A 57,671-nucleotide genomic window follows, 5' to 3' on the forward strand; every position below is an offset into this window, starting at 1 on the left:
CGGCCAACGCAATCAGCTGAAGATTGCCCTGAATGCGGGCGAAAGCCTGCTGGGGCTGCTCAATGACATCCTCGACATTTCAAAAGTTGAAGCCGGCAAGCTGAGCCTTGAGAGCATTCCGTTCAGTGTTCGACATCTGGTTGAGGAGTGCGCCACGCTTCACGCACAACAGGCGCGCCGAAAACACATTCACCTGGTCAACGAAACCGATCCGATGTTGCCCGAGCAATTCCTCGGCGACCCAACCCGGACCCGTCAGATTCTCAACAATCTTCTGAGTAACGCAATCAAGTTCACCGATGATGGCAGTGTGCGTGTGCGCACCTCCTGTTCGGGCGGCAGTCTGCGCCTGGAAGTGATAGATACCGGCATTGGCATGTCACAAAGCGGACTGCATCGTATTTTTTCCCCATTCTCTCAGGCTGACTCTGACACCACTCGGCTCTACGGAGGTACCGGCCTGGGGCTGACGCTTTGCCGTCAGCTGGTCGAGCGAATGCATGGCCAGATCATGGTGGACTCCAGCGAAGGTTCGGGCACCCACTTTACCGTTACCCTGCCCGTCCCCATCAACGAGCCAGCCCATCCGACATTACCTGAGGGGGCAGCAACCCAGCTCCGCAAGGTTGGCGTCGCCATGGCGATTCCTCCCGCGCACCCTCACCGACTGGCTCTGGAATCACAACTGCGAGCCTGGGCGATACCGGTGCGAAGTGCCAGCCGGCACCCGGAAGGCATTCTATTGGTGGCGGCAGAACCCGGAGACGCCGAATCCAAAGCCTTTGCCGATGGCTGGAGCGGCGTGGGGGTGGTGCTGGCAGATACAACAGCAACGTTCAGCAGCAGCCAACCCGGACAGTACATTCTTTCCTTGCCTCTGCGACGAGATGATCTTTACCAGTGCCTGTGTTCAGCGGCGAAGCTGTCAGGCCCAGAATACGGAACGCCCGCAGATCAAACCATTGAGACCGCAGATAACACCCGACCTCTGTCGCTGCTGTTGGTGGAAGACAATCAGGTCAATCAACTGGTCGCCAGTAGCCTGCTGAAGAAACTCGGCCATCGGGTTGACCACGCGGAAAACGGCCAACGTGCGCTAGACGCACTTCAGAAACATCACTACGATCTGATTCTTATGGATTGCCAGATGCCCGTCATGGACGGCTATGCAGCGACTCGAGCGATAAGGCAGAACCCTCAATGGCAGAACCTGCCCATCATTGCCATTACCGCCAATGTTATGCAGGGAGATCGGGAGGAGTGCCTCGCGTCGGGCATGAACGATTACATCACAAAGCCCTATAAACGGGACGATCTGAAAGCCGTCATTGATCGCTGGACGCCGGCGCCTCCAGAATCGCAAGCAGACTCCTGAGCTCCTGCCGGAGCGCAATCAGTCGTTGCGGGTCGACATCCAGACCACACAAAAGCTGCTCAGGCACCTGACGAGCAGCAGCCCGAAGCTGCCAACCAGCCTCGGTCAGTCCCAGGCGCACCACTCGCTCGTCACCCGCTTGCCGCCGTCTGATCACCAGCCCCCGCTGTTCAAGACGCTTCAAAAGCGGTGTCAGCGTGCCACTGTCGAGCCGCAAACGATCGCCCACATCCGATACCCGAGCCGGCTCACCCTGCTCTCGCTCCCAGAGCACCAGCATCACCAGATACTGTGGGTAGGTCAGGTCCAGCTTTGTCAGCAACGGACGATACCGGGCGGTCACCGCCCGGTTCAGCGCGTACAGCGCAAAGCAGATCTGGTTATCCAGCCCCAGAACGTCGTCTCCGACGGCCACGTCAGAGCAGTTTTTCAATGTCTGCACGGATGTCGGACGGCTTCGCCGTTGGTGCGTAACGTCGCACAACCCGCCCCTCACGGTTAACCAGAAACTTCGTAAAGTTCCATTTTACTTTCTCAGACCCCATCAAGCCTTTTGCCTCTTTTTTCAGGAAGTTGAACAGTGGGTGCGTGCCCTCTCCGTTCACGTCGACCTTGGCAAACATCGGGAAATTGACACCATAGTTCAAAGAGCAGAATTGACTGATGGCATCATCACTGCCCGGATCCTGGTTCATAAACTGATTACAAGGAAAACCCAGCACCTCAAAGCCTTTGTCGCCCAACTGGTCATGCAGCGCCTGCAGACCCTCAAACTGAGGGGTAAAACCGCATTTAGATGCGGTATTAACGATCAGCAAAACCTTGCCCTGATAATCCGCCATTGCGGTTTCATTACCCTTTATATCGCGGGCACTGAACTGATAGATGGTTTCATCTGACATACACTCACTCCGGTTATGGCTGACAACGAAGATTACATTGTGCACAATTTTATTTGACAAAACCAGATGAATTCCAACGCTTCTCAGGCCATACATCAGACGTCATCTCAACAAACCACCGCAAACTATCCGGATTTGGCCACAATTCCCCACAATTGCCCCTGTTGCCCCAGGCCATCCCTCCGCTAGAATGGGTAGCTTCCGTTTTGCCAGAATCTCTTTCAGACCGTTTGTTAAGGACGCCAGTACCCCATGCAGAATTACTTTAAATCCGCCAAGCTCGACAACGTATGTTACGAAATTCGTGGTGTGGTTCTGCGTGAAGCCCGTCGCCTCGAAGAGGAAGGTCATCGCGTACTGAAACTGAACATTGGTAACCCGGCAGCCTTCGAACTGGATGTTCCAGAAGAAATCCAGCAAGACGTCATCTATAACATGCATCAGGCTCAGGGTTATGTGGAGTCCAAGGGTCTGTTTTCCGCCCGCAAGGCGGTCATGCATTATTGCCAGCAGCGCGGCATCGCCAAGGTGGACATTGATGACATTTTCCTTGGCAACGGCGTCAGCGAACTGATTGTGATGTCCATGCAGGCGATGCTTAACACCGGTGACGAGGTGCTTATTCCGGCCCCGGATTATCCGCTGTGGACCGCCGCCGTTACCCTGTCCAGTGGCAAACCGGTACATTACCGCTGCGACGAACAGCAGAACTGGTTTCCGGATATCGACGACATTAAAAAGAAGATCACCCGGCGCACCCGGGCTATTGTGTTGATCAACCCTAATAACCCGACCGGGGCGGTCTATTCCGAAGAGCTCCTGCACCAGGTTATCGAGCTGGCAAGACAACACAACCTGATGATCCTGTCGGATGAAATCTACGACAAGATCCTGTACGACGGCACCCAGCACACGTCGATTGCCTCGCTGGCTGACGACGTCCTGTTCTTTACTTATAACGGCTTGTCCAAGAACTATCGGGCAGCGGGTTACCGCTCGGGCTGGATGATTATCAGCGGTGCCAAGCACCGGGCAAAAGACCTGATCGAGGGCATCGAAATGCTCTCTAACATGAGGCTCTGTGCCAATGTGCCTGCGCAGCTGGCAATCCAGACATCGCTCGGTGGCTACCAGTCGATCAACGACCTGGTCGCCCCCGCTGGCCGTCTTTACGAGCAGAGAGAGATCGCCTGGCGCATGCTCAACGACATTCCCGGTGTCAGTTGTGTGAAGCCCCAGGGCGCACTGTATCTTTTCCCGAGACTCGACCCGAAGCACTTCCCGGTGGTCAACGACGAAAAGCTGGTGCTCGATCTGTTGCTGCAGGAAAAAATCCTGCTGGTGCAGGGTTCTGCCTTCAATATTGATGACAAACAGCACCTCCGGGTAGTGTTTTTGCCCAGAAAAGACACGCTTGAGGACGCCATGACCCGTCTCGGAAACTTTCTGGAGCATTACCGCCAGTAACCGGAGTTGATATGGCTGATATCCACGTCGAAGAGTTTTACAAGGACGTTGCGATCGCAATGATCCAGCTCTATTCCGCCTTTCCAAGACGGATCAACCTGTTTGTAGAAGACATTGCAGGGCCGGACGAACCCGATGAGTTTGGGCTTCACAGCAAGCGGCACATGGCCTGTTTTGGCACCCTGCTCTGGCTGGCCGAGGAGGGTCTGCTCCGTTATGTTGACACCATTCGGCAGGAGGCATTGGATCAGGTGGTTCTGACCCGCGATGCCTTCACCCGGCTCAGCTCGCCCGCACCAATGGCCCTGGTCAGAGCCTTAACTGAACCAATGTCTGAGCCAGAACTGCCGGTCTCTGTGCAAAAGGATCTGTCCACATATATTCATCTGTTGCGGTCCGCGTTCAAGAGCGGCAGCTCAAGTCAAATCAGCCTTGCCGTCCAGTCCGCCTTCTTTACAGACAGCAACGACGGACGGATTCATTAAATCGAGGTAAGCTACTTGAAGCGGAGAACCCGTACCACAACTATCGGTCAGACAGGCAAACAGTTTCAGGGAACGTTAACACGGGAATAAGCTATGCGGATTATGTTGTTTCTGGCCACCAACCTGGCCGTTATCCTCGTTGCAAGTTTCACCTTGCGATTGCTTGGCGTTGATAGCTATCTGGCGCAACAAGGCATCAACTACGGTTCCTTGCTTGCCTTCGCCGCGGTCTTTGGTTTTGCTGGTGCGATCATCTCACTGCTGATCTCCAAGCCCATGGCGAAATGGAGCACCAAGGCCAGGGTCATCGACACCCCAAGAACACCTGCCGAACGCTGGCTGGTGGATACCGTGGCCGATCTGGCAAAACGAGCCGGCATTGGCATGCCAGAGGTGGCGATCTTTCCGGCAACCCAGTCTAATGCGTTCGCGACCGGCTGGAACAAAAACGACTCTTTGGTCGCGGTCAGTGAAGGCTTGTTACACCGCTTCAACAAAGACGAAATTCGAGCCGTCCTTGGTCACGAAATCGGCCACGTTGCGAACGGCGACATGATTACTCTGGCGTTGATTCAGGGTGTCGTAAACACGTTTGTCATCTTTGCCTCTCGGGTGATTGGCTCGTTTGTTGATCGAGTGGTGTTCAAGAACGAAAATGGCCACGGTATCGCGTTTTTCGTGGTCAGTATCATTGCCGAGATTGTCCTGGGCATACTGGCCAGCACCATTGTGTTCTGGTTCTCTCGCCGTCGGGAATTCCGGGCCGACATTGCCGGCGCTCAGCTTGCCGGAACCGGCGCCATGATCAGTGCCCTGGCGAGACTGAAACAGGAAAGTGAAGTCCCTGATCAAATGCCCGATACACTCCAGGCCTTTGGCATAAACCGCGGTGCCCGCTCAGGTCTGTCGGCGATGTTCATGACACACCCTCCACTGGAAGACCGGATCGCAGCACTGCAAAATGCCAGGATCTGATCCAGGCCAACTCCCATTCACGGAAAAGGGGCGCTGCCTGCGCCCCTTTCTCTTTCTTATGGTCAGCCCAACCACGACGCTCAGAGTTTCAGTTTGAATCCCATAGCCCGAAACCCGTCCTGAAGTGACTTACTGGTGCCTTTCAACTGGATTTTCACGCTGGAGCATTCTCGGCGTACCGGATAATCACGTCGAAGCCGATCAAATTCTGCGGCTCTTTCAGCCGTATTTCCCTTCATGGCCAACCTGAGCCGCGCATCGTCCGCTCTGGGGTCATAGCAAGCAAGGAGTGCCGTACGAAGCGCCCTGTCCTCCTCTGCAGCACTGGTAAATGAGAGCTTGCTCAAGGCTGGCTCTGGTAAAAACTGACCGGCTTTTTTCCGCACTGGCAAGCCCATGGATTGGCTCATGGCCTGATAGATCATTTCCGTGCCCTGCATTTTGCCTTCCAGGCTGTAACCGGCAACATGTGGGGTCGCTAACCAGACCTTGTCGACCAGATCCGGGCTAATACCGGGTTCCCGCTCCCAAACGTCGAGCACAACCAGCGGGGCATCGGCTTGCTCAAGTCGGCGCAGCAAGGCCACGGAATCAATCACCTCGCCCCGCCCCGCATTGATCAGCAACTGCTCGGGCCCAATCATCGCTAACTGAGGCTCAGACAACAGGTGATGGGTGGCATGGGGTAGTTGCCGAGTCAACGGCGTATGCAAGGTCACCACATCGCATTCCAGGGCATCTGCCAGGCTGACAAAGGGCACATCTGATTCGGGCTCATCTTGTTGTCTCGGGGGGTCACATAAGCGCACCTCAAAGCCCAGCTTTTCCAGCATCTGCGCCAACTGACCACCGACATTGCCCACACCGACAATACCGACACTCAGGTCCGTCCAATCGGCCAGACCACGTCGTTCGGCAAACAAGGAAACGACAGACAAGACATACTCTGCCACGCTTGTGGCATTGCAGCCCGGTGCCGCCGCAAAGCGGATGCCTTGAGACGCAAGCCATTCAAGATCAATATGATCCGTACCGATGGTGGCAGTGCCCACAAAGCGAACACGGCTACCCTCCAGAAGCGCCTGATTGACTCGAGTGACCGAGCGCACCAGCAGCACATCGGCATCGGCAACCTGCTCACGAGTGAGTGTTCGGCCGGTAACACGGCGGATTTCACCCATGTCCCCGAAAAAAGCATCCAGTAGAGGGATATTCTCGTCTGCAACGATCAACATGAACGACTCTCCAACCGCGCGATCAGTTGCGCCGGGGGCGCTGGCCGCGCCCCGCCGGGCTTCGACCACTCTGCGGCCGGCGACCGCCCCGCTTGCGGGTAATGGGCGCGTTATCCATCGGCGCCATTAGCTCTTCTTCCGGCACCGCCGTCTTCAGCTTTTGGCTGATGTAGGTTTCAATAGCCGGCAGCAGAAACGAATCATCCTCTCCTGCAAAGCTGACCGACACGCCGGTCTTACCCGCGCGGCCGGTTCGACCGATCCGGTGCACATAATCTTCGGCATTTTCGGGCAGGTTGTAATTGAACACGTGCGTGACGCCGTTAACGTGGATGCCTCGACCGGCGACATCGGTTGCCACCAACACCTGAATCTCGCCTTTCTTGAACTGATCCAGAGTTTTCAGGCGCTTGTTCTGAGCTATCTCGCCAGACATGAGCGAAACCTTAACGCCCTGATTTTTAAGATCCTCTTCCAGATCCCGACATTGATCCCGCCGGTTAGCGAACACAATCGCCTTTTCGACCTCCGGGCGCTTGAGGTAGTTCACCAACACCGGTAGCTTGGCGTCGTCCGACACCAGATACACCGTTTGCTCTACCCGTTCTGCGGTTTTCTGTTCAGGCTCGATTTCTACAAACTCGGCATTGCATGTCCACATGGAGGCCAGGTTAAGAACATCCTGGTTGAAGGTGGCACTGAACAGCAGAGTCTGGCGGTCTTCCTTAGGGGTACACTTGCGAATGATGCGTTTGACATCCGGAATAAAACCCATATCGAGCATGCGATCGGCTTCATCAAGAATAAGGATATCGAGCTGATCCAGAAACACATCCTGCGAGCCAAGGAAGTCAATCAGCCGGCCTGGCGTCGCCACCAGGATGTCAACAACGTCGTTTTGCAATTGCTCACGCTGCTGGTCGTAATTCATACCTCCAACCACCGTCACCACGTTATGGCCTGTGTAATGGCAAAGCTGCTCTGCATCTTTGGCAATCTGCATGGCCAGCTCCCGTGTCGGAGCCAGAGCCAACACACGGGGCTCGGAGGCAAAGCGGTCTTTCTCGTCCACAGGCGTTTCAAGTAACGTTTGAATGGCGGTAATCAAAAACGCAGCGGTTTTTCCGGTACCGGTCTGAGCTTGTCCGATCAGGTCTTCGCACGCCAGTGTCCAGGGCAGGGTTTCTGCCTGAATGGGCGTGCAGTATTCAAACCCGATTTTGGTGATGGCGTCCTGCAGGCGTTGGTCCAGGTTGAGTTCGCTGAATCGCAAATCACTGGCGTGCTTTAGGTCAGATGTCATAGAGCTTCAGTTATCCTTGTTTGGTCATGTTCGGGCGCCGCGCGCATTACCCGTGCCCGGTCTTGATACCAGACTTCCCGAATGCGGTCGGCGGTTCCGTAAAACGATGAGAGTACATCAAAAAATTGCTGAGCCCTGGGTGGCAGCCCTTCAGCCAGAAACCGGGCGCTCTGGTCGCACACGTTGCGACGAAACAACGCATCATCGGCGGCGCCACTGCCCGCAAGATTGTCCACACTGATGTGAAAGCGTGAGCCGGCCGCGAGGGAAAACAACCATTCAATGGCCTGAGGCTTGACCTCTACCTGCTCAAAAGCCCGTTGTTGCTCAACGCTTCTGCCATCCGGACAATACCAGTATCCGTAATCGTGCAGTGTGCGTCGCTGCTCACCGGCCAGACACCAGTGAGCGATTTCGTGAAGGGCGCTGGCGAAAAAACCGTGGGCAAAAACAACCTTGGCGACACCCTCGGGCTCGCTGACAGGCAAATATTCCGGTTCGTGACTGCCCTTGACCAGGATCGTCCGGAACGATTCCCGAAACAGGTCATTGAACAGCATGATAAGATCGTCTGGATTGTGATTCATCGGTTGGCTATTGTGCGACTTTAAAGCGGGCAATACCAGAGGGAACTTTGCCTCTGTATTCGGGTCCACAGGCTGCGTGATCACTCAGGAGCTAACCATAGGCTCCTTATTCAATTCTGTAACTCAGGATAGCGAAGGATTCATGACAGCTTTTTCCGATTCCCCCGGATTGTTCCGCCGACTGCTGACTGCGACGCTTATCTTGCTTGCAGCGATAATGGCGTTCACACCTGGCCCGGCTACGGCCTTTGGCAGCTCTGGAGGCTCATTCTTCGGCGGCGGACAAAGCGGATTTCTTCCCGTTGATGAAGCGCTCCCCTTCAACCATCGCACCGACGACGGTGCCGTGATCCTGTCCTGGAACATCGCTCCGGAACACTACCTCTACAAAAGCCGGATACAGGTCACTCCGGTCACCGAAGGCGTTACGCTTGGCGAGCCTGAGTTCTCATTGCCGGGCACTCTGACCGAAGACGAATTTTTCGGTGAAATGATGGTCTTTTTTGACCCCGTTGAAGCCCGGGTTGCCGTCAATCTGCCCGAAGGTGTTCGAGAAGCCGAATTGCAAGTCACCTATCAGGGCTGCGCGAAAGCGGGCCTCTGTTACCCGCCCCAGACCCGTGACGTACTGTACTACCCCGGTCAAGGCCAGGGTGCGCCTGTCACGGGAGCAACCGATGGCGTCGCTGGCACCAGCGCACTGGCATCTTCAAACAACACATCAACCGCCACCGGATTGGCCGGATTCCTGTCCAGCCAATCCATCTGGATGATCGCCGGCGTGTTCTTTCTGCTTGGTCTGGGCCTGACGTTCACCCCCTGCGTGTTGCCGATGGTACCGATCATTTCCACCATGGTGTCCGGCCACAACACGCGCACGACCGGGCACGCTCTGCTGCTGTCCGGGAGCTATGTCCTGGGGATGGCCCTCACCTACGCCGCTGCAGGCGTGATTACCGGCCTGCTCGGTGCCAGCTTTAACCTTCAGGCCCAACTTCAGTCGCCTTGGGTGCTGGGTGTCTTTGCAACCTTGTTTGTGCTGTTCGCACTGTCAATGTTTGACCTGTTCGAGATCCAGTTGCCACGATTCATACGAGAATCACTGAACGATGCCAGCCAAAAACTGACCGGCACCCGAGTGGTGAGCATTTTTGGCATTGGCTCTTTGTCTGCGCTGATCGTCTCACCCTGCGTATCGGCTCCGCTGGCAGGCAGCCTGCTCTACATTTCCACCACTCAAGACGCTGTCATCGGCGGCGTTGCTTTGCTGTCACTGGGCCTCGGCATGGGTGTGCCGCTTATTCTGGTGGCCGTGGGGGGGCGAAAGCTACTGCCAACTTCCGGTCACTGGATGACCACCGTCAAACATTTTTACGGTGTAATGCTACTCGCCGTTGCAATCTGGCTGGTCGAGCGGATCATACCGGTTTGGGCCGCCCTGACGTTATGGGGACTGTTGATCGCCATCACCGGCGTTCAGCTGGGCGCGTTTGATGCCGCCAAGGCTGGCTGGCAACGAACCCGAAAAGGGCTAGGGCTGGTCATGTTTGCCTACGGTCTGGCGTTGCTGGCCGGTGCGGTCAGTGGTGCCAACGACCCACTGCGTCCGCTGGCACCCTTTGTGGCCTCCGCCGGCTCATTGCAGGGCGGCATTCCCGCCCACGCCAACTTCCAAAAAGTGGAGGATCCCGAGCAGATCCGAGCTATGTTGGCACAGGCCAAGGCCAATCAGCAGCCGGTAATGCTCGATTTCTATGCCGACTGGTGTATTTCCTGCAAAATTATGGAGCGCAACGTGTTCAGTGATCAGGACGTGATTCAGGCGCTTGCGCCTTACACGCTCCTGCAAATTGACATGACCGACAACACCCCGGCACAACAGTCACTGTTGAATGAACTGGGGTTGTTCGGGCCGCCGGCCATTTTGTTCTATCGCAACAACGGACAAGAATTGCAGGAAGCCAGAGTGCTTGGCGAGATGAACCGGCGCCAATTTCTGGAGCATCTCGACAAGGTTGCTCAGGAAAGCTGAATCCGGGGTTCAGCTTTCACAACGGCGGATCAGAAAATGGTATTCCCCATCCAACTCCTGATGACCCAATAACTCATGACCCAGGAACTGACAAAAGCGAGGGATATCGCGGGTCGTAGAGGGGTCGGTTGCCATTACACGCAACACCTCACCCACCTGCACATCATGAATTCGATTGTGCAGCATCATGACCGGCTCAGGACAGAACAGTCCCCGGGTGTCCAGCTCTGCATTGAAGTCCAAAGCAGTCACAACAGCTTCCTCCAGTTCTCGTGATTTAAAGATTCCAGTGCTAAATTATTGTTTACAGCAACGAAAAGAAAGGACCAATTGCATGATCCGGGTTTTAATTGAACGCCACATCGCAGAATCTCTGGAATCCGCCTATGAAGAAAGATCCCGAAAGGTTCTGCAGCAGGCCGTCGCAACACCAGGTTTTGTTTCCGGCGAAACACTGGTCGACAGCCACGATCCCAACCATCGATTCACCCTTGCCAACTGGCGGTCCAAGGCCGACTGGAATCGCTGGCTGCATTCCCGTGAGCGGCGTGAACTGATGGCTGAGCTCATACCGATGATGGATCGGGACGAAATCGTCACAGTTCTGGAACAAAGCCAGATGGGCTAAACCCCCTGGCTCAATCCAATCGTTCGATAAAACAGGTGATTTCTTCTCTGTCGTGATAGAGATGGCGGGCCCGCAAGTTAACATTCAGGCCCGCCTCCTGTAAGCCTTCAAGCAGAATCTCCCGGCACACCAGCCATTCCTCATAACGCTTCTTCATGGGCAACTTAAGGTTAAACACGGTATAGCGGCAATACTTGCCTGCCATCCAGTCCACTGCCAAGCGGGCAGTCCGGCGAGGCTTATCCACAATATCGCAAACCATCCAGTCGACCGCGCGTTTAGGGCGCCAGGCGTAGCCGTCGGCCTCTACATGCTCAACGTGGCCACTGGCCATCAGTTCCGGTTGCATCGGACCGTTATCAACGGCCATCACCATCATGCCCTGGTTAACCAACTGCCAGGTCCAACCGCCAGGCGCAGCACCAAGATCGACGGCTTTTTTGCCGCCCCCGAGGTAATCCAGCCAACGCTCCCGGGGCAAGAATACCTTCCAGGCCTCTTCAAGCTTAAGGGCTGATCGGCTTGGGGCCGCGGCCGACAGCCTAAGCCGGGGCACCCCTCCCTCAAACGGTGATCGGTTGCCCGAAAGACTGTAACCAACTACGGCGTGCCCGAAATCGATCAACAGAATTTCAAGCCGGGCCCTGGCCTCTACGCCGGCGTCAGTCTGAAGCAGGCCGGCTCCACGTAAGCCTTTGGATAACGGCGACACCCACTTTCTGGCGAAGTTGCCCAGATCACGGTCTTCGTTGGTTTCTGACAAACGAACCTCAACACGGGCACAATGCTTGCCGTCCCAGCCTTGATCCCGCAGAAAATCCACCACAGCACCTACACGGTCCTGTGTCGGCAATGGGCAATCGCCGAGAATGGCAAACCAGTCCCGGACAAACACCAGTTCATCTATTGAAAGCCGACCCATCAGCGCCTCAGGCGACTGTTCGCTACCGATGGTAAACCGGACCAGACCGCTGTTTCGGACCGGCTGAAAGTATCCAAACACACCCACCGCGGCGGCCTGATCTGTCATTTCCTGACCCGCCTCGGCTTCAAATCCGGGGCGACATATCAGTAATACCTGTTGCATTATTCACCTATTTAGACCAACAATCGTCAGGAAACTGACACACTGACAAACCAGAAAGTTGAACCTGTTTAACAGCACTACAAGCTTACTCTGGCTACACTCCCGAGCTTGCTTTCAACGAGACTGAGTTGATGATACTCCGATCCTGCGCACTACTGATGCTTGGTTTGCTGGCGCTCGCCGGCGCCGCGCCCGGCCATAGCGCAACAGCGGAGCCTTGTCCGACTCTGGACGCCAGCCGTCCGGCTGCCCGCCAGGCGATTAACCATTACCTGTGTTTCTATGTTGCCCGCCCCGGTGAGCCAGCGCACCAGGCAGCCTCACCAGGTGACCTGAACCCGGGCCTTAGCTGGCAACTCGCTGATGGGCACGATCTGGTGTTCAGCCATACCGACTCGGTATATTGGGTAAAGTTAAGGGTCAGCAACACAGGCGATCGCCAGAATCTCTGGTATCTTAAACTGAACTATCCGTTGCTGGATGAAATCACTTTCTGGCAGAACACAGATCACCCAAATGGGCATAACCCCACGACCGGTGCCGTTCCCCCGCTGGTTACAGGCGACCTCTACCCTTTTGCCACCCGGGGAATAGACTACCGCTATTTCCTGCTCCCGGTCACCCTGGCCCCTTCCGAAATCCGGACCATTACCATTCGGGTTCAGAGCAGCGGTGCCCTCAATGTGCCCCTTGCCCTGATGACCCCCGGCGATGTCATCGCCGAAAGTAATCATCTAACCTTGATTCACGGCCTGTTCTACGGAGCACTATTAATCCTGGCCGTGTTTAACCTGTTGCTGTTTTTCAGCTCTGGCACCCGATACTACTTTTACAACACGCTCTATATAAGCTCCATGGCCATGTTTCTGTTTGCCATGGGTGGCTTTGCCAATCAGTATTTCTGGCCCGAGAGTACCAAACTTGCCAATCTATCCATTCCAATGCTTTTGGCTTTTTGTGCCCTGGCAATGGCTCTGTTTGGCTGGTCTTTCCTGGAGGTTCGCTCCAGAACTCTCTCAGAGTCGGCACTCAGGGTGCTAATCTGGTCTGCGGCTGGCTGCCTGGTGTTGACGCTTCTGCTGCCGTACAACCAAGCCATCCTGATTAATACCGCACTGACTCTGATCGTCATCGCCAGCCTGTTAGTCATAGCAGTCATACGTTGGCAACAAGGTTATCAGCCAGCATTCTGGTACATCTCAGCCTGGATGGTCATGGTGGTTGGCGCTCTGGCTTACGCCATGGCCGCCTTCGGCTATCTGGGCGACTATTTGGCCCGCGAGGTCATGATGCAGGTGGCCGTTGGTGGCCAGGTCGTTCTACTGAACTACGCTATGGTGCAGCGCTGGCGCCTGATGAACCAGAAACTGTTAGACATTGAACATCAGGCTCGTAGCGAGCTCGAATTAAAAGTGCATGAGCGTACAGCGCAACTCAGAACCATCATGCAAGATCTGGAGCAGGCAAACCAGAAACTGGCTTTGCTCAGCCTTAACGATTCGCTCACCGGGCTCCACAACCGCCGGCATATGGACAACCTTCTGCCCGAACTGTGTCGCGAGGCTCGCCGAACCGGCCAACCTCTCACCCTTGCTCTAGTCGACGCTGATCATTTTAAACGGATTAACGACACCTGGGGTCACGATTTCGGCGACCTATGCCTCAAGCGCATTGCCGACTGCCTCAACCAACAGGTCAAGCGCCCCCGCGACGTAGCCATACGTTTTGGCGGAGAAGAGTTTGCCCTCCTCTTGCCCGGCACGGACAACGCCGGTGCCGCCCAGCTATGCCAGAACATTCTGGACGCCATCAGGGCCTCAGACATTCAAACACCCAACGGCGACACGATTCGCCTTACCGTCAGCGCAGGCATTGCCGAGCTGAGCACAGACGAACAACCAGATGAGCTATTTCGCAGAGCTGATAAGGCCCTGTACCAATCGAAAGCCGCAGGTCGTGATACCGTCACACTGGCTCAGCTGCAGCTCCCTGAAGAATCCTGCAATACATCGTCCAGAAATTGACGGGATTCAACGGCAGCGCGGTTGATCAGATCCGACTGCTGCTCAGGCTGCTTTGCCAAAGGTTGAAAGTCGTGGTTACCGCCGTCCAGCCAACACCAGCGGGAAATGCCTTCAACCCCTGACCGGGCCCGGACCTCGTCGATCTTGCCAAAGGCATCACGGGTGCCCTGCACCACCATAAGAGGACAATGCACAGCCGGTAAGTGATCAATTCGCCACTGATCGGGCTTACCGGGTGGATGGAAGGGGTAGCCAAAACAGATCACTGCGGCCAGGTCACCGGCATCCTCACTGGCCAACATTGACGCAACCCGTCCACCCATAGACTTACCCGCCACCACCAGCCTGCAACCCGGTGACGTCTCTCTCCGAACACGATCAATCTGCTCCCGAAAACAGTCCAGCAGAATCGGCATCCGGTCGGGCGGACGTTTCTTGCCATCTTCCCGACGCCGGACCATGTACGGGAACTCAAACCGAACGCTTGCGATTCCCTGCTGATCAAGCGCTGCCGCTAACTGATCCATAAACGGAGAGTCCATAGGAGCACCCGCCCCATGGGCCAGCAACATGACACTTTTGGCGGCGTTATCATAGCTATTGGTCGTAATCCGGTTCACATCATTCACCTCTCGCATCAGAGCGGGTATCATTAGCAGCCAGGAGCAAACCTTCAAGCCTCTTTTTTAGCCGGCAATTAAGACTGCAAGTTACTGGCCAAACTGCCTATTCCGGCGAATTTGATGGATATCAGGAGTTGACCTGAATCATTGCAAAGGCCTAATGGTTTCTCCATACTTGCCCCCGCATATTTCCCCATCCTAAACCCATTGGTAAGGCTATGAGCACAGTAAATGCAAACCTGACATACAACTACAAGGTGGTGAGACAATTCGCCATCATGACAGTGGTGTGGGGTATTGTAGGCATGGCTCTGGGTGTGCTGATTGCAGCGCAGCTGGTTTGGCCATCTCTCAATCTCGATCTGCCCTGGACCCACTTCGGCCGACTGCGGCCGCTGCATACAAACGCCGTCATTTTCGGCTTTGGTGGAAGCGCCCTTTTCGCATCCGCATATTACGTTGTACAAAGGACCAGTCAGGCCCGCTTGTTCTCCGACGGTCTGGCAGCGTTCACCTTCTGGGGCTGGCAAGCCATCATCGTGTCTGCAGCCATCACCCTGCCATTGGGCCTGACCACGTCCAAGGAATACGCCGAACTGGAGTGGCCGATCAGCATCGCTATTGCCGTTGTATGGGTCTGCTACGCGGTGGTGTTTTTCGGAACCCTGATGAGGCGCAGCACGCCACACATCTATGTGGCTAACTGGTTTTTCGGCGCATTCATCATCACCGTTGCGGTTCTGCACATTGGTAACAATCTGGCATTGCCGGCAACTGCCTGGAAATCCTATTCTGCTTACGCCGGTGTCACCGACGCCATGATGCAGTGGTGGTATGGCCACAACGCGGTAGGCTTCTTCCTGACCGCAGGCTTCCTGGGCATGATGTATTACTTCGTTCCCAAGCAGGCTAACCGCCCGGTTTACTCCTACCGTTTGTCGATTGTGCACTTCTGGGCACTGATCACCACCTACGTATGGGCTGGTGGCCACCACTTGCACTACTCTGCTCTTCCAGACTGGGCACAGACGGCAGGCATGGTTATGTCTCTGATTCTGCTGGCACCGTCCTGGGGCGGCATGATCAACGGTATGATGACCCTGTCTGGCGCCTGGCACAAACTGCGGACCGACCCGATTCTGAGGTTCCTGGTGGTATCTCTGTCTTTCTACGGCATGTCGACCTTCGAAGGCCCGATGATGTCTATCAAGACCGTGAACGCTCTGTCTCACAACACCGACTGGACCATTGGTCACGTTCACTCCGGCGCTCTGGGCTGGGTTGCCATGATCAGTATCGGTGCGGTTTATCATCTGATTCCCAAGCTTTGGGGTGTGCAGGCCATGTACAGCACGGCCATGATCAACGTTCACTTCTGGCTGGCAACTGTCGGTACGGTGCTTTACATCGTCGCTATGTGGGTCAACGGCATTATGCAGGGTCTGATGTGGCGTGCAGTCAATGAGGATGGCACGCTCACCTACAGCTTTGTCGAATCCCTTGAGGCTTCCTACCCGGGCTACTTTGTTCGCTTTATCGGCGGCGTCATCTTCCTGGCGGGCATGCTGATCATGGCGTACAACGTGTACATGACCGTTCGCCAGAAAGAAGCCGCAGCGCAGGACAATGCTGCAGTTCAAGCGGCGTAAGGGGAAAGACCAGATGAAACACGAAATTGTAGAAAAGAACCTGGGCCTGATGATTCCTCTGATCATCCTGGCCATCAGTGGCGGCTTCCTGGCAGAAGTAGTGCCCCTGTTTTTCCAGAAAGACGTCAATCAGCCGGTTGAGGGGCTTGAGCCCCTCACGGCTCTTGAGCTGGAAGGCCGGGACATCTACATCCGCGAAGGTTGCCACGTGTGCCACACACAGCAAATTCGTCCTTTCCGCGCAGAAACAGAGCGTTACGGCCACTACTCCGTTGCGGGCGAGTTTGTTTATGATCGTCCGTTCCTGTGGGGCTCCAAACGTACCGGTCCTGACCTGGCCCGCGTTGGTGGTCGTTACTCCGATGCCTGGCAACGGCAGCACCTGTATGATCCGCGCAGCGTGGTGCCCGAGTCCAACATGCCGGCTTTCCCCTGGCTGTTTAAGGACCGCGTGAGCCACAACACCATCGAAGCCCGCATGAGAACACTGCAAACTCTCGGCACGCCCTACACCGATGAGCAAGTTGCCAATGCTGCCTCAGAGATCGAGGGCAAGTTTGAAATCGAAGCACTTGTCGCATACCTGCAGCAGCTGGGTACTGTGATTTCGGACAGGCGGTAATCCAATGGATATTTACGAGTTACGCGGTCTTCATTCACTCCTGATCATGGCGATCTTTATTGGGATCATTTGGTGGGCCTTTAGTGCCCACCGTAAAAAAGCTAATGACGAGGCAGCTCAACTGCCCTTCTCAGAAGATGACGATGAAGTAGCAAAGCGTACTCTCGAACAGGAAAAAACGGAGAAGAAACAATGAGTACCTTCTGGAGCATCTGGATCAGCGTGATCGTGCTCGGTACTGTCTTTGGCTGTGCGTGGCTGCTTTGGGCTACCCGCAAAAGCCAGACGACGGACACCGAAACCGACCGCACAATGGGCCATTCCTTTGACGGCATCGAAGAGTATGACAACCCGCTGCCCAAATGGTGGTTCTACCTGTTCCTGGCAACCTGCGTCTTTGCACTGGGTTACCTGGCACTCTACCCTGGCCTTGGCAACTATCAGGGTCTCCTGGGCTGGACCTCGGCCAATCAGTGGGAAGCTGAAGTAGCCGAAGCTGATGAAAAATTCGGCGAGATCTACGCGCAGTTTGGCAACACGCCGATTCCTGAACTGGCGCAAAACGAAGACGCCATGAAGATCGGTCAGCGTCTTTACGCCAACAACTGCTCGGTTTGTCACGGCACGGCAGCGCGTGGCCAGGTGGGCTTTCCCAACCTGACCAACGATGACTGGCTGTGGGGCGGCGAACCAGATCAGATCTGGCACAGCATCGCCAAAGGTCGTCAAGGCAATATGCCCGCTAAAGGCACCATGCCTAACATGACCAATAGACAGGTCGATCAGGTGGTAAACTTTGTTCTCAGCTACAGCGGTCGCGAGCGTGACGCAGAAGCCGCAGAAGCCGGCGCTGAAGTGTTTGCACAGGCGTGTGCGGCCTGCCACGGCGCTGACGGTAAAGGCATGACAGCCATGGGGGCGCCCAACCTGACAGACAATATCTGGCTGTACGGCTCCACCTACGAGTGGATTCGTGAGACCGTAGAACACGGTCGTCAAAACCAAATGCCCGCACAGGAAGGTCGCATGACCGACGACCAGATCCAGATTGTATCTGCCTATATTTATAGTTTGTCGAACTGAGTCAGACCGGCCGGGAACAATCCCCGGCCAGTCTTCTCAACCCTGCATCTGCCTCGCGGGTGCAGGCTTGAGAAGATCAGCAGACCCCCCGAGGCCCGCTCCCTGCATCATCACCCTTTGGGAGATACCATGAGCAATGAAATCCCAGTCAAACAGGTAGACCCATCCTCCGAGCCTTCCAATAAAAAATCCAAGCCGGAAACCATCGATCTCTACGCAAGTCGGGAAAAGATATATGTTAAAGAAGTAAAAGGCTTTTTTCAGAAGATCCGGAATGTCAGCCTGACCCTGCTCATGGGTATGTATTTCCTGTTTGTATGGTTGACCCTCGATGGCCAGCCGCTGATTCACTTTGATCTGCCCGCCCGTGAATTTCACCTGTACGGTGTTACCTTTTTCCCAAAAGACTTTTTCCTGCTGTCCGGAATGCTGATCATTTCAGCCTTCGGTTTGTTCTTTATTACCACGCTGTTTGGACGGGTGTGGTGTGGCTATACCTGCCCACAAACCGTGTGGACCTTTATCTTCATGTGGATCGAGGAGAAGGTAGAGGGTAGCCGCAACAAGCGTATGAAGCTGGATAAAGCACCCAACTCTTCCGAGAAGATCGCCAAAAAATCCATCAAACACGGCTTATGGTTATTGTTGGCACTGGCCACCGGTCTGACCTTTGTCGGCTACTTTTATCCCATTCGAGAGCTGATTGTTGATGTATTCACCCTTAACGCCAACGGGTGGGCGTACTTCTGGGTTGGATTTTTTACCGTTGCCACTTATCTGAATGCAGGCTGGATGCGCGAACAGGTTTGCCTGTACATGTGCCCCTACGCCCGCTTTCAGTCCGTAATGTTTGATCCAAACACCAAGGTCGTCTCCTATGATCCTAATCGCGGCGAGCCCCGAGGTGGACGCAAGAAGCAAGTGTCGCCGGCAGACGTCGGTCTCGGTGATTGTATAGACTGCGGCCAGTGTGTTCAGGTCTGCCCTACGGGCATCGATATTCGGGATGGCCTGCAATATGAATGCATTGGCTGCGCCCTGTGCATTGACGCCTGCGATGAAGTCATGGACAAAATGAACTACCCGAGAGGCCTGATCCGATACACCACCGAAAACGAGCTTGAAGGCAAGACTTCCAAACTCCTGAGGCCAAGAACCTTTGGCTACGGTGCTGTACTGGCACTCATGATCGGAGCGATCATCTTTACGTTAGTAACCCGGGTGCCCGCGCAAATGGATATCTTGCGCGACCGGGGTGCATTGTTCAGTTTCAATGGCGAAGGCCGGATCGAAAACTCCTATACGGTCAAAATCCAGAACATGTCAGAAATACCCCACACCTTCGAACTGTCTGTTGAGGGCCTCGATGATATCCGAATTCTGACAACCACTACCCTTGTTGTTAACAGCGGCGAAAATCGCACATTGCCCACGGTGGTGGACGTTCCACCGGAATCGATCACAGATACCAACAGCACCATAATCTTCCACGCTAAATCAGTGACAGATTCTTCTTTGAACCTGGAAACTGAAAGCCGCTTTGTTGGTCCAAGGCCCCGGCAGTAGTCGGGCATTGGATAAAATACATTAATCAGAGATTGGCAAGACATGACTGAAAATAACCCCGTAGCTCCCTGGTATCGGCAGCCCTGGTTCTGGTTTCTCACCATTTTCCCGATAGCAGCCATCTTCTCGGGCACAACCATACTGGTCGTAGCATCCAGTCTGGACCGCTCAATGGTCACAGACGACTACTCAAAAGAAGGTCGCGGTATCAACATGGCGATCGCAAGAGACCAGAAGGCGCTTGATCTTGGGCTCAAGGGCGGGCTGACCGTCGATGGGCGCAGTGCCAAGCTCACCCTCGACAATGCCGAAGGTCCGGTTGATTACCCGTACCTGATCATGAGTTTTTACCATCCGACCAAAGCTGACCGTGATCGTATTGTCCAGTTCCGCCGGGTTACCGATGGCGAGTACACCGGCAACATGGTGGACAACATGGACGGCCGCTGGTATTACGACATCCAGGGCCCGGAAAACGACTGGCGAGTGAAGGGCGAACTCTGGCTCCCCGCTGAAAGTACACACGCTGTCAAAGCGACAAGCTCTACCCAGGGGTGAACGCCCTGAATTGCTTCCATTGCGGCGAGCCAGCGGACGGCAGCCCGCCAATTACTCTTGAACTGGACGGTCAGGACAGGCACTTTTGCTGTCAAGGCTGCAAAGCCGTTTGCGAAACCATTCGAAATGAAGGCCTTGCTGGCTTTTACCAGTTTCGCACAGAGTCGGCCATCACTCCCCGCGAGCTGACCCGTTCAGAAACCGATCGCCTGAAAGAGCTGGACCACCCGCTGGTTCAAAAATCCTTTGTGGCACCGGTCAAAGGTGGCCAGGAAGCGAATCTGCTGATCAGCGGCATCACCTGCGCAGCCTGCATCTGGTTACTGGAAAACCACCTCAAGCAACACCCCGGCGTTCTGGCTTTCTCGATTAATCACAGCACCCAGAGGGCGCGTCTGGTCTGGGCCCAAAACCAGACCCGCCTGAGCGATCTGCTGATTGCCATCCATCAGCTTGGCTACACTGCCCGCCCCTACCAGGCAGACGAAGCCGAACAGACCCTGAAAGCTGAGCACCGCACCATGCTGATCCGGTTGTTGGTTGCCGGCGCCGGCTCGTTCCAGACCATGATGCTGGCGTTCCCGCTCTATTTTGAGCTGATCAGTGAGTTATCTCCGGAATTTGTCAGTTTCTTTCGGTGGTTTAGCCTGATCGTTGCAACGCCGGTCTTGTTATACAGTGCGCGGCCGTTTTTCGAGAATGCCTGGCGTGACTTTTCCACCAGGCATCTGACCATGGATGTGCCAGTGGCCATTGCTATCGGCCTGGCTTATGCCGCCAGTGCCTGGGTCACCGTTTTTGGTGGCGAAGAGGTGTATTTCGAATCGGTTTGCATGTTTACCTTCTTCTTGCTGCTGGGTCGTTATGTGGAAGTGCAAGCCCGTTACCGGGCGGGCCTGACAGGCAGTGCCCTCGCCGGATTTCAGCCAACCGTTGCAGCCAAGGTGAGCGATGGCGAAACAGACATAGTGCCGGCCCATGAAGTTAAAGCTGGCGACGTCATCCGCGTGCGCCCGGGCGAGACACTGCCGGTAGACGGAGAGATCGTTTCTGGTGAATCCACGCTCAACGAAGCAGCCTTGACCGGCGAATACCTGCCCGAATCCCGAGGCCCGGGCGACACCGTTCATGCTGGTAGCATCAACGGGGAAAATCCGCTGGATATCCGGGTCGTCAAAGCCGGTGCGGAAACCAGGCTTTCCGGTATCCTCCGGATACTGGACCGGGTGCAGTCAGAGAAGCCACCGGTGGCTCGACTTGCGGATCGCATCGCCGGAAAGTTTATTCGCCAGGTGCTGATACTGACGCCCCTGGTCTGGGCGGGCTGGGTTCTGGCCGGCGCGGGTAACGCCTTTGATATTGCCTTGTCAGTGCTGGTGGTCACGTGCCCCTGCGCGCTCTCTCTCGCAACCCCAACGGCGCTCACCTCGGCCACCATGCGTTTGCGCAAACTCGGCTTTCTGCCCACCAAAGGCCACACGCTGGAATCCCTGAACAGCATCGACACCGTGGTGTTTGATAAAACCGGAACACTGACCCGCGGCGAGCTTACCCTGACCGATAACCAGACCTATGGTGACATGGACCAAGCCAGCTGCCTGAAGCTGGCCGCCGGCCTTGAAAAACATTCTGAACATCCGATTGCCAGGGTCTTCCACGAATGCGCATCGGTGGTCGTGGAGAATGTGAACAACCATCTGGGCGGCGGCTTATCCGGAACCTTTAACGGCCGACCGGTATTTATCGGCCACAAGGCGTTCGTTGAGCAGCACACCTCCGCCCCGCCACCCGATGCGGAAACCGCGTCTGGCATGGAAATCTGGCTCGCCACCAACGATCAGTGGCTTGCCAGTTTCCAACTGGACGATCAAATCCGGCAAGACGCCGCGCAAGCCATCAAGGCACTTAATGATGCGGGTATACAGACCCTGCTTCTGAGTGGTGATCGATCGGCCCACGTCCAGCAGGTTGCTGAGTCACTGGGTATCAAAACAGCAATTGGCGAAGCCTCTCCGGAACAGAAACTGGACGTGCTGGAACAACTTCGCGCCGACGGTCACAAAGTAATGATGGTGGGGGATGGCCTGAACGACCTGCCCTCCATGGCCGGTGCCGGTATCTCGGTGGCTATGGGCACTGCCGCCGATCTGACCCAGTTGAAAGCCGATGCCGTGCTGATGAATGGCCAGCTGATGCAACTGCTCGAGGCTATCAAGGCAAGCCAGCAGACCCGCCGGGTTATTCGACAGAATATGGTCTGGGCCTTCGGCTACAACGTGGCCGCCTTGCCCCTCGCGGCAGCAGGCCTGATCACCCCATGGATGGCAGCCATCGGTATGTCTGCCAGCTCTCTTGTGGTGGTGCTTAATGCCTTGCGGCTGGGCTCATCATCACAAACATCCAGCCACGAACCCGATGCGGTTGGCTCTCAGGCTACGGCTTGATACCGTAGTGGCCTACTTATCGTTTAGGAGCGCATTGTGCAGATAGTCATGTTCCTGGTCCCGCTGATGCTGATCCTGGTGACACTGGGCGTTGTGTTGTTTTCCTGGGCGGTGAGGAACGGCCAGTACGACGACCTTGAAGGGCCGGCCCATCGCATTCTCTATGATGACGACAAAGACATGATTCCGGAAGAATCACGCCAGCCTGAACCTGAGCCCGAGACCGATACAAGCAACAAAAGCACCGAAGCCAGCGAACGTATCGCCAAAACAGACCAACCGGATAACAAAGCCTGAATGCCCGCAGAACTCTACATCAGTTACTCCAGCGCCTTTTTGATCGGATTGCTGGGTAGCACACACTGTCTTGGCATGTGCGGCGGGATCAGCGCCTCCTTGTCGATGACTCTGCCGGTCGGCAGGGGCTTTCGTTTTCGGCAGTCACTGATGCTGCTGGCGTTTAATCTGGGGCGGGTAGGGAGCTACGCACTGATCGCCGCACTGATTGCCATCCTGAGCACCAGTATGGCGGGCCAGGGCCGATGGGCCGCCCTGCTCTTGATGACACTTGCCGGAATTCTGTTGATTTTTATGGGGCTGTCCATGGGCCAGTGGTGGCAGGGCATCCGCATCGTCGAAAAAGTGGGGGCGCCCGTCTGGCGGATGCTGTCACCGCTGACCAAACGCTTCATACCGGTTAATCATCCGGGGCAAGCATTGGCACTGGGCGCACTATGGGGCTGGTTGCCCTGTGGCCTGGTTTACAGCACGTTGGGTTGGGCTGCACTACAACCAACGGTGCCCGCGGCGGCCCTGACCATGTTCTTCTTTGGCCTGGGGACATTGCCGTCTATGCTGGCCACCGGTTATGCCGCAAACTGGATTCGGGGTCTTCAGAGCAACCGGGGTTTTCGCAAGATCAGCGGTGGCCTGCTGATCTTGTTCGGTTTATGGACCCTGCCCCTGCAGGCACTGATCCACTGATCTCCCCTGACCACCGGGGGCGCTTAGAGATTCAGGACATCCAATCGGCCAAAATCCGGCTCCGGACTGGCTGTTTGGACCGCCTGGCGCTTTCCGCCCAGTCGCTTGCCCTCGCGGAAATCATAGAGATTCGGATCCGCCAGATGCGACGGCTCAACATTGCAAACCGCCCGAAACATGGTTTCCAAACGGCCCGGGTGCTGCTTATCCCAACCTTGAAGCATTTCCTTGATGACCTGCCGCTGCAGGTTCTCTTGAGATCCGCATAAATTACAGGGAATAATCGGAAACGCCCGAATTGCGGCGTAGCGGGCAATATCTTGCTCGCGAGCGTACGCCAGCGGTCGAATCACGGTATTGCGGCCATCGTCGCTGTGCAACACCGGCGGCATGGTCTTCAACTTGCCGCCGTAAAACATATTCAGAAACAACGTTTCTAGCAGGTCATCCCGGTGGTGGCCCAGCGCAATTTTGGTAACGCCGTGTTCCTCGGCAAAGTTATAGAGAATGCCTCGTCGTAACCGTGAACACAGACCGCACGTGGTCTTCCCTTCAGGCACTTTTTCCTTAACAATACTGTAGGTGTCTTTCTCGATGATGTGATATTCAATGCCGAGAGACTCAAGGTATTGTGGGAGTATCTCCTCAGGAAAGCCGGGCTGTTTCTGGTCAAGGTTCACAGCAATCAACTCGAAAGCGACGGGGGCACTCTTCTGCAGATTCAGCAGGATATCCAGCATCGCATAGGAATCCTTGCCACCGGACAGACAGCACATCACCTTGTCACCGGCCTCGATCATCGAGAAATCGGCGATTGCCTGCCCGACATCACGGCGCAAGCGCTTCTGCAGCTTGTTCAATTCCAGTTTCTGGCTACGATCCTGCTCTGAAACAGGTGGCTGTTCGGGATTGGCGATCATTGATTGAGACATACTCTTGCACGTTCACGGGATAAGTGAACAGGCGATTATACGCGTCACATAGTTTCAGGGACAGGATAGCAACATGGATATGTTGAACTTAAAAGAACCGGTCATCGGAAAGCGCGCACAAAACCGCATTCGCAACCGTAATGCCATACTGACTGCAGCGCGGGACTGTTTCCGCGAAAACGGCTACGAAAACTCCAGCATTCGCGATATCGTTCGCAGAACCGGCCTGGCCGCAGGCACTTTCTACAATTATTTCTCCAGTAAACAGGACATCTTTGCAGCGCTTCTGGCTGACTTTCTCACCCTGTTGAACGATGACATGAGCCGACACCGGCGCAGCGCCCGATCATCCCACGATTTCATTCACCATGCGTACCTGGCGCTCTACTCGGCCACCGCCAGAGATCCGGTTGTCTATGAGCTGGCCCATCAGAATCAGCGCGCACTGCGCAACCTGTTCGGCTCTGACATTCTGGGTCTGGCCATGCTGTCGCTGGAAGAAGACGTCCGCGACGGCATCGCCCGCGGCCTCCTCCCCGATCTGGACCCGGAGTACCTTTGTGCGGCATTTTTTGGCGTCGCCTACGACATTAGCTTGTCGGTAGCCAGACGGGTCAATCACCAACCGGACCGGGGCCAGGAAGAAGCGGAAAAAGCCGCACGATTTTCAACGGCTCTTTTTTTAGGCGGACTGCCGGCCCTTGCAAAACTTTCAAGCCAAAGCTGACTCGCTTACCATAGTCACATGGAACGCTTCCCCAAAAGAACAGGCCAACAATCAAAACCTGCCATGACTGGCAACGATGATTCATGGTTAACGCAGCACATACAGCATTTGTTGGTGGCCGTTGAGCATGAGTTGAGAGTCGCCGGCCCCGCCGGGCTGAGCGAGCTCGACCTGATCAAGTCACTGCAAAGAGACCCCTGGGCGCTGATCGGGACGGTTAACTACTCCGCCCCCGACAAACTTTACCCGGTGCATTTTCTGCTGTTTCACGTGCTCTATACTCTACGGGACCAGCTTGCTCTGACCGGAGAGGCTCTGATCATTTCGCCATTGCGAGTAATCCTCCAGAACCAGCAAACCATTGCCGGTTCTGGCTTGCCCGACGAAGAAGACAAACTCAGAGCCTTCTACCTGGACTTGTCCCAATACCATATGTCCGACGCCTCCATTCAAACCATGATGGACGATTTCTGGACCGGGCACACTCGCTCAAGACCCGATTTACCGGCCGTTTCAGAGGCTGCGTCAGCGCTGGGTTTCTCGACATTGCCCGTGCAGTTTGCGCCCATCAAACAACGATTTCGCAAGCTGGTGATGCAAGTGCATCCTGACCGGGGTGGCGACACCAAAGCCATCCAGAAACTTAACGAGGCCTTTTCGGTCTTGAAAGCACACTATGCCTAATTCATTTCACTTCAATGCAGGACTCACAACAACCATGATCATAATCAAACGGTTAAGAATCCTCACACTGATCGCAGCCCTCTTGATGGTAGGTAACGCAGCCAAAGCCGACCTGGTGATTTTGCAGTATCATCATGTGGATGACAGCACACCGGCGGCAACCAGCACCTCTGTCTCACTGTTTGAGGCTCAGCTGCAAATGATCCAGGAGTTGGATCTGGAGGTCGTGCCTTTGCTCTCAGGCACCCGACAGGCTCTGGCAGGCGAGCTTGAGACGTCACGCCAGATCGCCATCACCTTTGACGACGCGTACGAATCAGTCTACAGCGCTGCCGTGCCCATTCTTGAACGCTTCGGTGTGCCCTATACGATTTTTGTGAACACTGATGCCATCGGCTCCCGAGGTTATATGACCTGGGATGAGATTCGGGAGCTTGGTAAACTCGAACACGTCACCATTGCGAATCACAGCACCGACCATGCTCATATGGCACGCCGAACCGGTGAACCCGAAACCCAATGGACATCCCGGGTAAACCACAGTCTTGACGAGGCCCAAAAAGAACTCAAGCGCAAACTTGGGATAGACGAACCCATGTTTGCTTATCCATACGGCGAGTTCGATGAAGCTCTAGAAGCAAAACTAGCCGAACGAGGATGGTATGGTTATGGGCAACAATCCGGCGCGGTTGGCCGCTGGTCCCATGACACCAGGTTGCCACGATTCCCTATGGCCAACGCTTACGGCCAGCTCGGAAGCCTGAAAGACAAACTGTTAAGCAGGGCCTTCCCTGTGCCGGCAAAAGATCTTCCCGATGGTGTTATAGATTCGAATCCACCAGCCATGAGCTTTCCTCTTGGCGAGCAACTGGACGCCAATCGCCTCACCTGCTTTGCCTCTGGCATGGGCCGTATCGACTTCACGGTCACCGACGGCATAGTGCGTGTAAAGGCCCCAAAGGCGTTTCAAAGTCGTCGTTTCCGTTATAACTGCACTCACCCAGCCGGTCAGGGCAGCTTTTACTGGTTATCCCAGCAATGGCTGGACCGCGACAAGCCAGAAGACTAATTCCGCTAATCGGCAAACGTAGCGATGCCCAACTCGCCAATACGGACGTGGGGTATCGCTGCCGGGCCACGCGGAGTCTTAATAACCGTTTGGCCTTGCAGGTCATCTGCAGTGGTATAAATGATCAACCAGCGCTCGCCCTGGCCCGGAAAAACCGGCACTTAAGCCTCGAGATAACCCCGTTGACGCCAAGTTTCCTGGGGGTAAAGCGATCAACTGGAAGGATGAGCGCCCCGATGTCATCCCAGGGCCCGACGTTGCCACCGCATAACGCAAGCCAGGGCTGCAGCGGCTCATCACAACGTAAAAACGAAGCCGATCAAGGCATAGCTGATCAGAGTAACGACCACCACACCGATCAGGTTTAACGCGAAGCCGGCCCGAATCATGTCTGAAATTCGCATATGCCCGCTCGAGAACACAATGGCGTTTGGCGGAGTGGCCACCGGCATCATAAAAGCACAGCTGGCGGCGATCGCCGCCGGCACCGTCAACAGCAGGGGTGACAAGTTCTGAGACATCGCCAGAGCGCCCAGCAACGGCAGGAACGCCGCAGCGGTCGCAGTGTTACTGGTTACCTCGGTCAGGAATATAATCACAACGGCGACCAGAGCCACCATCACCAAGGTTGGCAGCACACCGGCAGCCCCCAAACTTGCGGCTATCCATTCGGCCAGTCCAGAGCTGCTGATCACACCCGCCATGGCCAACCCGCCACCAAACAGCAGTAACACGCCCCAGGGCAGCTTGCTCGCAGACTCCCAATCCAGCACAAAGGTGCGATCTGCAGTATTGACTGGAATGATAAACATCGCGATGGCGGCAGCGATCGCGATCCCTGTATCACTGAGCCAAGGCATGAGTTCGGCCGACAATAACGGCCGAAAAATCCAGGCACTGGCTGTTAGAACAAACACCGTAGCCACCAGTTTTTCGCCCCGGCTCATTGCACCCAGCTTGGTCAACTCTTCACGAATCATTTCGCCACTGCTCGAAGATTCGCTAACGCCGAAGTCTTTCCTTGTAAGCCACCACCATGCCAACACCAGCATGATCACTGATACCGGCAGGCCCAGCAGCATCCATTGGGCAAAGCCAACCGAGATGCCCTGATTTTCGCTCAGATAAGCCGCCAATAAGGCATTGGGCGGCGTACCGATCAGCGTAGCAATACCACCAATGCTGGCAGAGTAGGCAATCGCCAGAAGTAATGCAGTCGCGTAGCGCCGGACACCCTCAGGGTTAGAGGGGTCCATCATCGCCACAACAGACAAACCAATCGGCAACATCATGATGGCGGTGGCGGTGTTACTGACCCACATGCTAAGAAACGCCGTTGCCAGCATAAAGCCTGCGATCTGGCGCTTGGGTTGATCGCCTACCGCTCTGAGCGTCAGCAGTGCAATCCGGCGGTGTAAATTCCAGCGTTGCATCGCCAGGCCAAGGGTAAAACCGCCCAAAAACAGGAAGATAATCGGATTGGCATAAGGTGACGTAGCCTGGCCTATGGTGCCCAATCCGAGGGCAGGTATCAGTACGATCGGCAACAGAGCAGTGGCCGGAATGGGAATGGCTTCAGTTGACCACCACGTTGCCATCAGCAGCATCAACCCTAAGGCAGACCAGGCTTCCTGGCCCATGGTTTCAGGAGCCGGCACCACCCAGGTGATCAGCAAAAAAAACGCTCCCAGAATAAGGCCGACAACCTGACTTTTAGGCAACCCCTCGCGTTTATGTTCTGCGGACTGCTGCTCGGTCATTTGGTACCACTCTGGCTGGTTGGTTTAAGTCCATATACTTAATTGTCGGCGCAATTTACACAAACCGTGGTATATGGCAAGACCTGCAAACGTCTTGGGTCGATCGTTTCACCACAACGCTCGCATTCATCGCCAAGACCTTGGTCAATTCGATCCAGTGCATGGGCTATCTGAACGAGTTCGGTTCGGGTCTCATGTTCCAGGGAATCCACCACCTCATCGTTCTGAGTTTGCGTAGCCTGCTCTTCAAAATCCTTGTCAAGCGCCCCGGTTTCGCGACGCTGATGGGCTTGGTAACGTGCCAGTCTGTCTTCAAGATCGGATTTGAGAACTTCCAGTTCGGATTTACGATTGCTCATGACGCTCTTCCTTCGGGTTATTGGTCGACATTACTTTGAAGGATATGCTGAACTCGCGATTGACGCCTGTCAAAATAGCGTCATTCTTCATAAGGTAAACTGAGACATCAGTCATCCAAGCTACAAAGGAGTTGTAACCTATGAACACCGATCTTTTCGAAAAAGCCAATCGCCTGAACGAAACCCTGTTCACCCAGTTCACCAAGGCCACCGAAATCCAAATGGAAGCCTTCCGCCGTTATGCGGACGTTGCCATGGAGCAGGCTCGCAAAGTATCAGAAGTCCGGGACCTGGATGGTCTGAAGCAAGTCACATCCGAGCAGGCAGAAACGCTGAAATCACTGAGTGAGCAATTCACCAGCGACTGGAAAACCTGGCAGGACTACCTGAACGAGACCCGTGAGCAGGTGCAGCAAGTATTCGCCTCTGACGTCACCGAACCTGCAAAAGAAAAGGCCTCAGCTAACAAGGCCAGTGGCAACAAAACCACAGCCTGATCAGATCAGTGCTGCAAAGGTCGGAATGGCGTCGCTGTTCCGGCCGTTTTTTTATCGTTCGGCAGGAGCCTGTCATGTTCGGTCTGGATTTCATCAATAAAACGGCAAATCAACTGGTCAAGAGCTTCGAGGACAACGTCCGGCAAGGCCAACAACATATCGAAAACTGGCTTGGCGATAGCGGTATGGTTGACCACGCTAAACTCTCCACCTTGAGCGAGGCCTCCGACGCTTACCGAACGATGGCAGAAGACCTGCTGTTGCATCCGCTGCGGTTTGCCGGCGCAGAAATCGATCTGGCCAAGAAACACCTGAGCCTGGCCCGCTACACACTCGCCAGACTGACCGGCAAACAACCCGAGCCTGTCACATTGCCAGATCCGGACGACCGCCGTTTTCTGGCCGAGGACTGGCAAAAACATCTACCGTTTGACGTATTGCAACAGGCTTACCTGATCAATTCCAAAGCGTTCCTCAGCTGGGTTGAAAACATGGAGGCCCTACCCGGCCCAACCCGCGATCAAATGATGTTTTATGCCCGTCAACTAACGAGCGCCCTGTCACCATCCAACTACCCGCTCTCAAATCCCGAGGTACTGCGAATTACCTGGGAGCGTAAAGGGATGAACCTGGTAGACGGCGCCCGCAATCTGATTGAAGATCTTCGTCAGAATCCGAATCTGTTTAACGTGGGCATGACGGACCGCTCGGCATTTGAGGTCGGCCGCAATCTGGCCAACACACCTGGCAAAGTGGTGTACCAGAATGAACTGATGCAACTTATCCAGTATGCGCCCACCACCAAAACCGTGGCCAAGCGCCCGCTGTTGATCGTCCCGCCCTGGATCAACAAATTCTACATTCTTGACCTGACCGAGAAGAACTCGTTTATCCACTGGCTTGTCAGCCAGGGACAGACAGTGTTCGTGGTGTCCTGGCGCAACCCCGGACCAAAGCAAAAAAACAAAGGCTGGGATGATTACATGGCCCTTGGTCCAGTTGCTGCCATTGAGGCCGTGCAGAAGGCCACCGGCGAGGAGCAGATGAACGCGATCGGCTACTGCATCGGCGGCACACTGCTGGGCTCCACCATGGCCTGGCTAAAGAAGAAGCAGCGTGACCCGATTGTCAGCACAACCTATCTGACCACCCTGCTGGACTTCTCAGATCCCGGCGGTATCGGTGTGTTCATCACGGACCATGCCATTCGCGGGATTGAGCAGGCCATGGACAAAAAAGGCTATCTGGACGGCCGAGCCATGGCCTTTACCTTTAACCTGCTGCGTGAGAACGATCTGTTCTGGTCGTACTGGACCAATAACTACCTGAAAGGCCTGAAGCCCGCCGCCTTTGATCTGCTCTATTGGAATACCGACGGCACCAACCTGCCTGCGCGGATGCACAGCTATTATCTGAGAGAAATGTACCTGCACAATCGACTGGTTGAGCCAGATGTGCTGACCATGGGTGGCGAGAGCATCAACCTTGCAGAGATCGAGGTTCCCTCATTCTTCCTGTCTGCGCGGCAAGACCACATTGCCAAATGGAAAACCACCTATAAAGGCGCCAAAGCCTATGGCGGCAACGTGAAGTTCGTGCTGTCAGGTTCTGGGCACATCGCCGGTGTGATCAACCCGCCCTACAAAGAGAAATATGGATACTGGACCAACGACAATCTGAGCGACAATTCAGACGACTGGTTCAACGGCACAGAACATCACCCGGGCTCCTGGTGGCCGTACTGGAAAGCATGGATTCAGGCGCACGAGGGCGAGCAGGTATCCGCCCGACAGCCGGGTGATGGCAAACTAAAGGCTATTGAGGACGCGCCGGGCAGTTACGTAAAAGTGAAGGCCGCCGAAGCCGGTCGTGAATAGGCTTTCTTTCTGACATCGATAACATCAGGGCAGCCTGTGGCGCAGCCGCTCCCGGTATTGCGCATCCATCCTGTACACCGGGCTGCCCGCCGGCATACTATCACCCGGAATAACGGCCAAAACTGCACACTGCCTTTGTGCAACCTGATTTATATCAATTACCTACCAATCGTTACCCTAAGTTCCACCTTAGTCCCATTGTTGAGCACCACTGGACCACCGACACTACGTTGCCCTTGCATAGAACAACAAAAATAGTCCGATCCCGAGACTCATCACATTGGAGACCAACCGTAATGATGTATAAGAAACTGCTGCTCGCAGTCTGCTTGCTGCTGGGCAGCGCTGTGGTCTATGCCGAAACGATCAAGATTGGCCTGAACTACCCCCAGACCGGTCGCTACCAGGACCAGGGCCTGCAACAGCGCCTGGGCGCCTACCTGGCCGTGGATGAGATCAATCAGGCTGGTGGAGTTCTGGGGCAACGTCTGGAACTGGTCATCCGCAATTCTCGTGGCGAGCCCGACCAAGGCGCGAAGAACACCGCTGAGTTGATTGACCGTGAGGGCGCACAAATGGTTTTCGGTGGAGTGTCCAGTGCCGTCGCCATTTCTTCTGGTAAGGCCGCGCGTGAGCGCAATCGCCTCTACTTCGGGACGCTTACCTACTCCAATGCCACCACCGGCAGCGAAGGCCATAGCCATATGTTCCGGGAGCCTTACAACGCCTGGATGACCGCAAAAGCTCTGAGCCAATATCTGAACCGTCATCACGCCGAGCAGAACTACTTTTACATCACCGCCGATTACACCTGGGGTTGGTCGGTTGAGGAGTCGGTTCGCAAATTCTCAAACACGGAAGACACGGAAACTCATCAGGGCGTTAAGACCCCCTTTCCGAGAGCCTTGACCAGCGATTTCAGAAAAGCCCTCGAGCAAGCTGCACAGAGCGATGCAGAGGTTTTGATGCTGGTCCTGTTCGGCGACGATATGGTTCGTGCCCTGAATGCCGCCTATGAAATGGGCCTGACCAAGCGCATGCAAGTGGTGGTTCCCAACCTGACCCTCGGTATGGCACGGCAGGTAGGCCCCACCATTATGGAGGGTGTGATAGGCGCAGCACCCTGGGTGTGGAACCTGCCTTACGAGAATAACTACCAAAGGGGTAAAGAGTTTGTTGAGGCGTTCTCCAACCATTACGATATGCGACCGTCGTCTTCAGCCGCGTCTGCTTACAGTATTGTCTACCAATACAAAGACGCCGTAGAGCGAGCTGGCAATACCAACACCCGGGATGTGATGCGCCAATTGGAAGGCCACCGTTACACCTTGCTCAAAGATGAACAACACTGGCGAGCCTTTGACCACCAGAATGTTCAGACGGTCTACGTTGTCAGAGTGAAGCCCCGTGAGACGATCATGGCCGATCGGTTCGGTTCGGATTACTTCGACATCATTGATTCCATGTCCGGCGACGAAGCCGCCCAAACCCGGCAAGAGTGGGAAGCTCGACGCCTGGCCTCCGGCAAACCCGCTTCACTCTGAGCCAACGCAGCTCTGAAACCCAGGCCCGGCGGCCAAAATTCCACCGCCGGGCACGCCCTATCGTGCCCCCATCGCTTTACCCTTTCGCCACATTCTTTGATAATCGATTCCTATTATGAGGGAAGATCAGGAGCAGGCGCGCGTGACGATGGAAAGCAGTGGTCAACGAATGGAAGCGGAACATCCGTCAGGCGTGGCTGATCAATGTGATCTGCTGGTAATCGGCGGCGGTGTCAACGGCACGGGTATCGCCATGGACGCCGCTGGCCGCGGCCTGAAGGTCGTGCTGTGTGAAATGAACGACCTCGCCTCGGCCACGTCTTCCAGCAGCAGCAAACTGATTCACGGCGGCCTGCGTTATCTTGAGCACTATGAATTCCGGCTGGTGCGAGAAGCGCTGGCCGAGCGGGAAGCACTGCTTGCCAACGCGCCCCACATCATGTGGCCGATGCGTTTCCGGTTGCCGCACCAACCTCACCTGCGGCCGGCCTGGATGATCCGTACCGGTCTGTTCCTGTACGATCATCTGGCCAAGCGGGAATTGCTGGCAGGCTCACGTGCTATCAGTTTCAAAGAAAACTCGCCACTCAAATCGGAGATCACCAAAGGCTTTGAGTATTCAGATGGCTGGGTAGACGATGCCCGCCTTGTCGTATTGTCAGCCCTTAACGCAAAGCGCAAAGGCGGCGTCATACTCACTCGCACCCGCTGCGTTCATGCCAATCGCGACAACAAAGGCTGGCAGGCAACCCTGGAGGACACCCTCACCGGCCATCACCGCACCATCAAAACCACGGTTATCGTTAACGCCACGGGGCCCTGGGTAAGTCGTATTTTCGACGAAAGCCTTGGTATGAAAGCGCCCAAGCAGATCCGGATGGTCAAAGGCAGTCACATTGTGGTGCCAAAACTGAACCAGGACGACGAAGCCTACATCCTGCAAAACCAGGATGATCGCATCGTGTTTGTAATCCCCTATGAGGATCAGTTTTCGTTGATCGGCACTACCGATGTGGACTTTGAGGGTAATCCGCAAGAAGCTGCCATCTCACAGGAAGAGACCGATTACCTGCTCGCCATCGTGAACCAGTATTTCCGCAGACAACTGGCGCCGAACGATGTGGTCTGGAGTTATTCCGGTGTGCGCCCGCTGATGGACGAGGAAGGCGGCACTGCGCAGTCTGCATCCAGAGACTATTCCTTTGAAGTGGACGATAAAAACCACCAGGCGCCGCTGATCTCGGTGTTCGGAGGCAAAATCACCACCTACCGAAAACTGGCCGAGGCGGTTACAGATCAGGTGTGCCGGTATTTCCCCGGCTCCGGTAAATCCTGGACTCAGAAGGCGCTACTACCCGGCGGCGATTTCAAAAACCACGCCGAACTGGAAGCCAAACTGAACGCTGACTTTCCGTGGCTCAACAGTGCGGTAATCCGCCGTTTTGCCCGCAGCTACGGCACCGACAGCTACCGCATTCTCAACCGGTGCCAAAGCCCGAAAGACATGGGCCACTGGTACACCGAAACCCTGTCGCAAAAAGAAGTGGATTACCTGATTTTTGAGGAGTGGGCCCTGAACGCCGAAGACATACTCTGGCGCAGAACCAAGCAAGGGCTGTACATCACCGAAGAGCAACAACGGGCACTGGATATGTACATCTGCCAGACAGCCCCGAGACGCCTGCCAGAATGCGCAGCATTGGCGCTGTCAAAGTAGCTTTGTGACCCAGGCCTGATCAAGCGCCGCCGCGGCACCGTAAAGACCCGTCAGAGGGTCCTGTACGACCCAGACAGGCGTTGCCGCCAGCAAGGGGCGCATTCGCCCTTTGTTTTCAAATTCGCCCCGGAAACCACTGGACAAAAAAAACGGCAGGATCGCAGGCAAAATGCCACCGCACAGATACACGCCGCCAAAACTGCCCAGCGTCAACGTGGCATTACCGGCCACCTGCCCCATGATTTTGCAAAATCGCTCCAGTGTTTGCCGGGCCAGATCACTCGATCCATTGACGGCTGCCGCAGTGACCTGTTCCGGCGTTGTCAGGGTAGCTGGCAACGCCTTGATCGTGGCTAATGCCCGGTACAGATTGAGGAGCCCTCCGCCGCAGAGCAAACGCTCCACCGACACCCGGCCAAACTGCGCCCGCAGATAATCCAGAACCTGAGATTCCGTGTCGTCGGACGGCGCAAAGTCGACATGACCACCTTCGGTAGCCAAAGGCACCCAACCCGGATGAGCCGGAATCAACGCGGACATCCCTAGCCCGGTGCCTGGCCCCATAATCAGCAACGGGCCAGGCTGGCGCTCTGCGAGAGCCCCCACGGGCACCAGCTTATGCCCAGGCACGTGCACCACACCCAGAGCCATCGCCGTGTAATCGTTTACCAGTCTGAACCGGTGCCAACCAAAGGCTTGCTGCAGTGCTTGGGTATCAAAGTGCCAGTGATTGTTGGTCATCGCAACGGTATGGCCAACAACCGGAGCCGCGATGGCAAAGCAGGCCTCAGTCACCGGGACAGACACGCCGGCAAGATAGTCGGCGACAGCGGCTTGCGGACCAGCATAGTCGCTGCATTTCAGAATACGCGTTTCCAGCAGCGCCACTGAGCCCTTCTCAACCAGGGCAAAGCGGGCATGGGTGCCTCCAATGTCCCCGACCAACGCAAGCGCCTTGGCGATCACGCCTCGTGGGTCCAGAACGCGCTGGCACCCTGCTCCGGGTTGCTGGCGCTGCGGCGCATCCAGCCGAACAGTTCGCGGCCATAGCCCTGATGATGAGCGCTCAGATCTTGAGTGGCCACACTCCGGGCGGCCAAGGCGCCCTCATCCAGCCGGACACTCAGAGTTCCATTAATCGCATCCACACACACCAGATCGCCAGCCTCAATCCTGGCCAGGGGCCCGCCATCGAGGGCCTCCGGGTAGACATGGATCGCCGCTGGTACTTTACCCGAGGCGCCGGACATCCGACCGTCGGTCACCAGGGCGACCTTGAACCCCCGGTCTTGCAGAACACCCAGGTAAGGCGTCAGCTTGTGCAGCTCAGGCATACCATTGGCTTTGGGGCCTTGAAACCGCACCACCACCACGCAGTCGCGGTTCAGATCGCCTGCGTCGAAAGCTGCCTTCAGCTCATTCTGATCATTGAAGACCACGGCCGGAGCTTCCACACAGTGGTGCTCCGCAGCCACCGAAGACACTTTGATCACCCCCCGCCCAAGATTACCCTCAAGCACTTTCAAGCCGCCATTGACGGCAAACGGCTGCCTGGCACTGCTGAGCACATCGGGGCGCAGACTCTTCTCGGGTGCGGGCTGCCAGATTAAACCAGATCCAGACAATTGTGGCACTTGTCCATACTGACTCAGCCCCGGCCCCATCACAGTATTTACATCCTCATGCAGGTAGCCCGAGTCCAGCAGTTCACGAATCAGAAAGGAGGTGCCGCCCGCATCGTGGAAGGCGTTGATGTCTTCCTGACCGTTTGGATAGATACGGGTCATCGAAGGCACCACCGACGACAATTCCGAGTAGTCGTCCCAATCGATGATGATACCTGCGGCGCGCGCGATCGCGATCCAGTGAATGGTATGATTGGTGGAGCCACCAGTAACCAGCAAAGCCACCAACGCATTTACAATGGCCTTCTCGTCCACCATATCCGCAAGCCCGACTTTGCCACCCTGGGGCCGGGATAACCGGATAGCCTGCTCGGTGGCAGCCCCTGTGAGCGCGTCCCGCAGCGGGGTATCCGGGTGCACAAACGCGGCCCCCGGCAGATGCAGCCCCATCACCTCAACCAGCATTTGATTGGAATTGGCGGTGCCATAAAAGGTGCAGGTACCCGGGCTGTGATAAGACTCGCTCTCCGCCTGCAGCAGTTCATCCTTGCCGATCTTGCCTTCGGCGTAGAGCTGGCGCACCCGTTGCTTCTCTTTGTTAGGCAGTCCCGAAGGCATGGGGCCCGCAGGCACAAAAACGGCCGGAAGGTAACCGAAACTGAGCGCTCCGATCAACAGGCCAGGAACAATCTTGTCACATATCCCCAGTAACATGACCGCATCGAACATATTGTGGCTCAGCGCGACAGCGGTGCTCATGGCAATGGTATCGCGAGAGAACAAGCTGAGCTCCATGCCCGGCTGACCCTGAGTAACCCCATCACACATAGCCGGGGTGCCGCCGGCAAACTGGGCAACCGAACCCATGCCGTGTGCTGCTTCGCGAATGACATCGGGGAAGCGATGGTATGGCTGATGGGCAGACAACATGTCGTTGTAAGCAGAGACCATGGCAACATTGGCCCGATTCATCAGCTTCAGGGTATCCTTGTCACCCTGTTGGCAGGCTGCGAAACCATGGGCCAGGTTGCCGCAGGACAATGTGCCCCGGTGCGGCTCCTGGTCTCCGAGCGCTGCCATTCTGGCCAGATAAGCCTGACGAGATGCCCGGCTGCGTTCAATAATACGGTTGGTGACCTTCAAGACTCTGGGCTGCATGGTTCTCTCCATTTTGATGGGCACGCTACGTAAGTGTACTTCCTTGCTGGAAGTCTTTCAGGTTCAATTAGCGATACTCAAACCATTTATCGATATGAACATATATTAAGGACACACACTATGCTCAGGCGCACCAAGATTGTTGCCACCCTCGGCCCCGCCACCGACAGTGTGGAATCGCTGGCCGGCATTATTGCGGCAGGTGTGGACGTTACCCGCCTGAACTTTTCCCACGGCAGTGCCGAAGAGCACATTGAACGAGCCCGTCGTGTGCGAGAGGCCGCCGCAGCGCAAGGGCGCTTTGTAGCCTTACTGGCCGACCTGCAAGGCCCGAAACTGCGAATTGCCCGTTTCGCCGAGAACAAGGTAACCCTGAAGCGTGGCCAGACATTTATCCTGGACGCCACTATGGATAAAGAAGCCGGCACCAACCAATGTGTTGGCATTGATTACGAGGAATTGATCAACGACGTCACGGCCGGAGACATTCTGGTGCTGGACGATGGCCGCATCGAAATGGAAGTGAACGCCGTCGATGGCCATAGCATCACCTCAACCGTTCTGATCGGCGGGCCCTTGTCGAACAACAAAGGGCTCAACAAGCGCGGCGGTGGCTTATCAGCCGATGCCCTGACCGATAAAGACAAACGCGATATCGTCACCGCAGCCCAGTTAGGCGCAGACTACGTAGCGGTCTCTTTTGTTCGCACCGCGGAAGACATGCACATTGCGCGGCGCCTGCTCAAAGAGGCCGGCTCAAAAGCGGGCCTGGTTGCCAAGATAGAGCGCGCCGAACTGGCTCACGACAATGACGCTCTGGACGCCGTTATCGAAGCCTCAGACGCGGTCATGGTCGCCCGGGGCGATCTGGCGGTCGAAATCGGTGATGCCGAACTGGTGGGCGTTCAAAAGCACATTATTTCCCGCGCCCGGGTTCTGAATCGAGTGGTGATAACCGCCACCCAAATGATGGAATCGATGATTACCAATCCGATGCCGACTCGCGCGGAGGTTTCCGACGTAGCCAACGCAGTCATGGACTACACCGATGCCGTGATGCTGTCTGCCGAAACGGCCGTCGGTGACTATCCGCTGGAAGCAGTCGAAGCCATGGTTCGAATCTGCCTGGGCGCAGAGCGCCACCCATCGATGCACCAGTCCAAGCATCGGATTCACGAAAGCATGCAGAAGGTGGACGAGGCCATCGCCCTGTCGGCCATGTACGCGGCCAACCATCTGCAAGGTGTGGCCGCCATCATTTGCCTGACCGAAACCGGATCAACGCCGCGACTGATGTCCAGAATCAAATCCAGCCTGCCGATTTTTGCCTTTTCCCGGCACCACGCCACTCAGCATCGGGTAGCGCTGTTCAGGGGTGTTCAGACCGTACCTTTTGACTCAGCCCAACTGGCCCATGAGCAAGTCAATGCGCTGGCTGTCAAAGAGCTGGAAAACCGAGGCATTGTGCAAGCGGGCGACCTGGTAGTGTTGACCAAAGGCGATTACATCAACGCTCAGGGCGGCACAAACTCCATGAAAATCGTTCAGGTTGGCTCAGACATCCGCTGAGCCGCAAACCATTAACCGGTTTTCAGACTGGCAAGGCTGGCGCGCGCGATTTCAGTGATCCTCGCCCAGTCCTTGTTGGCGACGGCATCGTCTGGTGTCAGCCAGGTACCCCCAACCGTTACGACGCTCTGCAACGCCAGATAATCAGCCGCCGTGTTCTGGCGGATACCCCCTGTCGGGCAGAACGCCACATCCGGAAAAGGCCCCGAAAAAGCCTTCAATGCCGGGATCCCTCCGGACACCTCTGCGGGAAAGAATTTGAAGTATCGGTATCCGTGGTTGTATCCCATCAGTAGTTCCGACGCTGTCGCAATGCCGGGTAACAAAGGTGCCTCTGAGGTCACGCCAAAGTCCAGAATGGCCTCGGTGACTCCGGGCGTAATGACAAACTGCGCGCCCGCTGCTTCCACCTGGCGATACTGGGCAATGCTGGTCACCGTTCCGGCCCCGACCCAGGCACCAGGCAGTTCCTCGCGAACCTTGCGTATGGCGTCTACACCAAACTCGGTTCGCAGGGTAATTTCCATCACCCTGAGCCCCCCCTCAAAAAGGGCGCGACACAAAGGCACCGCATCATCCGGATGGTGAATGGTAATAACCGGCATCAGGGGGGAGGCAAACAGCACTGCCCTGATCTGCTCCCGATGTTCCATCGACACTTGTGGCATAACACTCTCCTTGGTAAACCCTCGGCCTCAGGGGCTCCAATACACCTTCAAACCCGGTTTCAGAAACGCCCGCACCGGCATGGACTGCCAGTCATCCGGCTCTGCAATTGCTCGTGACAGGGTTTCAAGTTTGTCCTCGCCTTTCAGGTGCAATGCGGTAAAACCGGCACCGGACAACACTGGCAGGGTCAAGGTGACGCGCTGATGAGCCTGCGATGGCGGCGTCATTACAGCTGCCCGGCGTTCAGATTGCGCATTCATCGCCACCTTCAGCTCTGGAGCATCCGGGAAAAGCGACGCCGTGTGCCCGTCATTGCCCATCCCCAACACCAGTACATCCACCGGCAAGTGAAGTTCAGCCAGAGCGGACTCCAGGGCAGACCCAGCCTTAACGGCATCTTCCCCCGGCACCTTTAACGGAATAAATCTGGCAGTAGCCGCCGCGCCTTGCAGCAAATGCTCGCGCACCAACAGGGTATTACTGGCTGGATCGTCTTCCGGCACCCAGCGTTCGTCAGCCAACACAATGCAGACTCTGGACCAATCCAGAGCCTGGTCTCTTAATGCGTGAAAAAAGGGCAGCGGCGTCGAGCCACCGGAGACAACCAGGGCAGCACCCTTGCTCAAGGCCAGGCGATGCCGCAAGCACTCTGCCACATCCAGAGCAAGCTCAAGCGCAACGGCATCGGCATTTTCTCGAAAACAGCGTTCAATACCGTCTGGCAATATAAGGTCAGGCGTCCTCATACCAACTCCTGCCGTCCCGGGTGATCATGGCAATCGAGGCAACCGGCCCCCAGGTACCTGCCGCATAACGTTTGGGTGGTTCGCCACTGTCGTGCCAGTTACGGATAATCTGATCCACCCAGCGCCAGGCATGCTCGACCTCGTCGCGGCGTACAAACAGGTACTGATTGCCCCGCATCACCTCCCACAACAATCGCTCGTAGGCATCCGGAATCCGCTCCGTATCAAAGGTTTCAGAGAAAGTAAGCTCCAGAGGCCCCTGGCGCAGCCTCATGCCCTTGTCCAGCCCCTGATCCTTGGTCAGAATTTTGAGGGCCATGCCTTCGTCTGGCTGCAGTCGAATGATCAGTTTGTTATTGGCTAAATGCTTCTGATCGGGATCAAAAATGTAATGAGGAGCCGGTTTGAAGTGGATAATAATCTGAGACATTTTCTCTGGCATCCGCTTGCCGGTTCGAACGTAAAAAGGCACGCCGGACCAGCGCCAATTGTCGATCTCTACCTTGAGCGCCACAAAGGTCTCGGTCTCACTGCCTTTATTGGCCCCGTCCTCTTGCAGATAACCGGGCACCGGCTTGCCGTCACTGGTACCGGCGGTGTATTGGCCGCGCACTACCGTCTGCTCCATAGTATCCGGAGTGACCCGTTTCAGCGCTTTCAGTACCTTGACCTTCTCATCCCGAATGCTGTCGGCCGACAGGTCAGAGGGTGGGTCCATGGCAATCAGGCACAGAAGCTGCAACAGATGGTTCTGGATCATGTCCCGTATCTGGCCGGCTTTATCAAAGTAGCCCCAGCGGCCCTCAATGCCCATGGATTCGGCAACGGTAATTTCAACGTGAGAGATGTGGTTCTGATCCCACTGTGACGCGAACAGATTATTGGCAAAGCGCAGTGCAATCAGATTCTGGACCGTTTCTTTTCCCAGATAGTGGTCGATTCGGAACAGCTGGCTTTCGTGGTAGACCTCCGCTAGTTCGTCGTTGATCACTTTGGACGAGTCCAGATCGTGGCCGATCGGCTTCTCCACCACCACGCGTGTGCGCTCGGTGCAACAACTCTGGGCGCGAAGGTTGCGTGCGATCACGCCGTACATCGCCGGCGGTGTCGCCATATAAACGATCAGTTGATTATTGGATGAACGCCACTCGTTCAGCGCCTCGTAACCTTCGGTATTGTTAAAGTCCAGGCACAGATAATTGACTCGCTCTACAAACCGTTCCGCCAGTGCGTCATCAAACTCATCAGGCTTGATCTGCGCCTTCAGCCTGGCCTTAAAGCGATCACGCATTTCCTGCTCACTGGCATCTGTGCGGGCAATCGCCAGAACCCGGCTGTCCTGGGCAAGCAGACCCGCCCGGGCCAGTTGATACAAAGCAGGAAATAACTTGCGTTGCGCCAGGTCACCGGAAGCGCCAAACATCATCAGATCGCAGGACGCTTGCACGTTATCTGCCATTCCATTTCTCCCTGCCTCTCTACACCATACCGAGACGGCCATGTCGTAACTTTACCCAAATAATGACACCAGCCAGCATGCAATCCAAGCCTGACCGGCAATGTTGATACAATTACTACCCGATCAACCGTCAAAACACGGTATAATCTGCCGGTTTTCCAATCCTAATTGCCTGCACATCAGGGAGTACACAGCATGGCGGCAAGTACGGCGCACCGAGACGACAATCTGCTCGAAGACATCAAGAGTCGACTGGAAACTCTTAATAAATCCGAGCGCAAGGTTGCTGAAGCCATTCTGCGAGACCCAAGTGCGGCCACCCGATACAGCATCGCAGCGCTGGCCCGGGCAGCCAACGTCAGTGAACCCACGGTCAATCGCTTTTGTCGGGGCTTTTCCGCCACGGGCTTTCCGGATTTCAAAATCCGTCTGGCTCAGAGCATCGCCACAGGCACACCGTATGTCGGCCAAGACATAGAGCCCGATGACACTGTCGCCGAATTTGCCAATAAAATCATGCTAAGCACCATCGCCAGCCTCGACAAGGCCCGACAAGCCCTTGATCCGAAAGCCATTGCTATCGTCATCGATTATTTGATACAGGCCAAGCAAATCAGCTTTTTTGGCATGGGCGGTTCCGCCTCCGTGGCGATGGATGCCCAACATAAGTTTTTCCGATTCAACATCCCGGTATCGTCCTACGACGATGCTCTGATGCAGCGCATGATCGCCGCCGGTGCTGGCGTGGGCGACGCCATCGTACTGATCTCTTACACCGGGCGCACCCGAGAAGCCGTCGAAATTGCCCACCTGGCTCGCGCAAACGGTGCGACGGTGATCGGAATCACAAACCCGGATTCTCCACTGGCAGAAGCCTGCACAGCGGTGCTCGGGGTGACGGCCCCGGAAGACACTGAAGTCTATATGCCCATGTCATCCCGGATCATTCACCTGACGGTGATTGATATTCTTGCCACTGGCGTCACGCTCAAGCGTGGCCCGGACTTCCTCGAACACCTGAAGAAGATCAAAGAAAGCCTGAGAGCCACCCGTTTTCCACTAAACTGAAAGCCGGGTTTGCCGGCTTCGCCGGGCAAACAAAAAAAGGGTGCCGAAGCACCCTTTTTTTATTTGCCAACCAGGCTCAATTCCGGTCAACCTTTGCCTCATTTCTGAGATACTGCTGGTAGGCAGCGTATTCTCGCTGGCCTTCAAGCTGTGTCAGGAACTGACGCAACTGCTGAAACTCTACGCCGGCGGTATCGACATCGCCTTCTTGCACCGCATCCACCAGAATGATGGCGGCTTCGCGCTGGCCGACCGCCTTGCCTACCGAAGGCTTATCAGCTTCAGGACGAGACATCGCAAACGCACGCTGAACCACAAACTGACTCAGACCAGAACCGTCGCGACCTTGACCTTCAAACTGCTGCCACTCACCTGCGTTCAAGGCCTCTGGCTGATCACCAGACTCAAGTGCAGCCATCAGCTCATCAACCCGGGCCTCCAGGGCTTCGCGGGTTTTCCGAGCTTCCAGGCGCGCCTGGATGTCGTCACGAACGCTTGCCAGCTCACGTTGACGCGGCTCGAAGTATTCGCGCACGCGCGCCACGACCGACACGTTATCGCCTACGTCGATCAGCTCGGTGTTAAAGCCCCCTTCAAGAACGTCGCCAGAAAACAGCTGACGTACCAGTCCGGCATGATCAAACGGTGCCACACCACCGTCGCGAGTAACGCCATCGACCGAGCGCACTTCAAGCCCCAACTCCTCAGCTGGACCGGCCAGGTCGTCAGCCGCATAAGCAGCATCAGCTAACTGCGCGCGCACTTCAGCAAAACGCTCACTCGCAAGGGTGCGGGCCAACTCATCGCGAAGCTCCGCGCGCAATTCGTCAAAAGATGGAACATCTGAGCGTCGAACATCGTCCAGTCTGATCAGGTGAACACCAAAACTGGTTTCTACGGGCTCAGAGATCTCGCCCTCAGCCAAGGCAAACAATGCTTCCTCGAACGACTCGTCATAAACGCCACGTCCGGCAAAACCCAAATCCCCGCCATCTCGGGCAGAAATCGTATCTACCGAGAATTCCTGAGCAAGCTCCGCAAACGATTCACCAGCGTCAAGGCGTTCCAGAATAGTGGCGAGCGTTGCCTCCGCCTCTGCGCCGGAATCGATCAGGATGTGAGCAGCACGACGTTCTTCGCGGGCGTACTCTTCCGCACGCTCTTCGTAATAGGCTTGCAGATCGCCTTCCCCAACCTCGACGGCGTCGGCCAGCGCGCCAAGTGACAGCGAAATATAGGCTACATTCACCTGCTCCGGCTCCCGGAACTCAGCAGCGTTATCATCATAGTATGCCCGGACATCGTCTTCTGTTACGACAATCTGATCGGCCAGGGAATCAGCACTAACGGTCAGCACCCGGAAGTCCCGAGTCTGGTTCTGAATACGGAGCAGTTGTGAGGCATTGTCGCCGGCCACCAGACCAGTCTGGGCAATGGATGCCCGAATTTGATTAATCACGTAGTTTTTGCGCATGTTCTCGCGGAATTCGCCGACACCCATACCGAAGTTGCGCACGGTGGCGACAAAGCGGTCACGATTGAACTGGCCACCAATCTGGAACTGGGGCATCTGGGTAATCAATGCGTCTATGTCATCATCTGACAACTCCAGGCCTTGTTCCTGTGCATCCAGAATCAAAACCCGCTCCTGGATCAATGCTTCAAGCACGTCCTGGCGAATTTGATCTTCGTCCAGCATAGCGGAATCCGGATTCTCCATCTGGGAAAGCCGTTGCTGTGTCTCCAGCTGAACGGTACGTAAAAATTCCCGCTCGGTTATCGACTCCCCGTTTACTGAGGCTACTTCCGGCTCTCCGGAAAACCCACCAATGATGGCGTCCATCCCCCAGATCGACAGAGAAACGATCAAAAGGCCGATAATAACCTTTGCGATGGTGCCCTGGGCATTATCCCGAATATCTTGAAGCATGTTGTTCCTGAATCCCTGTCAAGGTCCTGATGGAGGTGGCTGCGAGGTGCGAGCCCGGCTGCCCCATTCAAATGCAAAAAGGCGCACCCTGAACGGAATGCGCCTTGAATTCTCTTGGCAGCTTTCGCAAGCGAAAGTTGCCAAAAAAGAGCCTTTACTTAACGGCGTCTTTCAGGGCCTTGCCTGCTTTGAATCCAGGCACTTTGGAGGCCGCTATCTTGATTTCAGCGCCAGTCTGCGGGTTACGGCCGGTACGAGCGGCACGATCCTTGACAGAAAAGGTACCAAAGCCGATCAGAGTGACTTGATCGCCTTTTTTCAGAGCACCGGTGATAGAGTTGGTCATTGCGTCAAGCGCACGGCCAGCTGCTGCTTTAGAGATGTCTGCGGACTCTGCAATTGCGTCGATAAGTTCGGACTTGTTCACACTAAACCCCTTCGATTTCAGGTTGAAGATGTTCTAGGTCGGTTTGTTTTTCGAGGACATTCCCGACTATCGCATAAGCGGTCGGAGAATTCCATTCTTCAGTTTTCTTATTCCATTCGGTGTTTAACCGGCATTCGGAATAGGCACTTACTGCGCGGGAGCCCTTGCTATTGGCTGCTTCACGGCGAAACAGTTATACCAACGGGCTCTCAGGCATGTCAACAACTCATCCGGTGTTTAATGTGTATTTATGCGCTCGGCAGCATCGCCACCATCATCACCTGCTTTGGATGCGGGGCTCTTTTCGGCCGATTCCGCGGTGCGAGGTTCCGGTGGATACGCCAGCGCAACATCCAGAACTTCATCAATCCACTTGGCCGGAATAATCTCCAGAGACTCTTTTATGTTCTCTGGTATCTCTTTGAGATCCCTGACATTTTCATCAGGGATAATGACGGTCTTGATTCCGCCCCGGTGAGCAGCAAGAAGCTTCTCCTTCAGGCCTCCAATGGGCAGAACGCGTCCTCTCAAAGTGATCTCGCCGGTCATCGCAACGTCTGCCCGAACCGGTATTTTAGTCAGGGCAGAAACCAATGCTGTGCACATGCCAATACCGGCACTGGGACCATCTTTTGGCGTTGCACCTTCCGGAACATGCACGTGAAGATCGTGCTTTTCATGGAAATCATCGCTGATTCCAAGACCCGCAGCCCGGCTGCGTACAACCGTTAAAGCCGTCTGAATCGACTCCTGCATGACATCACCGAGGGAGCCGGTTTTAACCACTCGTCCCTTGCCGGCGGTCAGTGCGCACTCAATGGTCAGCAGTTCGCCGCCCACCTGAGTCCAGGCCAGACCGGTCACCTGTCCTATTTCGTTCTTCTCTTCAGCAAGACCGTACTTGAACTTCTTGACCCCCGAGTAGTCCTCGAGCATCTCCTGGGTAATGGTTACAGAGGCCTTGTCGTTGCTCTCAACATGCTCCCTGACCACCTTACGGCAAATCTTGGCAATCTCCCGCTCCAGACCCCGTACGCCCGCCTCTCGCGTGTAATACCGGATCAGGTCGCGTAACGTAGCTTCTGAAAGGTTCAGTTCATTCTTGCGCAGACCGTTCGCCTTGATCTGTTTCGGCAACAGATAGCGCAAGGCAATGTTCACCTTTTCATCCTCTGTGTAACCGGGGATCCGAATAATCTCCATTCGGTCCAGCAACGCCGATGGAATGTCCATGGAGTTGGAGGTGCAAACAAACATGACGTCGGAGAGGTCATAATCCACTTCAAGATAATGGTCGTTGAAGGTGTGATTCTGCTCAGGGTCCAGCACTTCCAGCAACGCAGAAGCGGGATCGCCACGGTGGTCCATACCCATCTTGTCGATTTCATCAAACAGGAACAGCGGGTTTTTCACACCAACCTTTGACAACTTTTGCAGTAACTTGCCCGGCAAAGCGCCAATGTAGGTTTTACGATGGCCACGGATTTCAGCCTCATCGCGCACGCCGCCGAGCGCCATCCGTGTGTATTTACGGTTGGTTGCCCGGGCAATGGATTGACCCAGCGAGGTCTTACCTACACCAGGCGGCCCAACCAGACACAGCACCGGCCCTTTGATCTTTTTCACCCGGCTTTGCACCGCCAGATACTCGAGAATGCGCTTTTTAACTTCGTCCAGACCGTAGTGGTCCTTGTCCAGAATCTCGCGGGCCTGCTCAAGATCATGGCGAACGCGACTGCGTTTTTTCCAGGGCACCGCCAGCATCCAGTCGATGTAACCGCGCACCACGGTCGCCTCGGCTGACATGGGCGACATCATCTTGAGCTTGTTGAGCTCCGCCTCGGTCTTTTTACGGGCTTCTTCCGGCAGTCCCGCTTCCTCAAGCTTTTGTTCCAGCTCTTCGAAATCGTTGTTGCCTTCGCCCAGGTTACCCATTTCTTTCTGGATAGCCTTCATCTGTTCATTCAGGTAATACTCGCGCTGACTGCGTTCCATCTGCTTTTTGACGCGGCCGCGGATGCGCTTTTCCACTTCAATCAAATCGATCTCGCCGTCCAGCTTACCCAGCAGGAGGTCTACCCGCCTGCGCACATCCAGGGCCTCGAGCAACTCCTGTTTTTCCGGAATCCGCATATCAAGGTGGGCTGCCATGGTATCGACCAGGCGCTCCAGTTCGTTAATGCCAGTTAGCGCATTGGATACCTCTGAGGGCACTTTTTTGGACAGTTTGACGTATTTCTCGAACTCATCCATCAAGGTCTTTGAGAGCACGTCTTCTTCACGCTCCGGAAGCGCATCTTCATCCATCAGAATGGCCTGACCGGACAAGTAATCAGCCTCTGAAATATCAGCAATGCTGGCCCGAGCGTTACCTTCCACCAACACTTTCACGGTGCCATCGGGGAGTCGGAGCATCTGCAGCACGGTTGCCAATGTGCCCATGGTAAACACATCGCCGGCACCCGGCTCATCGGTAGACGCATCTTTCTGGGCGACCAGAAGGATTTCCTTGCTGCCCTCCATCGCTGCCTCAAGGGCTTGAATGGACTTATCACGGCCCACAAACAACGGGACCACCATGTGCGGAAACACCACCACATCACGCAATGGAAGCAGCGGGTACTCTTGCACAGTTTCTTCGGATATACGGGTCATAGGGAATCCTCTGACAGCATTTGATTCAGCATATCACCCATCATTGGGGCGCAGACGGAAATTGCAATCTTTTTACAACGCAGAAAAACCGGCAAGCCACTTTCGCAAGCCATGAAAAAGGGGCGATAAACGCCCCCCTTTTTCAGATTACACCGGTTTGTTTGCAGTCGCCGGTATCAATCGTCCGGCACAGCCTTGGCGTGATCATTGTTGGCGTAGATCTTGAACGGCTCAGAATCACCACTGATCACACTTTCATCAATCACAACCTTGGATACATCATGCTCAGACGGAATCTGGTACATGGTATCAAGCAGGGTCGCTTCCATAATCGAGCGCAAGCCCCGGGCGCCCGTTTTACGCTCCATTGCTTTGCGCGCCACTGCCCGCAAGGCTTCCTGACGGAAATCCAGTTCGACACCTTCCATATCAAACAGCTTTTGATACTGCTTGGTCAGCGCGTTCTTTGGCTCGGTCAGAATCTGAACCAGAGCTTCCTCGTCAAGCTCGGTTAACGTTGCAACTACTGGCAGGCGGCCCACAAACTCCGGGATCAGACCAAACTTAACCAAATCCTCGGTCTCAACATCACGGATAATGTCGCCCGTGTTCTTGCTGTCGTCTGGACTCTTGACGGTTGCAGAGAAACCGATGGAACTACGATCAGAGCGCTCCTGGATAACTTTTTCCAGACCGGCGAAAGCACCACCACAAATAAACAGCATATTAGTGGTGTCCACTTGCAAGAATTCCTGCTGTGGATGCTTGCGACCACCCTGCGGGGGCACCGAAGCGACCGTGCCTTCAATCAGCTTCAACAACGCTTGCTGAACACCCTCACCAGAAACGTCACGGGTGATCGACGGGTTGTCAGATTTACGCGAGATCTTGTCAATCTCATCAATATAGACAATGCCTCGCTGGGCCTTATCGACATCGTAATCACACTTCTGCAGCAGCTTCTGGATGATATTCTCGACATCTTCACCCACGTAGCCGGCTTCGGTCAGCGTAGTCGCATCAGCGATCGTAAACGGTACGTTCAGCATGCGAGCCAGCGTTTCTGCCAACAACGTCTTACCACTACCTGTCGGGCCGATCAGCAAGATGTTGCTCTTGCCCAGCTCGACATCACTTTTGCCTTCGCCATAGCGCAGACGCTTGTAATGGTTATAGACCGCCACAGAGAGCACAACTTTGGCGCGATCCTGACCAATGACATACTCGTTTAAAGTTTCGCGGATTTCAGCCGGCGTAGGCAGGCGGTCGCTAGCTTCTTCCTGGGCGTTCTCCTGGATCTCCTCGCGAATGATGTCATTGCACAAATCAACACATTCGTCGCAGATGAACACCGAGGGCCCTGCAATGAGCTTACGGACTTCATGCTGGCTCTTTCCACAAAACGAGCAGTACAGCAACTTTCCGTTATCGTCGCCTCTGCCGTTTCTTTCATCTGCCATTGAAATACCTCTGTTCTTCATTGGCCGGGGTTACACAACAATACGCCAGCCAGGAATGATGCGATGACTTTCAGTATTATTTATTCGGTACGCGCTTATCAAGTACTGTATCAATCAACCCGTACTCTTTAGCCTGGCTCGGATCCATGAAGTTATCGCGGTCGGTATCCCGGCTAATGGTTTCGAGATCCTGACCAGTATGCTGCGAAAGGATCGAGTTCAGGGTGTTACGGATCTTGAGAATTTCACGAGTGTGGATCTCGATATCCGAAGCCTGACCCTGATACCCACCCAGCGGCTGGTGAATCATCACACGCGAATTGGGCAGACAAGCACGCTTACCCTTGGTGCCACCGGCAAGCAGGAACGCTCCCATACTGGCCGCCTGACCAATGCATAAGGTAGATATATCGGGCTTAACGAACTGCATGGTGTCATAAATCGACATACCTGCAGACACCGAACCACCCGGGCTGTTGATGTAGAGGTGAATGTCTTTGTCCGGATTTTCGGATTCCAGGAACAGCAACTGGGCAACCACCAGGTTGGCCATGTGGTCCTCAACCTGGCCCACCAGAAAGATCACCCGCTCTTTGAGCAGACGAGAGTAAATATCAAAGGAACGCTCTCCGCGTGCCGTCTGTTCAATTACCATCGGCACCAGACCGGCGTTGGTAATCATGGTAGGGCCATCAATCGGTTTCTGCGTCATGTGCGCCTGAACTCCTTATGGACAATGGGCATGGACTCCTCAAGCAGGATATCCATAAATCACAGTCGAATTGTGTTTATACTCTGCCATCACTGGGCCCAGATGAAAACAGCCGGACACACCGGCTGTTTCCAGAAAGCAATTCCGGGCAAGCCCGGGGTGATCAGCGCTGGGGCTGACCCGCCTGAACCGCTTCCTCGTACTTCATCTTCTTCTCAACTACCTTGGCCTGGCCAAGTACGAGGTCGACGACCGCGTCTTCCAGGACAGAGGCCTCGATCTGAGCCTTCTGATCCGGATTGCTGCTGAAGTGCGCAATCACTTCTTCAGGCTGTTCATACGTAGATGCGATCTCCTGGATCTTTTCATCCACTTGCGCAGGCTCTGCTTTCAGCTCGTTTTTCTTGACGACTTCCTGGAACAACAGGCCTGTCTTGACGCGACGCTTGGCCTGATCTTCAAAGATTTCCTTTGGCAGCTGCTGGAAATCTACCTGACCACCGAAACGCTGAACAGCGTCCTGGCGCAGACGGTCAATTTCCTGATCAATCAGAGCGGCCGGAATGTCCAGCTCGGTGGTGGCCAGCAAACCGTCGACAACGTCATTTTTGACCTTGTTAGACACGGCCTGCTTGAGCTCACGCTCCATATTCTTTTTTACTTCTTCACGGAAAGCCGCTTCGTCTTCCGCATCAATACCGAACTTCTGGAAGAACTCCTGGTTCAGCTCGGGCAGCTGAGGCTCTTCAACCTTGTGAATCTTGATTTCGAACTTGGCAGGCTTGCCGGCCAGATCTTCGTTCTGGTAATCCTCAGGGAAGGTCACTTCAATTTCCAGCTCTTCGCCGGTCTTGCCGCCAACGATACCCTTCTCAAAGCCAGGGATCATCTGACCTGAGCCCAGAGTCAAACGATGACCTTCGGCGGCACCGCCTTCAAACTCTTCACCGTCGATAGAACCCTTGAAATCAATGGTCACTACATCCTTATTCTTGGACTTGCGCTTGACTTCCTTCATGGTCGCCTGCTGGCCGCGCAGATTATCAATCATAGTGTCAATATCTTTATCGGCAACTTCTGCGATCGGCTTCTCAACTTCAACCTTGCTCAGGTCGCCCAGCTCGATTTCTGGCAGCACTTCGAAGATGGCTACGAATTCGAGGTCTTTACCCTCTTCCATGCTCTTCGGCTCAAATTTGGGCCAACCAGCCGGATTGACGTCCTGCTCCTGCAGTGCCTTGATGTAGTTGTCGCGCATCGCTTCACCAACCACTTCCTGGCGAACGCTTTCGCCGAAACGACGCTTGACCACGCTCATGGGCACCTTGCCGGGACGGAAACCGTTCAGGCGAACCGTGCGAGCAGTTTCCTGCAGGCGTTTCTGAACCGCTTGGTCGATTTCCTGGGCGGGCACACCAATCGTCATGCGACGCTCGATGTTAGAGGTCGTTTCAACAGACACTTGCATGGAGATTCCTCAAATTACAGATTCTGTATGTGGATGAAAATTAAATCAAAATCCCGGACGGAGCGCTTTACCCCAAAGGGACGCAAAATTAAAAGCCGGTAGTTTATCACGGTTTACCCCGCCGAGAGAATCACCCGGTAAAGCGCAGTGATGGTTTGAGACCAGGAACACAACCGGAGCTACAGAAAACAGTGGGGGCATTGCAAGAAAAAGAAAGGGTGGTGCGAGAGGAGAGACTCGAACTCTCACAGGTTTCCCCGCTGGAACCTAAATCCAGTGCGTCTACCAATTCCGCCACTCTCGCGTATCCGGCGCTGCTCTCAAACCTTCAGAACATGCGGAAGTCATAACAGGGGAAAAGTGGGGTGGACGAAGGGGATCGAACCCTCGACCGCAGGAGTCACAATCCTGAGCTCTACCAACTGAGCTACGTCCACCACATCAGGACAGTGCTTTTCAGCACCTACTTCAATTACTGTAACTTTGCTGGTTTGGCGATCCCGGCCCTGACCAGACCGACGACCTAATGGCGCGCCCGGCAGGACTCGAACCTGCGACCACCCGCTTAGAAGGCGGGTGCTCTATCCAGCTGAGCTACGGGCGCTTGACCGTTCGCCCACCTGAACATCCAGAAAATGGTCGGGGTAGAGAGATTCGAACTCCCGACATCCTGCTCCCAAAGCAGGCGCGCTACCAGACTGCGCTATACCCCGTAAACTGAACAACAAGTGCTTCAGCAAAGTTGGCGCGCATATTACCGGCGGCTTCGGCATCCGTCAACACGGATTTTGAAAAATATAAATAAAACAGTGATTCTGGCCGCCAACCATGACCCAAAACCCTTCTTGATCAGAACGTCACCTACCCGCACGCCACGTTGGCGTTCATGCCGAAGCATGAGACAATGCCCGGCATTCGCTTCCCCATTATTCATGCCCAACCGACAAGATGGAATCATGAGCGCCAAACTGATTAACGGAAAAGAAATCGCCGCCCAGGTCCGGCAACGCGTTGCTGCCGGCGTTGAAACCCGCAAACACAGGGGCCTGAGAGCGCCCGGCCTGGCGGTTGTTCTGGTCGGAAACGATCCGGCTTCGCAAGTTTATGTCGGCAACAAGCGTAAAGCCTGCGACGAGGCTGGCATCGTGTCGCTGTCCTATGACCTGCCAGAGGACACCTCACAAGCAGTGCTGGAAACACTGATTGATGAATTGAACGAGAACCCGGCAATCGACGGCATTTTGGTGCAGTTACCCCTGCCCTCTCATCTCGACGCAGATCCCATCCTGGTAAAGATCCGGCCCGACAAAGACGTTGACGGCTTTCACCCATACAACATCGGCCGCCTGATGCAGCGCAAGCCCACCCTGCGCCCCTGCACTCCCGCTGGCGTGATCACCCTGCTCGACTCTATTGGCACCCCCTATAAAGGCCAGCACGCGGTGATTGTGGGCGCCTCCAACATCGTTGGCCGACCGATGAGCATGGAACTGCTGCTAAAAGGAGCCACCACCACCGTATGCCATCGCTTTACCAATAACCTGGAAAAGTTTGTCGGTGAGGCCGACATCCTGGTTGCCGCGGTCGGCAAACCTGGCATCATCAAAGGCGAATGGGTCAAGCCGGGCGCAACCGTCATTGATGTCGGCATCAACCGGATGGACGACGGCAAACTGCGTGGCGACGTCGATTTCGAAGCCGCCGCCCAACGCGCCGCCTACATCACTCCGGTGCCCGGCGGCGTAGGCCCGATGACCATCGCCACGTTGCTGGAGAACACCCTGTACGCAGCGGATGTGCTGCACAGCGTCTGACCCACTTTTTCCCGGCTTGGCACCGCACACGAACCCATGGGTTTGGCAGATCGGCGCCGGCAGAGGGGTGGGGTCTGACCCCAAGGGGTCAGACCCCTTTGTAGCCTGCCCCATAAAAAACCCCGCCGGAGCGGGGTTTTTTATGGCTGAGCGGCTTACTCGCCCGCTTTCACCTTCAGGCGATAGGCGTGCAGCAGCGGCTCGGTATAGCCACTGGGCTGTTCGCGGCCCTTGAGAACCAGGTCCAGCGCCGCCTGGAAGGCGATACCGTCGAAGCCTGGAGCCATCGGGCGGTAGGCCGGATCGCTGGCGTTCTGGCGATCAACAACCGCAGCCATGCGCTTCATGGTTTCGAGGATCTGCGCTTCGGTGCAAACGCCGTGGTGCAGCCAATTAGCCAGCAACTGGGAGGCAATACGCAGGGTTGCACGGTCTTCCATCAGGCCGATGTCGTTGATGTCGGGTACCTTCGAGCAACCAACACCCTGATCGATCCAGCGCACAACGTAACCCAGGATGCCTTGGGCGTTGTTGTCCAGCTCCTGCTGGATATCGGCGTCGGTCAGGGCCGACGGATCGTCCATCACCGGCACGGTCAGGATATCTTCCAGCGCCGCACGCTGGCGGCTGGCCAGCTCTTTCTGCACGTCGAACACGTTCACCTGATGGTAATGGGTGGCATGCAGTGTAGCGGCCGTCGGGGACGGAACCCAGGCGGTGTTGGCACCGGATTTCGGGTGGCCGATCTTCTGCTCGAGCATGCCCGCCATCAGGTCCGGCATGGCCCACATGCCTTTACCGATCTGGGCGACGCCGGAGAAACCGGTTTCCAGACCAATATCGACGTTCCACTGCTCGTAGGCGCCAATCCACGTTGCCTGCTTCATCTGGCCCTTACGGATGAACGGGCCCAGTTCCATGGAGGTGTGAATCTCATCACCGGTGCGATCCAGGAAGCCAGTATTGATGAACACAGCGCGCTCTTTAGCGGCATGGATACAGGCCTTCAGGTTAACGGTGGTACGACGCTCTTCGTCCATGATACCGACTTTCAGGGTGAAGCGCGGCAGGCCGAGGGCATCTTCGACACGGCCGAAGAACTCGTTGGTAAATGCCACCTCTTCCGGGCCGTGCATTTTCGGCTTAACAATGTAGACAGAACCCTTGGTGCTGTTCTGAAACTGGCCGCTGCCGTTCAGGTCGTGGATAGCGATCAGGGAGGTCAGCAGACCGTCCATCAGGCCTTCCGGAATCTCGTTGCCATCTTTCAGCAGCACCGCCGGGTTGGTCATCAGATGACCGACGTTACGGACGAACATCAGGCTGCGGCCCTTCAGGGTCAGCTCACTGCCGTCTGCAGCGGTGTAGCTGCGGTCCGGGTTCATGCGGCGGGTCATCTGCTGGCCACCCTTCTCGAACGACTCTTCCAGATTGCTCTTCATCAGGCCCAGCCAGTTCTTGTAGGCCAGCACCTTGTCTTCCGCATCCACCGCGGCAACGGAGTCTTCGCAGTCCATGATGGTGGTCAGGGCCGACTCCATCAGTACGTCTTTAACGTGTGCACCGTCATCCTTGCCAATCGGATGGCTGGCATCGATCTGGATTTCGAAGTGCATGCCGTTCTTCACCAGCAGCAGCCCGGTCGGCTCGCTGGCTGCACCGACAAAGCCAACAAAACCGGACTCATCTTTCAGGCCGGTGACGTCGCCGTTCTGCAGCTTGACCACCAGCTTGCCGCCATCAACGTAGTACCTGGCTGCATCCTTATGGCTACCAGCAGCCAAAGGCGCGGAGCTGTCTAGCAGGTTGCGGGCCCACTCAATGACTTTGGCACCACGGACGGGATTGTAGCCGCGCCCCTTCTCGGCACCGTTCTCCTCAGACAGTGCATCGGTGCCGTAGAGCGCGTCGTACAGGCTGCCCCAACGAGCGTTGGCGGCGTTCAGGGCAAAGCGGGCATTCATCACCGGCACCACGAGCTGCGGGCCGGCCATGGTGGCGATTTCCGGATCGACGTTGGAGGTGGAGATTTTGAACTCGCCGGGCTCGTCCACCAAATAGCCGATGTCTTTCAGGAATGACTTGTACTCGACCATGTCCAGCTTCTGGCCTTTGTGGTCACGGTTCCAGGTATCCAGTTTTTCCTGAATGGCGTCACGCTTGGCCAGCAGCTCACGGTTGCGCGGGGCCAGCTCGTTCACAATTTTGTCGAACTCTGCCCAGAATTTATCTGCGTCAATACCGGTGCCCGGGATCGCTTCGTTGTTTACGAAATCATACAGATTCTTCGCGACCTGAATGCCGCCAATTTGTACGCGTTCTGTCATCGTTGTCTGCCTCAATGGGTTACGTTTCCCGACTCCCCTTTTCGCACCTTTCAGCGCAGGGGCACTTTAATTTGAGCGCCGCATTATACGTGAGATTCCCTACAAGGTCATTCCCAGTCAGCACAATGCGACTTTCGGGGAGTTTCCTGGCTCAGGCGCGGCGCCAGGTGGTACCCTCACGACTGTCGTCCAGGATGATGCCTTTTTCTAACAACTCGTCACGAATCCGGTCCCCTTCGGCAAAATTCTTCGCCTTGCGGGCGGCAGCGCGAGCCTGAATCATCGCTTCGATATCATCAGCGCTTAACTCACCACCGGTATCGGCCTGAAAAAAGGCTTCAGGGTTCTGCTGCAACAGGCCCAGCACGCCACCCAGGCGCACCAGTACCGCAGCACTCTGAGCCGCCCGATCCTCGCGACCCTCGCGACGGTGATGATTGATGTCATTGGCAATCGCATGCAGTACCGCAATGGCGCCGGCGGTGTTGAAGTCGTCGTCCATCACCTCGGCAAAGCGGCGATCATGCTCCGTTTCTGCCACGTCACTGTTTTTAGCAGGGGTAATACCGCGTAGCGCATGATAGAGCTTGGTAAGGGTACGCCCGGCTTCAGCGAGGCTGTCTTCGGAGTAATCCACCTGACTACGATAATGACTGGACACCAGGAAGTAGCGCACCACCTCCGCCGGGTAGGTTTCCAGAATCTGCCGGATGGTGAAGAAATTACCCAGCGACTTGGACATTTTTTCTTTGTTCACCCGAATGGCACCGGCGTGCATCCAGGTGTTAACAAATTTGTGGCCGGTGGCGCACTCGGACTGAGCAATCTCGTTCTCGTGATGCGGAAACAGCAAGTCCGGCCCACCGCCATGAATGTCAAAGGTGTCACCCAGGCACTGGGTCGACATGGCCGAGCACTCGATGTGCCAGCCCGGACGTCCGTCACCCCAGGGTGATGTCCAGCTCACCTCACCAGGCCTGGCCGACTTCCACAAAGCAAAGTCTGCGGGACTGCGCTTCGCTTCCTGCACACCTACCCTGGCACCGGCCACCAGATCTTCCAGCTTCTTTTTGCTGAGCTTGCCGTAATCCGGGAAGGAATTAACAGAAAAGTAAACGTCGCCATTATCTGCGGCATAGGCATGACCACTGCTGATCAGCGTATGAATCATCGCGATAATTTCATCGATAAAGGCCGTCGCTCTGGGCTCTTCGCTCGGCGACAACACACCAAGGCGAGCCTCGTCTTCATGCATCGCCTTGATCATGCGTCCGGTCAGATCGGAATAGACTTCGCCGTTTTGATCGGCCCGGGCCAGGATCTTGTCGTCGATATCGGTGATGTTACGCACATAGTGCACATCATAACCGCGGTGGCGCAGGTAGCGGCTGATCACATCAAACGCCACCAGCACTCGGCCGTGGCCCAGGTGGCAGTAGTCGTACACGGTCATACCGCACACGTACATGCGCACCTTGCCGGGCACGATCGGCTTAAATTCTTCCTTTTGCTGTGTCAGCGTATTGTAGATACGCATTACTTGCCTCCCTTGCCCCAGGAATCTCTCAGGGTGACGGTGCGATTAAACACCGGCTTGCCGGCCGCTGCCGTCAGCTCCTGATCACAGAAGAAATAACCCTCCCGCTCAAACTGATACGGCAGATCGGTGCGCGGCTGCGCCAGACTTTTCTCTACACGTGCGCCCTTAAGGATCACCAGGGATTCCGGGTTAAGGTGATCAAGCAGATCACCCTCTTTATCGCTGTCTGGCGATTCGTGATTGAACAGG

The 57,671-nt window shown here is 55.6% G+C and carries 51 protein-coding genes and 4 tRNA genes (2 of these 55 cut by a window edge); 26 read left to right on the top strand and 29 right to left on the bottom strand.

The window, feature by feature from the left end; genetic code table 11:
* Positions 1-1,375, top strand: partial view of an ATP-binding protein gene (locus tag IBX51_RS00300; protein WP_291827328.1) — the 3' portion only. The gene continues 971 nt to the left of window position 1, outside the view; only the last 1,375 of its 2,346 coding nucleotides appear in the window; its start codon lies beyond the left edge, outside the window; its stop codon occupies positions 1,373-1,375.
* Here IBX51_RS00300 and IBX51_RS00305 read toward each other — a convergent pair.
* Both IBX51_RS00305 and IBX51_RS00310 read right to left on the bottom strand, forming a co-directional pair.
* Entirely contained in the window at positions 1,326-1,790 is a 465-nt protein-coding gene (locus tag IBX51_RS00305) for a MarR family winged helix-turn-helix transcriptional regulator (RefSeq protein WP_291827601.1), read from the bottom strand. The genes IBX51_RS00300 and IBX51_RS00305 overlap by 50 nt on opposite strands.
* Position 1,791: 1 nt before the next feature.
* A complete protein-coding gene (locus IBX51_RS00310) occupies positions 1,792-2,277 on the bottom strand; it encodes a glutathione peroxidase (RefSeq protein ID WP_291827331.1) in 486 nt (161 codons plus the stop codon).
* Positions 2,278-2,529: 252 nt separating this feature from the next.
* Here IBX51_RS00310 and IBX51_RS00315 point away from each other — a divergent pair, with 252 nt between their 5' ends.
* The 3 genes from IBX51_RS00315 to htpX all read left to right on the top strand — a co-directional run bounded on the left by IBX51_RS00315 (position 2,530) and on the right by htpX (position 5,204).
* Entirely contained in the window at positions 2,530-3,744 is a 1,215-nt protein-coding gene (locus IBX51_RS00315) for a pyridoxal phosphate-dependent aminotransferase (protein WP_291827333.1), read from the top strand.
* A gap of 11 nt (positions 3,745-3,755) precedes the next feature.
* Positions 3,756-4,229, top strand: a complete 474-nt coding sequence (locus IBX51_RS00320) for a hypothetical protein (RefSeq protein WP_291827336.1) — start codon at positions 3,756-3,758, stop codon at positions 4,227-4,229.
* A 93-nt stretch (positions 4,230-4,322) separates the two neighbouring features.
* Entirely contained in the window at positions 4,323-5,204 is an 882-nt protein-coding gene (htpX, locus tag IBX51_RS00325) for a protease HtpX (RefSeq protein WP_291827339.1), read from the top strand.
* 80 nt (positions 5,205-5,284) lie between these two features.
* Here the strand turns inward: htpX and pdxB are convergent, their stop codons facing one another.
* Genes pdxB through IBX51_RS00340 form a run of 3 tightly spaced genes read right to left on the bottom strand, consistent with a single transcriptional unit; the run spans position 5,285 to position 8,329 of the window.
* Positions 5,285-6,439, bottom strand: a complete 1,155-nt coding sequence (pdxB, locus tag IBX51_RS00330) for a 4-phosphoerythronate dehydrogenase PdxB (protein WP_291827341.1) — start codon at positions 6,437-6,439, stop codon at positions 5,285-5,287.
* 22 nt (positions 6,440-6,461) lie between these two features.
* Positions 6,462-7,742 (bottom strand): DEAD/DEAH box helicase, encoded by a 1,281-nt coding sequence (locus IBX51_RS00335; protein ID WP_291827343.1) that lies wholly within the window; start codon positions 7,740-7,742, stop codon positions 6,462-6,464.
* Positions 7,739-8,329: an elongation factor P hydroxylase gene (locus IBX51_RS00340; RefSeq protein ID WP_291827346.1), complete on the bottom strand. Its 591-nt coding sequence runs from the start codon at positions 8,327-8,329 to the stop codon at positions 7,739-7,741. Before IBX51_RS00340 ends, IBX51_RS00335 begins: the two co-directional genes overlap by 4 nt.
* Positions 8,330-8,471: 142 nt before the next feature.
* On the opposite strand from IBX51_RS00340, the gene dsbD reads away from it, so the two are divergent.
* Positions 8,472-10,361 carry a protein-disulfide reductase DsbD gene (gene dsbD, locus IBX51_RS00345; RefSeq protein ID WP_291827349.1) on the top strand — a complete coding sequence of 630 codons (1,890 nt, stop codon included), beginning with the start codon at positions 8,472-8,474 and terminating at the stop codon, positions 10,359-10,361.
* A 9-nt stretch (positions 10,362-10,370) separates the two neighbouring features.
* Here the strand turns inward: dsbD and tusA are convergent, their stop codons facing one another.
* On the bottom strand, positions 10,371-10,613 hold the full coding sequence (tusA, locus tag IBX51_RS00350) for a sulfurtransferase TusA (RefSeq protein ID WP_291827352.1): 243 nt from the start codon (positions 10,611-10,613) through the stop codon (positions 10,371-10,373).
* An 82-nt stretch (positions 10,614-10,695) separates the two neighbouring features.
* Between tusA and IBX51_RS00355 the strand changes: the two genes are divergently transcribed.
* A complete protein-coding gene (locus IBX51_RS00355; RefSeq protein ID WP_291827354.1) occupies positions 10,696-10,989 on the top strand; it encodes an antibiotic biosynthesis monooxygenase in 294 nt (97 codons plus the stop codon).
* A 10-nt stretch (positions 10,990-10,999) separates the two neighbouring features.
* Here the strand turns inward: IBX51_RS00355 and rlmM are convergent, their stop codons facing one another.
* Entirely contained in the window at positions 11,000-12,076 is a 1,077-nt protein-coding gene (gene rlmM, locus IBX51_RS00360; RefSeq protein ID WP_291827357.1) for a 23S rRNA (cytidine(2498)-2'-O)-methyltransferase RlmM, read from the bottom strand.
* 131 nt (positions 12,077-12,207) lie between these two features.
* On the opposite strand from rlmM, the gene IBX51_RS00365 reads away from it, so the two are divergent.
* Complete coding sequence (locus IBX51_RS00365) at positions 12,208-14,100, top strand: diguanylate cyclase (RefSeq protein WP_291827360.1); 1,893 nt, start codon at positions 12,208-12,210, stop codon at positions 14,098-14,100.
* Here the strand turns inward: IBX51_RS00365 and IBX51_RS00370 are convergent.
* The gene (locus IBX51_RS00370) at positions 14,052-14,720 is read right to left on the bottom strand and encodes an alpha/beta family hydrolase (protein WP_291827363.1); all 669 of its coding nucleotides are present in this window, start codon (positions 14,718-14,720) and stop codon (positions 14,052-14,054) included. The two genes, IBX51_RS00365 and IBX51_RS00370, sit on opposite strands and share 49 nt — an antisense overlap.
* A 221-nt stretch (positions 14,721-14,941) precedes the next feature.
* On the opposite strand from IBX51_RS00370, the gene ccoN reads away from it, so the two are divergent.
* The 9 genes from ccoN (at position 14,942) to IBX51_RS00415 (ending at position 23,629) form a co-directional block, all read left to right on the top strand.
* On the top strand, positions 14,942-16,372 hold the full coding sequence (ccoN, locus tag IBX51_RS00375) for a cytochrome-c oxidase, cbb3-type subunit I (protein WP_291827366.1): 1,431 nt from the start codon (positions 14,942-14,944) through the stop codon (positions 16,370-16,372).
* Positions 16,373-16,385: 13 nt separating this feature from the next.
* Positions 16,386-16,994 carry a cytochrome-c oxidase, cbb3-type subunit II gene (gene ccoO, locus IBX51_RS00380; protein WP_291827369.1) on the top strand — a complete coding sequence of 203 codons (609 nt, stop codon included), beginning with the start codon at positions 16,386-16,388 and terminating at the stop codon, positions 16,992-16,994.
* A gap of 4 nt (positions 16,995-16,998) precedes the next feature.
* Positions 16,999-17,190, top strand: a complete 192-nt coding sequence (locus IBX51_RS00385) for a cbb3-type cytochrome c oxidase subunit 3 (RefSeq protein WP_291827373.1) — start codon at positions 16,999-17,001, stop codon at positions 17,188-17,190.
* Positions 17,187-18,077, top strand: a complete 891-nt coding sequence (ccoP, locus tag IBX51_RS00390) for a cytochrome-c oxidase, cbb3-type subunit III (protein ID WP_291827377.1) — start codon at positions 17,187-17,189, stop codon at positions 18,075-18,077. The genes IBX51_RS00385 and ccoP overlap by 4 nt, the downstream gene beginning before the upstream one ends.
* 129 nt (positions 18,078-18,206) lie before the next feature.
* Entirely contained in the window at positions 18,207-19,643 is a 1,437-nt protein-coding gene (gene ccoG / locus IBX51_RS00395) for a cytochrome c oxidase accessory protein CcoG (protein ID WP_291827381.1), read from the top strand.
* 42 nt (positions 19,644-19,685) lie between these two features.
* Positions 19,686-20,201 (top strand): FixH family protein, encoded by a 516-nt coding sequence (locus IBX51_RS00400; protein WP_291827384.1) that lies wholly within the window; start codon positions 19,686-19,688, stop codon positions 20,199-20,201.
* Positions 20,198-22,645, top strand: a complete 2,448-nt coding sequence (locus IBX51_RS00405) for a heavy metal translocating P-type ATPase (protein WP_291827386.1) — start codon at positions 20,198-20,200, stop codon at positions 22,643-22,645. Before IBX51_RS00400 ends, IBX51_RS00405 begins: the two co-directional genes overlap by 4 nt.
* A 36-nt stretch (positions 22,646-22,681) precedes the next feature.
* Positions 22,682-22,942 (top strand): cbb3-type cytochrome oxidase assembly protein CcoS, encoded by a 261-nt coding sequence (gene ccoS, locus IBX51_RS00410; RefSeq protein ID WP_291827389.1) that lies wholly within the window; start codon positions 22,682-22,684, stop codon positions 22,940-22,942.
* Complete coding sequence (locus IBX51_RS00415) at positions 22,943-23,629, top strand: sulfite exporter TauE/SafE family protein (RefSeq protein WP_291827395.1); 687 nt, start codon at positions 22,943-22,945, stop codon at positions 23,627-23,629.
* 23 nt (positions 23,630-23,652) lie between these two features.
* Here the strand turns inward: IBX51_RS00415 and ttcA are convergent, their stop codons facing one another.
* Positions 23,653-24,561 (bottom strand): tRNA 2-thiocytidine(32) synthetase TtcA, encoded by a 909-nt coding sequence (gene ttcA, locus IBX51_RS00420; RefSeq protein WP_291827398.1) that lies wholly within the window; start codon positions 24,559-24,561, stop codon positions 23,653-23,655.
* A 73-nt stretch (positions 24,562-24,634) separates the two neighbouring features.
* On the opposite strand from ttcA, the gene IBX51_RS00425 reads away from it, so the two are divergent.
* The 3 genes from IBX51_RS00425 (at position 24,635) to IBX51_RS00435 (ending at position 27,041) form a co-directional block, all read left to right on the top strand.
* Entirely contained in the window at positions 24,635-25,288 is a 654-nt protein-coding gene (locus tag IBX51_RS00425; protein WP_291827401.1) for a TetR/AcrR family transcriptional regulator, read from the top strand.
* A 63-nt stretch (positions 25,289-25,351) separates the two neighbouring features.
* Complete coding sequence (locus tag IBX51_RS00430; protein WP_291827404.1) at positions 25,352-25,972, top strand: DNA-J related domain-containing protein; 621 nt, start codon at positions 25,352-25,354, stop codon at positions 25,970-25,972.
* Positions 25,973-26,006: 34 nt separating this feature from the next.
* Complete coding sequence (locus IBX51_RS00435) at positions 26,007-27,041, top strand: polysaccharide deacetylase family protein (protein ID WP_291827407.1); 1,035 nt, start codon at positions 26,007-26,009, stop codon at positions 27,039-27,041.
* 296 nt (positions 27,042-27,337) lie between these two features.
* On the opposite strand, the gene IBX51_RS00440 is transcribed toward IBX51_RS00435, so the two are convergent.
* Both IBX51_RS00440 and IBX51_RS00445 read right to left on the bottom strand, forming a co-directional pair.
* Positions 27,338-28,801, bottom strand: coding sequence for a DASS family sodium-coupled anion symporter (locus tag IBX51_RS00440; protein ID WP_291827411.1), 1,464 nt, complete (start codon positions 28,799-28,801; stop codon positions 27,338-27,340).
* Between the two features lie 38 nt (positions 28,802-28,839).
* Positions 28,840-29,160, bottom strand: coding sequence for a TraR/DksA family transcriptional regulator (locus tag IBX51_RS00445; protein ID WP_291827414.1), 321 nt, complete (start codon positions 29,158-29,160; stop codon positions 28,840-28,842).
* Between the two features lie 140 nt (positions 29,161-29,300).
* Here IBX51_RS00445 and IBX51_RS00450 point away from each other — a divergent pair, with 140 nt between their 5' ends.
* The 4 genes from IBX51_RS00450 (at position 29,301) to glpD (ending at position 34,795) form a co-directional block, all read left to right on the top strand.
* Positions 29,301-29,657 carry a phasin family protein gene (locus IBX51_RS00450; RefSeq protein WP_291827416.1) on the top strand — a complete coding sequence of 119 codons (357 nt, stop codon included), beginning with the start codon at positions 29,301-29,303 and terminating at the stop codon, positions 29,655-29,657.
* Between the two features lie 74 nt (positions 29,658-29,731).
* Positions 29,732-31,534: a class I poly(R)-hydroxyalkanoic acid synthase gene (locus IBX51_RS00455; protein ID WP_291827418.1), complete on the top strand. Its 1,803-nt coding sequence runs from the start codon at positions 29,732-29,734 to the stop codon at positions 31,532-31,534.
* Between the two features lie 296 nt (positions 31,535-31,830).
* Positions 31,831-33,078, top strand: a complete 1,248-nt coding sequence (locus IBX51_RS00460; RefSeq protein WP_291827421.1) for an ABC transporter substrate-binding protein — start codon at positions 31,831-31,833, stop codon at positions 33,076-33,078.
* A gap of 169 nt (positions 33,079-33,247) precedes the next feature.
* Positions 33,248-34,795, top strand: coding sequence for a glycerol-3-phosphate dehydrogenase (gene glpD, locus IBX51_RS00465; protein ID WP_291827603.1), 1,548 nt, complete (start codon positions 33,248-33,250; stop codon positions 34,793-34,795).
* Here the strand turns inward: glpD and glk are convergent.
* Both glk and edd read right to left on the bottom strand, forming a co-directional pair.
* Complete coding sequence (gene glk, locus IBX51_RS00470) at positions 34,787-35,761, bottom strand: glucokinase (protein ID WP_291827422.1); 975 nt, start codon at positions 35,759-35,761, stop codon at positions 34,787-34,789. The genes glpD and glk overlap by 9 nt on opposite strands.
* A complete protein-coding gene (edd, locus tag IBX51_RS00475; RefSeq protein WP_291827425.1) occupies positions 35,758-37,578 on the bottom strand; it encodes a phosphogluconate dehydratase in 1,821 nt (606 codons plus the stop codon). Before edd ends, glk begins: the two co-directional genes overlap by 4 nt.
* A gap of 120 nt (positions 37,579-37,698) precedes the next feature.
* Here edd and pyk point away from each other — a divergent pair, with 120 nt between their 5' ends.
* The gene (pyk, locus tag IBX51_RS00480) at positions 37,699-39,147 is read left to right on the top strand and encodes a pyruvate kinase (RefSeq protein WP_291827427.1); all 1,449 of its coding nucleotides are present in this window, start codon (positions 37,699-37,701) and stop codon (positions 39,145-39,147) included.
* Positions 39,148-39,158: 11 nt separating this feature from the next.
* Here the strand turns inward: pyk and IBX51_RS00485 are convergent, their stop codons facing one another.
* From IBX51_RS00485 to zwf, 3 genes are read right to left on the bottom strand one after another with little or no spacing between them, the layout of a single operon-like run.
* Positions 39,159-39,815, bottom strand: coding sequence for a bifunctional 4-hydroxy-2-oxoglutarate aldolase/2-dehydro-3-deoxy-phosphogluconate aldolase (locus tag IBX51_RS00485; protein ID WP_291827430.1), 657 nt, complete (start codon positions 39,813-39,815; stop codon positions 39,159-39,161).
* A gap of 27 nt (positions 39,816-39,842) precedes the next feature.
* A complete protein-coding gene (gene pgl / locus IBX51_RS00490; protein WP_291827433.1) occupies positions 39,843-40,562 on the bottom strand; it encodes a 6-phosphogluconolactonase in 720 nt (239 codons plus the stop codon).
* Complete coding sequence (gene zwf / locus IBX51_RS00495; RefSeq protein WP_291827436.1) at positions 40,549-42,021, bottom strand: glucose-6-phosphate dehydrogenase; 1,473 nt, start codon at positions 42,019-42,021, stop codon at positions 40,549-40,551. Before zwf ends, pgl begins: the two co-directional genes overlap by 14 nt.
* Positions 42,022-42,216: 195 nt before the next feature.
* On the opposite strand from zwf, the gene IBX51_RS00500 reads away from it, so the two are divergent.
* Positions 42,217-43,089: a MurR/RpiR family transcriptional regulator gene (locus IBX51_RS00500; RefSeq protein WP_291827439.1), complete on the top strand. Its 873-nt coding sequence runs from the start codon at positions 42,217-42,219 to the stop codon at positions 43,087-43,089.
* A 76-nt stretch (positions 43,090-43,165) separates the two neighbouring features.
* Here IBX51_RS00500 and IBX51_RS00505 read toward each other — a convergent pair whose 3' ends face one another.
* From IBX51_RS00505 to IBX51_RS00550, 10 genes are all read right to left on the bottom strand, one after another.
* A complete protein-coding gene (locus IBX51_RS00505; RefSeq protein WP_291827442.1) occupies positions 43,166-45,019 on the bottom strand; it encodes a SurA N-terminal domain-containing protein in 1,854 nt (617 codons plus the stop codon).
* A 154-nt stretch (positions 45,020-45,173) separates the two neighbouring features.
* The gene (locus tag IBX51_RS00510) at positions 45,174-45,446 is read right to left on the bottom strand and encodes an HU family DNA-binding protein (RefSeq protein WP_044386154.1); all 273 of its coding nucleotides are present in this window, start codon (positions 45,444-45,446) and stop codon (positions 45,174-45,176) included.
* Between the two features lie 237 nt (positions 45,447-45,683).
* Positions 45,684-48,101 carry an endopeptidase La gene (lon, locus tag IBX51_RS00515; protein WP_291827455.1) on the bottom strand — a complete coding sequence of 806 codons (2,418 nt, stop codon included), beginning with the start codon at positions 48,099-48,101 and terminating at the stop codon, positions 45,684-45,686.
* A gap of 176 nt (positions 48,102-48,277) precedes the next feature.
* A complete protein-coding gene (gene clpX, locus IBX51_RS00520) occupies positions 48,278-49,561 on the bottom strand; it encodes an ATP-dependent Clp protease ATP-binding subunit ClpX (protein WP_291827458.1) in 1,284 nt (427 codons plus the stop codon).
* A gap of 76 nt (positions 49,562-49,637) precedes the next feature.
* Entirely contained in the window at positions 49,638-50,273 is a 636-nt protein-coding gene (gene clpP, locus IBX51_RS00525; RefSeq protein WP_291827461.1) for an ATP-dependent Clp endopeptidase proteolytic subunit ClpP, read from the bottom strand.
* A 163-nt stretch (positions 50,274-50,436) separates the two neighbouring features.
* Positions 50,437-51,741: a trigger factor gene (gene tig / locus IBX51_RS00530; protein ID WP_291827464.1), complete on the bottom strand. Its 1,305-nt coding sequence runs from the start codon at positions 51,739-51,741 to the stop codon at positions 50,437-50,439.
* Between the two features lie 219 nt (positions 51,742-51,960).
* Positions 51,961-52,045: transfer RNA gene (locus IBX51_RS00535), tRNA-Leu, on the bottom strand.
* Positions 52,046-52,102: 57 nt separating this feature from the next.
* A tRNA-His gene (locus IBX51_RS00540) sits at positions 52,103-52,178 on the bottom strand.
* Between the two features lie 90 nt (positions 52,179-52,268).
* Positions 52,269-52,345, bottom strand: a tRNA-Arg gene (locus IBX51_RS00545).
* A 32-nt stretch (positions 52,346-52,377) separates the two neighbouring features.
* Positions 52,378-52,454: transfer RNA gene (locus IBX51_RS00550), tRNA-Pro, on the bottom strand.
* A 243-nt stretch (positions 52,455-52,697) separates the two neighbouring features.
* Here IBX51_RS00550 and folD point away from each other — a divergent pair.
* Positions 52,698-53,555: a bifunctional methylenetetrahydrofolate dehydrogenase/methenyltetrahydrofolate cyclohydrolase FolD gene (folD, locus tag IBX51_RS00555; RefSeq protein WP_291827466.1), complete on the top strand. Its 858-nt coding sequence runs from the start codon at positions 52,698-52,700 to the stop codon at positions 53,553-53,555.
* Between the two features lie 155 nt (positions 53,556-53,710).
* Here folD and IBX51_RS00560 read toward each other — a convergent pair whose 3' ends face one another.
* The 3 genes from IBX51_RS00560 to IBX51_RS00570 form a co-directional block, all read right to left on the bottom strand.
* Entirely contained in the window at positions 53,711-55,882 is a 2,172-nt protein-coding gene (locus IBX51_RS00560) for a malate synthase G (RefSeq protein ID WP_291827469.1), read from the bottom strand.
* Positions 55,883-56,033: 151 nt separating this feature from the next.
* Complete coding sequence (gene cysS, locus IBX51_RS00565) at positions 56,034-57,419, bottom strand: cysteine--tRNA ligase (protein WP_291827472.1); 1,386 nt, start codon at positions 57,417-57,419, stop codon at positions 56,034-56,036.
* Positions 57,419-57,671, bottom strand: partial view of a glutamine--tRNA ligase/YqeY domain fusion protein gene (locus tag IBX51_RS00570; protein WP_291827474.1) — the final stretch only. Its footprint extends 1,427 nt past the window's final position; 253 of the gene's 1,680 nt are visible here — the last part of the coding sequence; its start codon lies beyond the right edge, outside the window; it ends in the stop codon at positions 57,419-57,421. Before IBX51_RS00570 ends, cysS begins: the two co-directional genes overlap by 1 nt.

The organism is Marinobacter sp., from assembly GCF_014859525.1.
Classification (GTDB): Bacteria; Pseudomonadota; Gammaproteobacteria; order Pseudomonadales; family Oleiphilaceae; genus Marinobacter.

Excerpts from the sequence above, each read along its gene's own strand:
- IBX51_RS00560 (WP_291827469.1), bottom strand. The coding sequence starts at position 55,882 with ATGACAGAACGCGTACAAATTGGCGGCATTCAGGTCGCGAAGAATCTG.
- IBX51_RS00485 (WP_291827430.1), bottom strand. The coding sequence starts at position 39,815 with ATGCCACAAGTGTCGATGGAACATCGGGAGCAGATCAGGGCAGTGCTG.
- IBX51_RS00460 (WP_291827421.1), top strand. The coding sequence starts at position 31,831 with ATGATGTATAAGAAACTGCTGCTCGCAGTCTGCTTGCTGCTGGGCAGC.
- IBX51_RS00315 (WP_291827333.1), top strand. The coding sequence starts at position 2,530 with ATGCAGAATTACTTTAAATCCGCCAAGCTCGACAACGTATGTTACGAA.
- IBX51_RS00385 (WP_291827373.1), top strand. The coding sequence starts at position 16,999 with ATGGATATTTACGAGTTACGCGGTCTTCATTCACTCCTGATCATGGCG.
- IBX51_RS00400 (WP_291827384.1), top strand. The coding sequence starts at position 19,686 with ATGACTGAAAATAACCCCGTAGCTCCCTGGTATCGGCAGCCCTGGTTC.
- IBX51_RS00365 (WP_291827360.1), top strand. The coding sequence starts at position 12,208 with ATGATACTCCGATCCTGCGCACTACTGATGCTTGGTTTGCTGGCGCTC.
- pdxB (WP_291827341.1), bottom strand. The coding sequence starts at position 6,439 with ATGTTGATCGTTGCAGACGAGAATATCCCTCTACTGGATGCTTTTTTC.
- IBX51_RS00500 (WP_291827439.1), top strand. The coding sequence starts at position 42,217 with ATGGCGGCAAGTACGGCGCACCGAGACGACAATCTGCTCGAAGACATC.
- ccoG (WP_291827381.1), top strand. The coding sequence starts at position 18,207 with ATGAGCAATGAAATCCCAGTCAAACAGGTAGACCCATCCTCCGAGCCT.
- tig (WP_291827464.1), bottom strand. The coding sequence starts at position 51,741 with ATGCAAGTGTCTGTTGAAACGACCTCTAACATCGAGCGTCGCATGACG.
- rlmM (WP_291827357.1), bottom strand. The coding sequence starts at position 12,076 with ATGCAACAGGTATTACTGATATGTCGCCCCGGATTTGAAGCCGAGGCG.
- ccoN (WP_291827366.1), top strand. The coding sequence starts at position 14,942 with ATGAGCACAGTAAATGCAAACCTGACATACAACTACAAGGTGGTGAGA.
- edd (WP_291827425.1), bottom strand. The coding sequence starts at position 37,578 with ATGCAGCCCAGAGTCTTGAAGGTCACCAACCGTATTATTGAACGCAGC.
- clpP (WP_291827461.1), bottom strand. The coding sequence starts at position 50,273 with ATGACGCAGAAACCGATTGATGGCCCTACCATGATTACCAACGCCGGT.
- IBX51_RS00340 (WP_291827346.1), bottom strand. The coding sequence starts at position 8,329 with ATGAATCACAATCCAGACGATCTTATCATGCTGTTCAATGACCTGTTT.
- cysS (WP_291827472.1), bottom strand. The coding sequence starts at position 57,419 with ATGCGTATCTACAATACGCTGACACAGCAAAAGGAAGAATTTAAGCCG.
- ccoP (WP_291827377.1), top strand. The coding sequence starts at position 17,187 with ATGAGTACCTTCTGGAGCATCTGGATCAGCGTGATCGTGCTCGGTACT.
- IBX51_RS00455 (WP_291827418.1), top strand. The coding sequence starts at position 29,732 with ATGTTCGGTCTGGATTTCATCAATAAAACGGCAAATCAACTGGTCAAG.
- IBX51_RS00415 (WP_291827395.1), top strand. The coding sequence starts at position 22,943 with ATGCCCGCAGAACTCTACATCAGTTACTCCAGCGCCTTTTTGATCGGA.
- IBX51_RS00430 (WP_291827404.1), top strand. The coding sequence starts at position 25,352 with ATGACTGGCAACGATGATTCATGGTTAACGCAGCACATACAGCATTTG.
- glpD (WP_291827603.1), top strand. The coding sequence starts at position 33,248 with ATGGAAGCGGAACATCCGTCAGGCGTGGCTGATCAATGTGATCTGCTG.
- ccoO (WP_291827369.1), top strand. The coding sequence starts at position 16,386 with ATGAAACACGAAATTGTAGAAAAGAACCTGGGCCTGATGATTCCTCTG.
- IBX51_RS00445 (WP_291827414.1), bottom strand. The coding sequence starts at position 29,160 with ATGAGCAATCGTAAATCCGAACTGGAAGTTCTCAAATCCGATCTTGAA.
- IBX51_RS00310 (WP_291827331.1), bottom strand. The coding sequence starts at position 2,277 with ATGTCAGATGAAACCATCTATCAGTTCAGTGCCCGCGATATAAAGGGT.
- IBX51_RS00355 (WP_291827354.1), top strand. The coding sequence starts at position 10,696 with ATGATCCGGGTTTTAATTGAACGCCACATCGCAGAATCTCTGGAATCC.
- IBX51_RS00425 (WP_291827401.1), top strand. The coding sequence starts at position 24,635 with ATGGATATGTTGAACTTAAAAGAACCGGTCATCGGAAAGCGCGCACAA.
- htpX (WP_291827339.1), top strand. The coding sequence starts at position 4,323 with ATGCGGATTATGTTGTTTCTGGCCACCAACCTGGCCGTTATCCTCGTT.
- pyk (WP_291827427.1), top strand. The coding sequence starts at position 37,699 with ATGCTCAGGCGCACCAAGATTGTTGCCACCCTCGGCCCCGCCACCGAC.
- clpX (WP_291827458.1), bottom strand. The coding sequence starts at position 49,561 with ATGGCAGATGAAAGAAACGGCAGAGGCGACGATAACGGAAAGTTGCTG.
- IBX51_RS00450 (WP_291827416.1), top strand. The coding sequence starts at position 29,301 with ATGAACACCGATCTTTTCGAAAAAGCCAATCGCCTGAACGAAACCCTG.
- zwf (WP_291827436.1), bottom strand. The coding sequence starts at position 42,021 with ATGGCAGATAACGTGCAAGCGTCCTGCGATCTGATGATGTTTGGCGCT.
- IBX51_RS00440 (WP_291827411.1), bottom strand. The coding sequence starts at position 28,801 with ATGACCGAGCAGCAGTCCGCAGAACATAAACGCGAGGGGTTGCCTAAA.
- pgl (WP_291827433.1), bottom strand. The coding sequence starts at position 40,562 with ATGAGGACGCCTGACCTTATATTGCCAGACGGTATTGAACGCTGTTTT.
- ttcA (WP_291827398.1), bottom strand. The coding sequence starts at position 24,561 with ATGTCTCAATCAATGATCGCCAATCCCGAACAGCCACCTGTTTCAGAG.
- lon (WP_291827455.1), bottom strand. The coding sequence starts at position 48,101 with ATGACCCGTATATCCGAAGAAACTGTGCAAGAGTACCCGCTGCTTCCA.
- dsbD (WP_291827349.1), top strand. The coding sequence starts at position 8,472 with ATGACAGCTTTTTCCGATTCCCCCGGATTGTTCCGCCGACTGCTGACT.
- IBX51_RS00335 (WP_291827343.1), bottom strand. The coding sequence starts at position 7,742 with ATGACATCTGACCTAAAGCACGCCAGTGATTTGCGATTCAGCGAACTC.
- IBX51_RS00505 (WP_291827442.1), bottom strand. The coding sequence starts at position 45,019 with ATGCTTCAAGATATTCGGGATAATGCCCAGGGCACCATCGCAAAGGTT.
- IBX51_RS00320 (WP_291827336.1), top strand. The coding sequence starts at position 3,756 with ATGGCTGATATCCACGTCGAAGAGTTTTACAAGGACGTTGCGATCGCA.
- IBX51_RS00435 (WP_291827407.1), top strand. The coding sequence starts at position 26,007 with ATGATCATAATCAAACGGTTAAGAATCCTCACACTGATCGCAGCCCTC.
- folD (WP_291827466.1), top strand. The coding sequence starts at position 52,698 with ATGAGCGCCAAACTGATTAACGGAAAAGAAATCGCCGCCCAGGTCCGG.